The following is a 55488-nucleotide window of genomic DNA, read 5'->3' on the forward strand; positions in this document are numbered from 1 at the left end:
GCAGGCGCAAATTGCCCGAGTCCATCATCATCGGACCGCTACCGCCACGGCGTCCCTCCATCGACATCATCTCGCAGCCGCCGGCGATGACGAGGTCTTCGGTGCCCGACATGATCGAGGCCGCCGCCATGTTGACGCTGGTGATGCCGGAGCCACAAAAGCGATCGAGCGTCACCGCGCTGGCGCGCACGTCGTAGCCGGCATCGAGTGCCGACATGCGGCCGAGATCACCGCCTTGGGTCGCGACCTGCGCGCTGCAGCCCCAGATGATGTCGTCGACATCGGCGGTGTCGATGCCGGTGCGGTCGGCGAGCGCGCGCAGCACGGTTGCGCCCAGCTGCTGCGGATGAATGCCGGAGAGTGCTCCCTTGCCGGCCTTGCCGACGCCCCGCGGGGTCCGGCAGGCATCGATGATGAGTGCATCGGTCATTGGCGTGTCCTCTTGTTATGTGTTGAGGACGGTTTTGAATCAGGGGGAGAGCGGAGTCAATGCGCGGCGCTTGCGCCCTTCACCCGGATTTTCCGCCGTGCGAAAGCAATCACGCCCCCGCCGCGTTCTTCGCGATCACGTTGCGGTAAAAGCTGGCGCTGAGCTTCGGCGTGCGGACCTGGGTGTCGAAATTGACGTGGTACAGCCCGAAGCGCTTGTTGAGCCCGAACACCCACTCGAAATTGTCCATCAGGCTCCAGAGGAAATAGCCGCGCACCGGCACGCCTTCGGCGGTGGCGCGCTGAAGCTGGGCGAGATAGTTGCGCAGATACATGATGCGGTCGGTGTCGTAGATCTTGCCGTCGGGCGACACCACGTCGTCGCTGGAGGTGCCGTTCTCAGTGATGTAGATCGCGTCCGTCTTCCAGATCTTCGCCGCCAGCTTCGGCACCCAGTACATTGTCTCCGGCGCGATGCGGAGCCAGTCCGAGCTCATATGCGGGAACGATTTCGGGATCGGCAGCGGCATGAATCCCGCGCCCTTGTCGGACGGCACCACGTAATTCTGCGGCGCGTAGATGTTGAGGCCGAGGAAATCGACCGGCGAGGAGATGATCTTCAGCTCGGCGTCGGTGTATTTCGGCGCATTGGCGCCCGCATATGTCAGGAAGGCGTCGGTATATTTGCCCGTCATGATGACGTTGAGATAGCCGGCGTTCATTTCGCGCAGCGCGATCTCGGCGGCGCGGACATGCTCGGGCGTGTCGATCGCGGGAACGCAGACGTCGATGTTCTCGGCCGGCCCCACCCGTGTGCCGCGGCGGCCCCGCGCGCGCACCGCCTGCACCGCAATCCCGTGCGCGAGCGCGCTGTTGTGCCTGATCTGGTTGACCTCGGCTTGGGGAGCCGTCAGGCCCGGCGCATCGATGCCGAGGCCATAGCCGAACGGAACGAAGCGGCCGCTCTCGTTCAGCGTGAAGACGTTCATGACCCGATCGGTCAGGCGCTCTGCGATATAGCCCGCATAGTCGCCGAAGATCTTGCAGGTCTCGGTCGAGCGCCAGCCGCCGAAACGGTCCTGGAGCGATTGCGGCAGGTCCCAGTGATACAGCGTCAGCCACGGCTCGATGCCGTTCTTCAGCAGCTCGTCGACGAGGCGATTGTAGAAGTCGAGCCCCTTCGGATTCGGCTTGCCGTCACCATCCGGAAACACCCGCGGCCAGGCCACCGAGAAGCGATAGGCCTTGCAGCCGAGATCCTTGATGAGGGCGATGTCCTCCTTGTAGCGGTGGTAGTGCTCGTTGGCGCGGTCGCCGGTAGTGCCGTCCTCGATCTTGCCGGGGATGCGCACGAACTTGTCCCAGATCGAGGCCCCTCGCCCGTCCTCGTTGACTGCGCCCTCGACCTGATAGGACGAGGTCGCCGTGCCCCAGACGAAGCCGGCCGGAAAGCCGCTTCCGCCGCGCGGCAGTGACGCCGGCTTGGCGTCGGCGACCTCCAGGGGACTCGCCATACCGGCGGCGGACAATCCCGCCAGCTTGGCAAACTGGCGACGCGAGACCTTGTCCGACATGTGACGCTGCTCCGAGGATGATGCTGGTGCTGCGGCACAATGGCGTGTCGCAGTCGGTTTGAGAAGCCGTGGGGTCGGGATTTGCGGATGCAGAAATGCAGATCGCGGCACACGGACGCACCACAGAATTTACCTCAATTAACCTGCAAATCTCTCCGTTCTCCAGCAAGTTTTGCACCGCCATGTCGGTCAAACGATGGAGACGGAAGATGAGCGAAGAGAGAGACCTCGACACCAACGGATTTGACTCGACCAGTCCCGGTGCAGCCGGCACAACCCATCTCGGACGCCGGGATGTTCTTCTCACGGCCGGAACCATGCTGGCAGGATTTGCCGCAGTCAGTCCGGCAACTGCGAATGCCCAAGGCACACCCCGCCCCGCTTCGGTTGCCCGCGATTCCGCACCGCTCGGCGCCCGGCTGCAAGGCGTTCAGCATTTCGGCGTGACCGTGCAAAACATGAACCGCGCCTTCGCGTTCTACACCGAGGTGCTGGGCGGCACCGAGATCTTCCGCGACGGCGATTTCCAGGGTGAACCGATCCACAACACACTTCTGACCGATCAGGACATCGAAGCCCGCGAGCGCCATGTCAACCCGCGCACGATCGGTGTTCCCGATCTCAGGGGAGGCACCCAACGGCTCGACGTGCGCTTCGTCCAGTTCGACAACGTCGTGATCGAGCTTCTGCAATATCGCGACGCCGACCAGCCGTCGGGCAGCGGCGACAGCTTCGCAGAACCGCGCGATCACATGAGCCCGGCGTTTCCGCGCTCAATGCACATCTGCTTCCATGTGAGGGATGACGTCGACTTCAACAAATTCATCCACGATCTTGAAGCGGAATCGGCGCGCCGCGGCATGACCCAGGTGCGAGCCAATCGCGTGATCACCGTGACATCGGAGCAGCAGCGCCGCGCCGCGCCGATGGAGACGAACACCAATCGCATCACCCAGGGACTCTCCGAAGGCTGGGAGCTGATCTACTGCAAGGGCCCGGAGGGCGAGCAGCTTGAATTCGTCAAGGCTCTGGGGCCGGTGAAGAAGCGCTTCAGCGACGCCCTCGCCGCCCGCCAGCAGCGGGGCTAGAGCACGTATCGCAGAGAAGGACGATCTTCATGATGTCGAGGACACGAACGATCCTGGCCCTTGTCGCTACCGCTTCACTGGCCGGCGCGGTTTCGGCCACCGCACAGGAGCGCGACGGCGTTCGCTATCGCGCTGTTCCCGATGCTGCCTATTCGGTCATCGCCGAGGTCCGAGCCAAGCCGGGCAAGGAACGCGCGCTTCGCGAGGCGACACTGCCGCTCGTCGCGCTTGTACGCAGCGATCCCAAGAACCTCGTCTACTTCTTCCAGGAGGACCGCGAGACACCGGGACGCTTCATCTTCTACGAGGTCTTCGCAACCCGGGACGACTTCGAGGCCCATAACGCCATGCCCTATGTCCAGCAGTGGTTCCGCCGGCTCCCCGAATTGGCGCAAGGCGGAGTCGTGGTCAGACGATTGGAAATACTCGGCCACAAGGGCGGTTGAAGTCACGCCTCGCCGTCGCAGCGAACCCGCGGCAATGGCCTGAACCCGATTGCTGAACTGACCTTCAAGACAAGCGGGCAACCTGCCGCCGGGCGATCGATCCCGCTCTGGTCTCGTCGAGAATCTCGCGCGCCCGGTCAAGTCCGGGCACGCACTCGCGATCGCCGAGACGGGCCAACAGATCCCTAAGCACGGCGTGCGCGACTGCCGGCCATCCGGCCATCAACTCCAGTTCGGCGAGACCAACACTGGCATCGCATTCATGGAAATAGATGCCTTGAGCGCACATCAACTCGATTGCGCTCCTGAACAGGCCTCTTGCGGCATCCAGATCGCCCGGCCGATTGCGCGCCATCAGGATCCTTGCGAGGACGGGGTGGTGCCGTCCGATAAGCCGGCCATCGCGATCGCCGAGGCATTGTGTCATCGCCTGCTTTGCCGCAGCCTCCGCCCCGTCCAGATCACCCAGCAGGCGTCGCGTTTCCGCGAGTTCAACCCACAGGGTCGGATGTAGCGTTCCTGTCTTCAGGATGAATCTGTCCTGCAGGCAGCGTGTCAGGCCGCGTTCCGCAGTTTCCAGATCACGGTCTTCCTCCCGGATCAGCAGGGCTTGAAAGACGTCGACCAAAACCCGCCACGGACGATAGAGGTTCGAAACACCCTCGAGCTTGCGCAGATAGAGCCTGACGCATTGAAAATCGCCGGACGCGAGATGGGCCCAGATGGCTCCCTGGGCGAGCACAAAATACAGGGTCGTCACGTGGCCCAGGCTTTCCGCCTGGCTCACGGTCGAGGCCAGCAGAGACCGCCCCTGCTCGGAATAGCCCATATAGTACTTGGCAAGCCCGAGCCCGACTTTGCAGGAGATGATCGAGTCGATACCGCCGAAATAGAGCGAGACCCTGCGGGGAATTGCCGACCGGTCATCGAGGAACGCCTCGAACCTCCGGTTGGCCAGCTTCATGTCGGAAGCTTCAAAAGCCTGGAAGGCGGACCAGCGCAGCAGAAGCCTCGACATCACGGCATCGTTCGATCTCCTGCAAACCCCCGCGAATGCATCGATATAGGGCGAGGCAGGACGCCTGGTCAGGAGCATGTTCTGAATGATGCCGTAAAGAGCCCGCATCTCCAGGAGGTCGTCGCGCGCGATTTGCGCCGCGCGCCAGGCATGTTCGTAGAGGGTCGCACCCTCGAGACCCGGCACATAGACCTGCGCTGCCGCGAGCGCGACCAGCACGCGAGATCTCACGGCGGGACCGACATCGGGACTGCTGTCGGCAAAGCGCAACGCCAGCTCCAGATGCGGAACGCCCTGGGCGAGTGAGGTGAACTCGAGCCATAGACGTTCGGCGGCAAGGACCAGGGCCACGCCGAGGCGGGGATTGACAGAAAACGCCCAATCGAGAGCCACGCGAACCTCGTCGATGTAACCGCGCAGCTGTGCACTGTCCGCGACGGAATCGCAGGCGTCCCAATCCCTCCGTTCCAGCACGTCGAGGAAATAGCGCGCGTGACGCTCTTGCACCCGTCCCCGATCGTCTGCCGCGCCCGAGGCCCGAATGGCGTAGGCTCGCGTGGTCTCCAGCAAGCGGTATTCCAGCAGCGTGACTCGATGATCGACACTCAGAAACGACTTGCCCGCCAACGCGACAACCGCTTCGCGGACATTTGCCTTGTCCAGATCGTCGTCGCCCGCAACCGCAATGGCGGCATCCAGGGTGAACGGGCCGGCAAAAATGGAAAGCCGCCCGAGCACCACGCGCTCCCGTTCGGGAAGCAAATTGTAGCTCCAGTCGATGGTCGCCGCGAGCGAGCGATGACGCGGAATCGCCGTCCGGCGATCCACCCACAGCAGAGAGAACCGTTCGTCGAGCCCACGACGAACCTCGTCAACGCCAAGGACGTCGACCATGGACGCCGCGAGCTCGATCGCCAGAGGCATCCCGTCGAGGCGACGGCAAACATCCGCGATCGCTGCTGAAACGCCATCGTCGATCGCGAAGTTCGGCGTTCTCCGGCGGACAGTCCGCGTGAACAATTCTGCCGATGCGTAATCCTGAACGTTCCCGGCTGTCACCGGAACGGACGACGGCGGAGTTTCCAGTGGATCGAGACGCCAGACCAGCTCGCCCTCCATCCGGAGCGTTTCGCGGGTCGTCACGAGAATATGGACATCGCTGGTGTCGCTGAGCACATTTTCAACGAGGAGTGCGACACTCTCGGTCACGTGCTCGCAGGAATCCAGGACAAGCAGCAGGCGCCGGCCATGAAGGGCAAGCAGGACCTGATCGAGACTTGCGGCCATTTGAACCGGCAGATCAAGCGCACCTGTGACAGCGGCATAGACCTGACTGCCGTCAGCGATGCGGTCGAACTCGACAAGGCAAACACCGTCGCAATAGGACGGCTCGAGCCCGCTCGCCACGGCGAGCGCCACGGTCGTTTTGCCGATGCCGCCGGGCCCAAGGATCGTGACGAGCCGGTTGTTCTGCAAAAGCGCGCTGATGTCGCCGATCACCGCGGCGCGGCCGATCGGCGCATGCGTCGCGCCGGTCACCCGCGATCGGCGCTTCTGTGGGTGATAGACGCTGACATCCCCGACGAAGCGGTATCCGAACGATGCCTCCGCGCGGATCAGGTCTCCGTATTCATGCAGAGCCTTTCTCAGGCCGGAGATCTGAACTTTCAGATTGGCCTCGGTCACGGTTCGCCCGGGCCATGCCCGATCGTAGAGCACGGCCCTCGAGACGAGCTCACCCGGAGCTTCCAGCAGAGCACCGAGGATCGCAGCCGCGCGCGAGCCAATCTTGACGGGGGTTTCACCGTGCAACAGCAAGCGTCTGGACAGGCTGAAACGAAATGGTCCAAACGTCATTTCCGGACCCGACATTGCCTACCCGCGGCCCTCAGCGCCCTGATGATCGATCGGCCGGCGATTCAGCGAAGGCGCTGAGCGATCGCTGATCTCTTGACCACAGCCCGACAAGGTGTCGCAGGCAAAAGCGGTCGATCCGAACTCCCGAAACCGGGATGTGAGGACATTCGGATCGAAGCAGACTCATCAGTCGTGGCCAGGGCTGAGCCGGTACGAGGGTACGAAGCTATCAGTCAGAAGGCCGTCATTCTTCTTTATTGGCACGAATTGGGTTGCGCGATTTGACGCGGCTCGCGCGCTTTCGAGGCCGAGCGCGCGCGGAATGCGGCTCCCGCGATCAGCGCGAGCGCTTCGGCAGCTTTGGAAGCTTGTCGGGATTGAACGTCGGGATCTGTGCGGTTCGTTCAGGTGCAGGCGGCGACTGTTCCGTCAGGATAAGCGTCCCCTGAAGGACAACGCCCGGCGCCTGTGCGGCCGTCGCCGTGTAGGTCGCGATCTTGCCGGCGCACATCCCCTCGATGTGCAGCGTGAGCTCGTCGGGGACGCCGAACACCGTGACGCGTCCATCGGTGTGACGCTTCGTCAACACGGTCGCTGTGAAGCGATCACCATCGACCTGACAGGAGCCGTGATACGTCATCAGGCTGTCGCGGCCCCAGATCTCGCCGTCTGCAACATGGACGATGCCGGTGCCCTGGTCGAGCGGCGTCTTGTACCACGCAGCGTAGGTGCCGTCCTTCAGCATGGGAGCAGTCTTCCCTGGTAGCCCCGCGCAGATCATCCGCATGATCAGCGCTAAGAAACCGTTAATTGTGCAACCCGTGCCAATCCGGACCGCCAGAGCCGGCTCCCTCGCCTGGAGCTGAAGGCCGCGCCATCCAGGCTCTCCTCACCAAGATTGATGCCGCATTGAAACTGCCGGGGCTCCACGACGTTTCTCCCACCCGCGATGAATGGTACTGGCGGCGTCAAAGCTGAGGACATGGACAGGGAGCGCAACGGACGACTCGACGAAAAGCTGGCGAAGCTGATGGAGAATGAATGGCAGACGGCCGCCCAGATCCAGCGTCTTTCCGGTGGAGAAACGCTGGAGATCGCAAGGTCGCTCGATCGTCTGTGGGAAGCGGGGCGCATCGACCGGCAGGCTCAGGAGATCGACATCGGCGCGAGACGGAAAGGCGGAGGGGCTCGATTCCGCCGCATCAGATATCGACGCAATACCCTGACGCCCTGAGGGATTTTCGACCCTTCAGTGCGTAAATGGTCTGGACCGTTGCTGTTTTTGTAGGTGGTCCCCTCCCCTTCAGGAATAAGGCTATCGCATATGATGAACCGCTGCGGGAAGCTCGCCCGCAGCCATCCTTCGAGACGCCCGCCTTCAGCGGGCCCTCAGGATGAGGACGGAGTGCGTGGCGACTATTTCGACAGGCAAAGCTGCCGCTCAGCCTCATCCTGAGGAGACCGCGGAGCGGTCGTCTCGAAGGACGAGGCGCGCGCTCAGGCCTCGCCAAGCTCATATGCGATAGCCTTCCCCTTCAGGAGGCCAGACGAAGCCAGACGTCCTTGCTCGCCAGCGTCCCGTCCGGGGTGGCGATCTCGATGTCCACGACATGCAGGGAACCGGGCTGATCTCCGTAGATGTATCGGAGGTGCCACATCAGACCCAGGTCCGGCGAGATGACGAAATCGTCCAATCCATCGGTGATCGCGCGAACCGCCTCGCGGTGGGCCATGGCTGAAGAAAACATCGCCTCGATCAAATTGGCGAGGCTCATGCCCTCGACCAGCATGAGGCGCGCGACTTCGTCACCGTAAATGTGTCGAAGTGCCGCAACGATCGAAGCGACTGCGTCCGGGTTCTTCAGTGACACAGCGAAGCGAGCCTCCGGGACCATCATGCCGGAGGCGGGATATTTTTTGCAAGCCCGGCATCTTAAAGGTCGCGCTATTCAGGTTCGATGCCAAGCCCCTGAATGATCTTGCCGGACGAGACGAGCTGGTCGTCGAGGAACCGCTTGGCGCCCGCAGGCGTCACCGCATCGCCGACGCCGACGTCGAAACCGAGGGTCGGCGCCCGCTCGCGCACGTCGGACGATTCCAGCGCGCGTGCAAGCTCCTTGCTCAGTTTGTCGACGATGTCGGCGGGCGTGCCGACCGGCGCCATGAACATGAACCAGCCCTGGAGATCGACGCTTTGCAACGTCTCCGCGATCGCGGGAACGTCCGGCAGGGACTCGATCCGTTTGGCTCCGGCCACGGCGACCGGTCGAAGCGTACCTGCCTTGATGAAGGCCTCGGCGATGGAAGCGGACTGGATTGTCACCTGAATACGTCCCGCGATCGCATCCTGCACCGCATTCGTGGTCGTGTTGTAGGGGATGAGGACGAAGCCGGTCCCGGCGCTCTTGTTGATGGCTTGAGCGATCAGGCCCGAGAGGTTGCGCGCGCCGTCGACGGCCAGGCTCAACGAACCGGGGGACGATCTTTCGAGCTTGATCAATTCCGGCAGCGAGTTGGCCTTCACCTCGGGATTGACGAGAAGGACGTGGTTGCTCTTGGCCACCATCGCGATCGGCACGAAGTCCTTGACGGGATCATAGGGGAGCTTCCTGAACGTGAAGGGGTTGGTGACGAGCGCCGCCGACGTGGCGAACAGCAACGTGTAGCCATCCGGAGCCGCACCGGCGACCGATTGCGTGCCGACGAGGTTGGCAGCGCCGGGACGATTCTCGACGACGAACTGCTGACCGAGGACCCGGGAGAGCTTCTCGGTGATGAGGCGACACATCACGTCCGGGCTGTTGCCTGCCGGCTGCGGGACGACGACGGTCACCGGCCGCTGCGGCCACGACTGCGCGAAGGCCGGAAACGACAGACACAACGCGGCGCCGGCGAGCAGCAGACGACGGGATAGTCCGGACATGATGTTCCTCCCTGGAAGATCCCGCTTTGCGGGCTTGTTATGGTCGTTCGGAGGCCGCAGCCGTCGCCGGCTGCGGCCGCTCGATCAGGCTTCGTCTTCGATGACGTTCCTGAGCACGCCGAGGCGCTCGACCTCGATCTCGACGACATCACCGGGCTTCATCCAGAGCGGCGGCTCGCGCCGCGCACCGACGCCCCCCGGCGTTCCGCTGACGATGACGTCGCCGGGCTCGAGCCGGGTGAACGTCGAGCAATATTCGATCTGGCGCGGGATATCGAAGATCATCTGCTTGATCTTCGCCTCCTGCATGACCTGCCCGTTGAGGCGGGTCTCCAGCTTGAGCTCGTCCAGCGGACCGAGTTCGTCCGGCGTCATCATCCAGGGGCCGAATGCGCCGGTGTCCGGAAAATTCTTGCCCGGCGTGAACTGATGCGTGTGACGCTGGAAGTCGCGGACGCTGCCGTCATTGTAGCAGGAATAGCCGACGACATGATCCATGGCGTCCGCGCGCGAGATGTAGCGGCCGGCCTTGCCGATGATGACCGCAAGCTCACCCTCGAAATCGAGATGGGTCGAGACGCGCGGCCGCAGGATCGGGCGCAGATGTCCGGTCTGGCTGTTGGCATAGCGCGAGAAGATGGTGGGGTGCTCGACTTCGGCGCGGCCGGTCTCCTTGCGGTGGGTTTCGTAGTTCAGCCCCACGCAGATGATCTTGTCGGGGTTCGGAATGACGGGCAGCCAACTGACCTTCGAGGTTGGAACGGCAGCGGCCTTTGATCCTGCATCCGCAACGCCAGCCAGGCCGGAGCCAATAGCGGCCTTGAGATCGGCATAGCGCGACGCCAGCACAGCGCCGACGTCAAAAAACTTCTCGCCTTCGACGATGCCCCAGGTTGTACGTCCGTCGATCGCTACAGTAGCCAGTTTCACAGCGTTCTCTCCATTTTCAGATCGGGAATTTTATCGTTCGCGGCCGGGACGTCGCGAAGACGCATGTCCATCTCGCGCAGGAGATCGTCGAGCTCGGTGGCATTGCGCGCGGTGCCGAAGACGTAATGGTCGGGCCGGACGATTGCTGCGACGGCACCGTGCCGGTCGAACCAGCTCGCCAGCACCCCCTCGGTCTCTTCGAGCATGTTCGGCGCAGTCGCGCCGCACGGCGCGACCGCCGCGGCCGATATGTCCGGGCTCGTGGCGCAGAGCGCAAGCAAGGCGGCGGCATCATGGCTGCGGCCGTCGATGAACCCTCGCCAGCCGGGTCCGGTCACCTCGTCAAGCAAGCGAACCGTGCCGCCGCTCGCGATGCGCGGCTGAGGAAACAGGCTTCCCCGCGCCGGCGTCTCGTGCTGCGCCAGAAATCCCGCGCGAAGCGGCGGGATGATTTCCTGCCGGGTCATGAGCAGCGGCTTGCCGCCACCGTCTGCCAGGATTTGCGCATCACGCCGCCGGGCTGCCGCCGGATCGCGCTCGCAGATCGATTGGCCGATCGCCTTGATCTTGCCGGTCAGCTCGATGACGTGCTGCTTGCGTTCAACCGTATAGCTGTCGAGCAGGCTGTCGGAGGACACGCCCCTGAGCACGCGATCCAGCTTCCAGACGAGGTTGGTGGCATCGCGCAGGCCCTGGCACATGCCCTGGCCGATGAAGGGAGGCTGCTGATGCGCAGCGTCGCCGGCAATCAGGATCCTGCCGTTGCGCCACTCAGCGGCAACGAGGGCGTGGAAGCGATAGGAGGCTGCCCGCCACAGCGCCCCGTCCTGCGGCGTGATCCACGGCGCAAGCAGCTTCCAGACGTTGCCCGGCTGCTCCATCTGCCGCGCATCTTCGCCCGGCAGTAGCATGATCTCCCAGCGGCGATGGTTGTTCGGGCCGATCAGGAAGCTGACGGGCCGCGCCGGATTGCAGAATTGCGCGGAGCATTGCGGCAGGCGGCCAAGCGCGCTTTCGTTGACGCGCAGGTCGACGACCAGCCAGGGCTCGTCGAAGATGAGATCCTCGAGGCCAAGGCCCGCGATCTGCCGCACCGTGCTCGAAGCGCCATCGCAGCCGACCACATAGCGCGCGGTTACGGAACGACACAGTCCGTCGCTGTCTTTCAGACGTGCCTCGACGCGATCGGAATTTTGCACGAGATCGAGCAGCTCGACGCCGAGCTCGGCCCGCACATTCGAAAAACCGGTCGCGTGACGGCGCAGCTCGGCCTCGACCTCGGGCTGGCTGAACACCATGCTCGGGGTGTAGCCGAGCGGATAGGGTTTCGCGACCATGTCGATGCGCCGTATCAACTGGCCGTCGACGCCGAAATGCTCCGATGCGGTGAAGGGCTCGATATAGGGCGAGACCGCTTCGGCGAGGCCCATATTGTCGAAATGGCGAAAGATCTCGTGGTCGAGCGCGATCGCGCGCGGCTTGTCGTAGACATCTGTAAGCCGGTCGATGACCAGCGTGCGGTGACCGAGGCGGCCGAGCTGGCCCGCGGCAATTGCGCCGGTCGGGCCGAAGCCGACGACGAGCACGTCATAGTCCGTGGCGCCAGCTGTCGTCATGCGCGCGCCGTCGCGAAGGGAATGGCGAGCTGCGCCGACTTGCAGGCGTCGGATTTGGGCGGGGCGATGCCCCATTGATCCGTTCGTCCCGGCGGCCAGACCCAATCGCCCGGACCTTTCGCGACGTAGCTGTCGTCGATCTGCAGGACTTCGGCGGTGTATTCGATGACGGCCCCCGCAGGGTCGACGAAATAGGCGAAGACGTTATCGCCCGGCCCATGACGGCCGACGCCCCAGCCGATCGGATAACCGTGGTCCAGCATGCGACCGGAGCCGCGCATGACGGACTCCAGATCGGGCATCAGGAAAGCAACGTGATTGAGTCCGTTGCGAGCGGCTTCCGCAAGCACGATCGCATGGTGATCACTGTTGCAGCACAGGAACGCCATCAGCTTCGACCGGTCCGACAGCCGGAATCCCAAGGTCTCCCGATAGAACGTCGAAAGCTTCTCGATGTCGGCGCTGTTGATGTTGACGTGCGCCAGCCGCTCGGGCCGGTCCGCGACCACGCGCGGCGGCTTGGTCCGATCGCCATGGACGAACTCGATGGCGCATCCCTGCGGTTCGCAAACGATGAAATGTTCGCCGCCCGACGGCGCAGGGGATGACGCAGGCGGGCTGATCACCTCACAGCCGGCTTGCTGCGCACGCGCGAACAGGCGGTGCAGATTCTCCTGGGAGCGAACGCGGAAACTGACCTTGCGGAGCGAGGTCGCCTCACCCAGCGTAAGTTCGAGCACGTGGAAGTCACTGCCCGTTGCAGCGAGGTACACCGTGCCGCCGGCTTCTGCCGCGACGTCGAGGCCCCAGACTTTTGTGTAGAACTCGACCGAACCGGCGAGGTGCGGCGTCGCGATCTCGACGCTGCGCAGGGCCGTTACCGGAAAGTCGGACATGGGACTTCCTTGTCAGGACACGCGAACGCCAACTCATTAATATGTACAAAATTATGAGTAAAGCAAAAATTTATAAATAAGGTGCCCAGAGCCTGCTAATGTACACAAGCGTCGCGATTCCATTGGATGCCCATGAGCCCTGACCTGCCAAGCCAGAAAGTGGACCAAGCGGCGACGCTGGCGACCACGATCTACGCGCGCCTCAAGGCCGATATCCTGACCACGCGGCTCGCGCCCGGACGCAAGCTGCAATCGCGCTTCCTGATGGAGCAGTACAATGTCGGGCAGACCCCGCTGCGCGAGGCGCTCAACCGTCTGACGGCCGAGGAGTTCGTCGTCGGCATGGAGCAGCGCGGCTTCTATGTGAAGGAGGTCAGCAAGGAGGAGCTCCAGGAGCTGACCAAGACGAGGTGCTGGGTCGAAGGCCTGGCGCTGCGCGAGTCCATGCAGAATGCGACCCAGGCCTGGGAAGAGGCCTTGCTGGTGGCGCATCACCGGCTCGATCGCACGCCGCGCTCGCTCAAGCCCGACAGGTTCGAGGACAATCCGGATTGGGAGAAGGTGCATCGCGCGTTCCACGCGACGCTGGTCGAGCTGTGCGGTTCACGGCCCCTGCTCGGCTTCTGCGAGCAGCTCGCCGACCGGCTCTATCGCTATCGCATGATGTCGATCGCGAAGGCCTATCCGGCGCGCAAGGTCGGCGCCGAGCATAGTGACATCCTCCAGGCGGTTCTTGCCAGGGACCCCGATCAGGCCGTGCGTCTGCTTCAGCAGCACTATCAGCGCACCGCCGACGTCATCTATTCCGACCTCGACGGCGTGCTGGCGTAGCCGCGTGGCGAGCCGCCGAGATTTCTACCGCCGCACGCCGACGCGATTGAGGCTCAGAACGCCTCAGCGACGACGGCGCGCTTCTATTTCGGAAGGCATTCCACGTTATAGGCAATGATCAGCTGAACCGGATCGGCCTTGCCAACGCTCTTCAGATCCTCCAACCCGCTTCTCAATTTGTCCCCGGCATGCTTGAGGCTGCCTTCGAGCGCCATCTTGGCCGACTTGCATCGGTCTTCGCTCGAAAATTCCTGAAACACCACGGTCGGAAGCAGCCGCCATTCCGCCTTGTCGCTGGTCGCGGCGGGACTGACCGAATAGGAAAAGACATACATCAGGACCCACATCGGACGATTCCAGGGTGATGCAACAGTAGTGATTTGGCCCGCACAGTCAGGGCACGCCGATGCCGCGGCCGCTCCCGTGACGTCATTCGATGTGGGGTGAACGGCAATCAGAATGAACGTCGAGGCGACCCTTGGCTTCTTCTTCCGCCAGCAGCCTCAGCAACAATTGCCGCCGCTCGTCCGAGGTTTCAGGTGCCGCGAGCTGCTTCTTGAACAGGATCAGATTTTCGTAGTGAATGAATGCTTCGAGGGGTCCCATGGCCGCCTCCCCTGCTGCGATGCCAAGAGAGCAGTTTAGGCACGTCCGATCGCGACGGAACATTGTCCCAAAGGGCAGCGGCCATTGTCGCGTTGGGTCAGGCCTGATCAGCCAGGCATGCAAATCCCGCAAAGTCGAATGGAAATTGAAACCTTCTTCGCGCCTCGCGCGCCAAGGGCCCTGCCGCATCCGATCAGAACGTCATGCGCATGCCTGCGTAGAACGCGCGCGGCCGTGCCGGGCTGAGCGAGCGCGGGTCGTTGAACTCGGCGCCGCCATTGGTGAAGTTGGGCAGGGCCTCGCGATCGAAGAACGTGCCATAGGTCGCGTAGCGCTTGTCGAAGACGTTGTCGACGCGGCCGTAGAGCTGGAAGTTTTTCGTCACCTGGTAGGACGTGTGGAGATTGAACACAGTGTAGGACGGCAGCTTCGAATACTGGTTGTTCTCATCGCCGACGAAGTACTGGCTGGACACGAAGATCGCGTTGCCGCCGACTTTCCAGACGTCGGTGACCGCATAGTCGACGCCGACCTTGACGCGGTGGCGCGGGATTGCGGGAAGCTGGTTGCCGCGCAGCACCTGGATGGTCTCGGTAACGGGATCGGCAAACGGGCTCTCGGAGCCGAGCTCGAACGGATCGAGATAGCGTGCGTCGACGAACGAATAGCTCGCCTGGAACTGAAGCGTGGGCGATTTGATGTTGACCTCGGCCTCGAGTCCCTGACGCCGGGTACGGCCGACATTGGTGAAGTAGCCGAAACCGGTGCGTCCGACCGCGGGAACGGCAACGATGTCGTCATAATTTGTCGCGCGGAAGCCACCGACCTTCCAGCCGAGCGTACCGATGTTCAGCTCCTTGGTCCCGCGGAAGCCTGCCTCGATGGTCTTGGACACGACCTGCTTCAGCGGCGGGTCAGAGACGAGAAACGCCGCGATGAGACAGGGCCGCATTGGATCGGCGCAGCCGAGCTCGAGCGGCGTCGGCACGCGGTTGGCCGCGGAATAGCCGGCATAGGCCGTCAGCTCCGGATTGATCCTGTAGGTGCCGCCGATCACGGGATTGAAGCGCATGAAGGTGTGATCGCCGTTGAGATCGGTCCCGAGTTGGTCCTCCAGCGTGATGCGCGCCACGTTGAAGCGGCCGCCGCCGGTGATGGCGAAGGCATCCGTGACGTTGAACGTGTCCATCGCGTACAGGCCGTTGTACTGGTTGACGGTTCGCAGCGAGACTGGACCGGCAACAGGGTCCGGCAGACCTGTCGGCCCCAGGAAAACGCCGCTGCCGCTGACGACGTAGTTTTCTCCCATCGAGCCGATCTCGGCGGTGGCGTTGTAGCGCGTGACACTGGCATCGTAGGTCGCGCCTATCACGAAGCGGTTGTCGTGTCCGAACAGCTGGTCGGTGTTGGTGGCTTGCCCCGACACGCCGAAGGTGGTCGAGCGGATCGAGCTGCGGTCGATCTCGCCGAGAATCGTTCCCGGTGCAAAGGGATTGGCAAGCTGAAGACCGTTCACGCCGTTCGCGGGCGTGGTGTCGTCGCCAAAGCATAGCAACGTCGGATCCGCGCCGCACTCCTGCGCGTCGGTCGGATTGCCGTCGACGATCTTCTGCTCGTACCTTCTGACCCGGGCGGTGCCCTCGAGCGTCCAGGTCGGCGTCACATCGGCCTTGCCGGTCAGGTTGAGATAACCGACGCGGTTGCTCGTGGTCTGCGGCGTGGTGTAGGTCGCGCCCCAATATTTGTCGAGCAGCTCGGCCGGAACGGTGGCGCTGGCGCCAAAGTCGTTTTTCGCGACGCCCATGTTGGCGTGGAATTCGCTGTCGCCGGCCTTGTAGCCGACATCGCCGTAGAAGCGCCGCACGGTCGATTGGGAGAAATTGCGGAAGCCGTTGTCACGCACGCCTTCGAGCGCGCCGTAGACGCCAAAATTCTTGTCGACGGTCTTGCCCCATTGCGCGGAGCCCTGGATGCGCCCGAACGAGCCGCCCATCACGTCAATCTCGGCGCCCTGATAAGTAAAGCCGTCCTTCATTTGCATGTTGAGCGCACCGCCCAGCGCATTGAGGCCGAAGGCGGGATTGTTGGTGACGAGCGTCACCGACCGGATCGCGGCGGTCGGGATCAGGTCCCAGTTGACGGCGTCCGAGAAAGCCTCATTGATGCGAACACCGTTCTGGTACACGGCAAGACCTTGCGGCGTGCCCACCACCGGCGAGGCGACGAAGCCGCGGAATTCGACATCAGGCTGAAACGGATTACCCGTGACCTCGCTGATGTTGACGCCGGGAATGTTGTCGCGCAGCGCATCGGTGATGTTGAGCGAGTTGGTGCGCTTGATCTGGCTGGCATCGACGGCGTTGATCGCCGACGGGACCTTGTCGACATCGAGACCCCGGCCGGTGCCCGGCGAGGTCGGGTAGACGTAGAGCCGTGTCTTCGGCGCGGCGGAGGCCGGTGCCCCGATGCGCGCGACCGGCCGCGCCGGCGCACTGCGCCTCACGGCGGGCGGCGGCGGCGCCGAGATCTCGACGGCCGGCAGGTTCTGGACGTTGGTCTGCTCGTCCTGCGCGGCCCCGGCAGGGCCTGCGAACACCAATCCCGACATCAGCCCGGTCGACACCGATGCCATCAACGAACGACGCTTGAACCGAAAACGCCTGACCTGAAAACGCTTGCCCATCCCTGCCTTCCCATCCGTGCCATCGGCTGTTTTGATTTTCGCCGTTTGGTTGAGATGAGTGTAATCAGCGGTCACGTTCCCGCCAGCCACAAAAGATCGGGCAACATCCACACCGGTTTTCCCGACCAAATCGGGAATTTTTCCCGATCTTCTCGGGCGCGATCAGGCGGCTGCCGTCGGAACCAGCGCCTCCACGGTCAGCCCGCCATCGCCCGAGACGACGTTGAGCGTGCCGCCCAGCGCCAGAATGCGCTCGCGCATGCCGACGAGGCCGAAGCCGAGCTTCTGGCCCGGCTCCATGCCGCGGCCATTGTCGCTGACCCGCACCCGGGCGCAGCCGCGGCCGCTCGCCTGCTCCACGGGTTCGATGACGACATTGATCGAGGTCGCGCCGGCGTGGCGGAACACGTTGGTGAGCGCCTCCTGCACGATGCGGTAGATCGTGAGATCGGCGGTCTCCCCGGTCGGGCCGAGTACCGGCGAAATCATGGTCTCGATCGCGACATCGGGGTGCGACTCCCGCCACAGCCGCGACAGCGATTCCAGCGCCTGGCGCAGGCCGAACTCGGCAAGGCCCACGGGCCGCAGCCGCTCCAGCACGCGGCGATTGAACTGCTGGAGTGCGTTGATCTGCTCCATCATGGCGCTGCCGTGTTTTCGCACGGCCTCCGCGCTCGGCGCGCGCCCGTCCGCCTGCTTCGCGAGCGCACTCGCATGCGCGCGCAGCGAGAACAGATACGGCCCGAACTCGTCGTGCAGCTCGCGCGCGATCTCCTTGCGCTCGACGTCCTGGAGCGAGACCGCCCGCTCGGCAAGGCGCCGCTTGTCCTCGACCGCTTCGCCGAGCGTCGCTGCGAGATGGTTGAGCTTGGTGCAGATCGCCGCGAGCTCAGGCGCCCCGCCCGGCGCCACGCGCGCCTGATAGTGCCCGTCTTCCAGTTCGGCCATCACCTCCGCCAATGACTGGAGCGGCGCCAGCGCCCGGCCGACCACCGTCATCATCACCAGGAACAGCGCGAGCGCGATCACCGAGCCGACCTCGAGCTGGGTCACGATGGCATCCCAGATCTCCGCGATCTCGTCATCGGGATGGGCGGTGATCACCAGCGAGCCCGGCTTGCCATGCACCGAGACGGGGACGCTGACCGCGGTCTGCTCGGGATGAACCAGGCTGACGAACCAGGCCGGCGGCCCGCGTGCGTCATCGTCGGCACCGGCGCGAGGCGGCGTCAGCGAGTTCCCGCCGGCGTCCTGAAGCGCGATGCTGACATGGCGCAGACGGCTGAGATCGCGCGCGATCTGGTTCAACTTCGCATCCGGATCCGGGGCCTCGTTCAGATCCGCCACGATCATCTCGATGAACTCGCGCGCGAGCCGGATCACGCTCTGGTCCTCGGCCTGCACCCGGGGACCTGCTTCCGCGACCTGCCGGCCGATATTGACCGCGAGCCCCAGGGCCAGCAGCAACGCGAGCAGGAGGTTGATGCGCGCGCGCAGGGAGAGATTTTGCCACATTGGTACCGCCGATGCCCCGAAGGTTCGCCCGCACCTGCCCGACGACGTTGACAGGGACGAAGCGCCCGATATCTAATCGAAAGCGTACAGCAATCCCGGCCGGGCGCGAAACAGGCCAAGACGCTGTCACAGGGAACGCCTATGCGCATTCTGATCGTCGACGATCATCCTATTGTCGCCTCCGGCTGCCGTGCCGTGCTGGCCGACGAGGGCGAGATCGAAATTCTGGAGGCCGCTGACGCCGAGGACGGCGAATGCGTCTTCATTGTCGAGCGGCCCGACCTCTCGATCATCGACATCAACCTGCCGACCGTCTCCGGTTTCGAGCTCGCGCGCCGTATCCTCGAGCGTGCGCCGGAAGCCCGTATCATCATGTTCAGCATGAACGACGACCCCGCGTTCGCCGCGCGCGCGATCGAGTGCGGCGCCAAGGGTTACGTCTCCAAGACCGGCGACCCCGACGACCTCGTCGAGGCGATTCGCGCAGTCGGCGGCGGCGGCACGTACCTTCCGACCGCGATCGCGCGCAGCATCGCTTTCGCAGGACCGACGCTGGCGCAAAGCCCGCTGTCGAAGCTGAACGCGCGAGAAATGGAAATCCTGCGGCTGCTCAGCGCCGGGAAGAGCCTGTCCGAGATCGCCTGGCTGGTACAATCGTCCTACAAGACGGTCGCCAACACCTCCTCGATCATGCGACAGAAACTGGGCGTGAAGACCTCGGTCGAGCTGGTGCGGCTGGCAATCGACAGCGGCGTCGCCTGACCTTGCGTCAGGCTTTGCGCGCCGGCACAAATTCGGTCACACAAGCGTTGCAGTATAGATGTGGTGCGATGCCACTGGAGCTTAGGGCATGACGATTCAGACTGTCTCGACCAATACATCCTATGGCGGCGTCCAGGGCGTGTACCGCCACGCCAGCCAGGCGACCGGAACCGACATGACGTTCTCGGTCTATGTTCCTCCGCATGCCGCCGGCGCAAACTTGCCCGTGGTCTGGTATCTCTCCGGCCTCACCTGCACGCACGCCAACGTCACCGAGAAGGGCGAATTCCGCAAAGCCTGCGCCGAACTCGGCCTGATCTTCGTCGCACCCGACACCTCACCGCGCGGCGCCGACGTGCCTGGTGATGCCAACAATGCCTATGATTTCGGCCTCGGCGCCGGCTTCTATGTCGATGCGACGCAAGACCCGTTCGCGCGAAACTATCGCATGTGGAGCTATGTCACCGACGAGCTGCCGAAGATTGTGGCGGGAAATTTTCCCGTCGATGCCAAGCGGCAATCGGTGATGGGCCATTCCATGGGCGGCCACGGCGCACTGACGGTCGCGTTGCGCAACCCGCACCGCTATCGCGCGGCAAGCGCCTTTGCCCCGATCGTGGCGCCGTCGCAAGTGCCGTGGGGCATCAAGGCGCTGACCGGCTATCTCGGGCCGAACAAGGATGCATGGCGCAACCATGACACCGTGGCGCTGATCGAGGACGGCGCGAAGTATTCCGGCTTCCTGGTCGACGTCGGCGAAGCTGACAATTTCCTGAAGGAGCAGCTCAAGCCGGAGCTGCTGGAAGCCGCCTGCACCAGGGCCAACATCCCGCTGACGCTGCGGCGGCAGGCAGGCTACGACCACAGCTATTATTTCATCTCGACCTTCATGGGCGATCACCTGCACTGGCACGCGGAGCGATTGAAGGGGTGACGCCGTCTTCCCTTCTCCCGTTGTGATGAGGGGCATCTCTCCACAACCGCTGTATCGTAGGGTGGGCAAAGCGAAGCGTGCCCACGATCTCTCTCAAATCGCTGATTGATCGTGGGCACGGCGCATTGCGCCTTTGCCCACCCTACGGCTCCCGACGCACTGAGAGAATACCCTACTCCCGCTTGCCGTAATTCGGCGCCAGCAACCTGTTGCGGATCAGGTAACTCATCGTGCGCGACCAGGATTCATCCGTGTTGCCGCGCATGTCGGCGCTGGCGGCGGCGATCATGGTGCCGGTCTTCACGTCGCGCAGATAGATGTTGAGGTTGATGATCAGGTTCGAGACCTTCTGCACCATGCCGGTGATCTCCAGCTCGGCGCCCAATTCTCCCGCAAGCTTGAGATCACAGTCGCCGCACGCCTGCAGGTTGGCATGACGGGCGGCTTCCCTGATCGGCGCGATGTCGAGCACCTGGAACCTGCCTGAGTCAGTCAGTTCCTTGCGGAGCTGTTCACTGATGAGAAGCAGCCGCGCCTCTTCCGGCTCGGAGCCGTAGAACTCGCCGGGCAGGCTGGTGTCGAGCAGCTCGAAATCGAACACCGCGAGTTTCGGCGGATCAGCGAATGCGGTCGAACCGGTCAACAGCAAAGCTGCGAAACATATCAGTGCTCGCATGATCGTGATTCCTGGCCTCGCGCGCGGGGACGAAATGCGGGGTTGCATGCCCTGACAAATTCGTCATGCTTCAGCAGAGACAATTCTCCACCGGCGGTCAAGCCAGGGAGAACGCCTGGAGGAAACATGATCCGATGGTTGCTCGGCCTGATCGGCTCGAGTCTGGTTGCGGCCCAAGCGCTCGCGGCCGACCCGACCCAGATCGGCGTCGGCTATCTCGGCATCGCCGGCACCAGATCGACGCTGTCGCTGGTCGAGCAGCCCGCGGAGAATGACGGCGTTGCGGGTGCGCGCCTCGCCATCGAGGACAACAACACCACCGGAAAATTCCTCAACCAGCGCTTTACGCTGGAGGAACGTCGCATTCGGGAAGGCGAGGACGTGGTTCAGGCCGCGACCGCGCTTGCCGAGAAGAACGGCTTCATCGTCGCCGACCTGCAGGCCGAGGCCCTGCTGAAGGTCTCGGACGCCCTGCGCGACCGCGGCACGTTGCTGTTCAATGCCGGTGCGATCGACGAGCGGCTGCGCGAGGCCGATTGCCGCGCCAATGTCATCCACACCGCCCCGACGCGCGCGATGCTGGCGGACGCGCTCGGCCAATACCTGGTGTGGAAGCAGTGGAAGCGCTGGCTGCTCGTGGTCGGCTCGCATGACGAGGACAGGCTGTTCGCCGACGCGCTCCGGCGTACCGCCGCGCGGTTCGGCGCCAAGATCGTGCAGGAGAAGACCTTCGAGGACAAAGGCGGCGCACGACGCACCGATAGCGGCGTGACGCTGATCCAGCGCCAGATGCCGGTGTTCACGCAAGGCGCGCCGGCTTACGACGTGCTGGTCGCCGCCGACGAGAGCGAAGTGTTCGGCGCTTATTTGCCCTATCGCACCTGGGATCCCCGCCCCGTCGCCGGCTCGGCCGGTCTTGTGCCGCGCAGCTGGGACGCATCGCAGGACCAGTGGGGCGCGATCCAGATGCAGAACCGCTTCGTCAAACTGAATTCGCGGCGCATGAGCGCGCTCGACATGCAGGCCTGGACGGCCGTGCGCATGATCGGCGAAGCGACCTCACGCACCAATTCCGGCGACGCCAGGAAGGTCACGGACTTCATCAAGGGCCCGGACTTCTCGGTCGCCGCCTTCAAGGGCACGAAGCTGACCCTGCGCGACTGGAATCTCCAGCTCCGCCAGCCGATCCTGCTGGTCGATGGCCGCATGGTGGTCTCGGTGTCCCCGCAGGAAGGCTTCCTGCACCAGGTCTCCGAGCTCGACACGCTCGGCTACGATCGCCCGGAGAGCAAATGCAAGCTGAAATGAGGATGCAGATGTCGCGCATGTGGCGTGTGGGGTTGCTGTCCGGACTGGCGCTCGTGGCCGCGCCGGCGCACGCGTTCATCGCTTATGTATCGAACGAGAAGAGCAATACGGTGTCGGTGATCGATACCGACACCTGGACCGTGACCAAGACCATCAAGGTCGGCCAGCGCCCACGCGGCATCGATTTCACGCGCGATGGCAAGTTCGTGATGGTCGCGGTCGGCGACGACGACACCATCCAGGTGATCGACGCCAAGACGCAGGTCGTGGTCGACAGCCTGCCCTCCGGGCCCGACCCGGAATTGTTCGCGCAGGACGCCGCCGGCAAGATCCTCTACGTCGCCAACGAGAACGACAACACGGTGACCGTGATCGACCTGGAGAAGCGCGCGCGGCTCGGCGATATCCAGGTCGGCGTCGAGCCGGAGGGCATGACCATCAGCCCGGATGGAAAATTTCTGATCAACACATCAGAGACGACCAACATGGCGCATTTCATCGACACGTCGACGCGCCAGATCGTCGCCAACGTGCTGGTGGACGCACGGCCGCGCTTTGCCGAGTTCAAGCACGACGCTTCCGAAGTGTGGGTGTCCTCGGAGATCGGCGGCACGATCTCGATCATCGACCCCAAAAAGCATGAGGTGATCGACAAGATCAATTTCGAGATTCCGGGCCTGCGGAAAGAGGCGATCCAGCCGGTCGGCATCGGCATGACCAAGGACGACAAGACCGCCTTCGTCGCGCTCGGGCCCGCCAACCGCATCGCCGTCGTCGATGTCGCGACACGCAAGGTGACGAAATATCTGCTGGTGGGACAGCGCGTCTGGCATATGGCGTTCACGCCTGACGAGAAATATCTGCTCACCACCAACGGCGTCTCCAACGACGTCTCCGTGATTGATGTCGCCGCTCAAAAGGTGATCAAGACCATTCAGGTGGGCGAACTGCCCTGGGGCGTCACGATCGCGCCATGACCAGTCCCGCCCCCATCACCGAGCCACGCGAGACGCCACGGCCGGATCCGGCCGCAGTGCCGGCGCTGGCGATCGACGGCGTCAGTCATGCCTATGGACCGCGCCGCGCGCTGATGGACGTCTCCTTCAACGTGCAGCCTGCAAGCTTCACGGCGCTGCTCGGCCTCAACGGCGCCGGCAAGAGCACACTGTTCTCGCTGATCACACGCCTGTTCGGCATCCAGACCGGCCACGTCGGTATTTTCGGCCACGACGTCGGCAGGAGCCCAGGCGAGGCGCTGCGGCTGCTCGGCGTCGTATTCCAGCCGCGTACGCTCGATCTCGATCTGTCGCTGACACAGAACCTGCTCTATCACGCAGCCCTTCACGGCATCAGCCGCCGCGAGGCCCGCGCGCGAGCCGCCGAGCTGCTCGACCGCATCGGGCTCGAAGAGCGCGCCGGCAGCAAGGTCCGCGATCTCTCGGGCGGTCAGATGCGACGGCTGGAGATTGCGCGCGCGCTTCTGCACCGGCCGCGCCTCTTGCTGCTGGACGAGCCGACCGTCGGGCTCGACGTCAAGGCGCGCGCCGACATCATCAGCCATGTCCGCCAGCTCGTGACCGAGCAAGGCATCGGCGTGCTCTGGGCCACGCATCTGTTCGACGAGATCATGCCCGGCGACGACCTCGTGGTGCTGCATCAGGGCAAGGTGCTGGCGCAGGGGCCGATGAGCCGCGTCATCACCGAGGCCGGCGCACAGGACGTCAACACCGCCTTCATGCGCCTGACCGGCGCGCAGACGATGCCGGGAGGCGGCGCATGAGCAGCATCACGACGCGGGATGCGCCGCGCGGCTTCTCGGCCGGCGAGTACATGACCTGCCTCACCGGCATCGTCTGGCGCGAAGGCCTGCGTTTCCTGCATCAGCGCGAGCGCTTCGTCTCCGCACTGGTGCGGCCGCTGGTCTGGCTGTTCATCTTCGCCGCCGGTTTCCGGCAGGTGCTCGGCATCTCCATCATCCCGCCTTACGAGACCTACATCCTCTACGAGGTCTTCATCGCGCCCGGGCTGATGGCGATGATCCAGCTCTTCAACGGCATGCAGTCCTCGCTCTCGATGGTCTACGACCGCGAGATGGGCAACATGCGCACGCTGCTGGTGAGCCCGCTGCCGCGCGGCTTCCTGCTGTTCTGCAAACTGCTCGCAGGCACCGCGGTGTCGCTGCTCCAGGTCTATGCCTTCCTGCTGATTGCCTGGTTCTGGGACATCACGCCGCCTCCGATCGGCTATCTCACCGTACTGCCGGCGTTGATCCTGTCGGGGCTGATGCTGGGCTCGCTCGGCATGCTGATCTCTTCCGGCATCAAGCAGCTTGAAAGCTTCGCCGGCGTCATGAACTTCGTGATCTTTCCGATGTTCTTTGCCTCCTCCGCACTCTACCCGCTCTGGCGGGTGCAGGAGGGCAGCCCCTATCTCTATTATCTCTGCGAGGCCAATCCGTTCACCCATGCGGTCGAACTGATACGGTTTGCGTTGTACGGCCAGATCAACTGGATCTCACTGGCGGTGGTCGCGACCTGCACAATCGTCTTCATGATCGGCGCGATCTATGCCTATGATCCCTCGCGCGGGCTGGCACGACGGGGCCCTGCGGGAGGCGAAGGATGATCGTTCGGGTTCTGGCCATTGGCGCTTTGGCACTCGCAGTCGCGAGCACGGCTGCGCGCGCGGCCGATCCGCGCTACCCCAACTGGCCGTGCACGCAGGCCAAGGTTCCTGATATCTCGCTCGCCGCCGTCTGGTCCGGCCCCGCGCTCGACGACGCCGAGACGAAGTGGAAGGACGATACCAGGGTCACCGCGCTGGTCTCAAAGCTCTCGGCGCGCAAGACCCCGATGGACGAAGCCGAGAAATCGGTGAAGGACTTTCTGGCCGGCTCCGCGACTGACAAGACCGCGAACGCAAAACTGCTGTTCGCCGGCCTGTTCGACACGCTCAATGCCCAGCGTTCCCAGGTCATGGCCGGGCTCGAGCGCGTCAGCCGCAAGCAGCGCGAGGCCGCCGACAAGATCCGCGAGGAAGCCATTCAACTCCAGGCGCTTCAGGGCGCAGCGTCACGCGACGACACCAAGGTCGAGGCGCTCAGCAACGAGCTGATCTGGAAGACTCGCATTTTCGAGGACCGCAACAAGGTGGTGCGGTTCGTCTGCGAGGTTCCAACCGCGATCGACCAACGCTTGTTCGCGCTGGGACGCGTGATCCAGCAGGAAATGGAATAGCGTCAGCCTTGCTGACGGCTTTCGCAAAGTTCCCGCGATATCAACGCCATCGTTAACCTTTGCCGCGCTGCCCCGCCGGAACCAAATCGATCCGGGATCGCTTGTCGATGTGATCCTAGACACCGGGAGGCCTTGATGGGAACAGCAAGATTCATCTACGCAGGCGCCGCGGCCCTCAGCATCCTTGCAACCAGCGCCTTTGCTGACGACATGACGGGCATGGTCACCAGGATCGACCGGCTCAACAGCACGATCTCGATTCAGGAGACGCAGAAAGGCACGGTCGGCGGCAGCGCAGGCGGTGCCGGCACGCTCCAGCAGTACAAGGCCAAGGATGCCGCGATGCTGGACGCCGTCCACGCCGGCGACCGGGTGACGTATTCGGCGACCAGTGCGGATGGCACGGGAACGCTGACGAAGTTGCAGAAGCAGTAGGCGAAGCTCCATCCACACCGTCATTGCGAGCGCAGCGAAGCAATCCAGCATCTTTCCGTTGAGACAGTCTGGATTGCTTCGTCGCTGCGCTTCTCGAAATGACGAGGAGAGAGTTGTGCGCCGATCATGACACCTATTGCTCCGGCCGTGGCTGCGGTTGCGCCTCCTCCGTCGGCAGCTTCGCGCGCTCCCAACCGTCGGTGCCATCAGGGTACCAGGCGACGTTGGCATAGCCGTACGCCAGTGCGCGCTTGGCGGCATTCCACGACATCCAGCAATCGGCGAGGCAATAGATCACCAGCAGCGCGGCCTTGTCGCCGCGCGAGGCGTGCGCGAGGCCGCGCTGGAAATAATCGTCCATGGCCGGCGGCAGCGCGCCGTAGCCGGTGTCCGGCAGCCAGAGGCTCCCCGGAATGTTTTTGCGCGGCATGTCGCGCCACACCGTGCCTTCAGGCAGGTTCTTCGGCTTCGGCGCACGCGGCAGCACGTCGATGAAGGCGCCGCTCCTGGCGCGCCAGATCGCCTCGGCTTCTTCCGTCGTCAGCACGCGCGCGCGCGCCAGCGTCGCCGGCACCGGCGCGCGGTAATTGTCGGTGCGATAGCCCTCGGGCTCGAACGGCTCCTGCTGCTGCGCGAATGCCGGTACCGCGAGCATCGCGGCAACGAGCGCAGCGGCAAGCTGCCGCCTCATGGCGCCTTCTTGGCCGTCTCCGCACCGAGCGGCTTGTCGCTCTCGTCCAGCAGCGGCACACCGAACTCGACCAGGATCTTGTTGATCTCGCCCTGGTTCTCCTGGATCAGCTTGTTGAGCTGCCGCTTCCAGTTCTGGTCGGCGGGACGCACGCCCATGCCGATGCGATAGACCAGCTTCGGACCCGTGGTTTCCTTCACCAATGGTGTCACGTGCATGGAGCCGGCCTTCTTCGCATAGTATCCGGCCATCGGTCCCCACAGCACGCCGGCCTCGATCTTGCCGGCCACGAGATCGTCGACCATCGCCTGCGCCGAATTGTCGAAACGCGTGTCGATCATCAGCGGATAGGGCTTTGCATTACCCATCAGACCGGCCAGCGCCATGTTGGTCGCCGGCGGCGTGCCGGCGACGATGCCGACATGCTTGCTCTTCAACTTCGCGTCTTCGAGCGTGTCGACGTCCTCGAGCCCGCCGCCCGCTTTCGAAACCAGCGCATAGCTGGTGCGGTAATAGGGATTGGTGCCCTGCACGAGGTCGTCGCCTTGCGGGAAACCCATAATGACGTCGCAGCGATGCGCGCCCAATGTCATGCGCACGAAGCCCGTCGCCTGCGGAAAGAAGACGTAGTCGAGCTTCTTGCCCAACTTGTCGGCAACAAACTCGGCGAGCTTGTTTTCGAAGCCCTCGCCCTTCTCGTTCGAGAACGGCAGATTGCGGGGATCGGCGCAGACGCGCAGCACATTCGGATCAACCAGCTCGAACGAGAGATCGCCGCTGTCCTTGGTCTGCGCCATGGCGACATCGCCGAACGCGCAGGATGCAACCAGTACCCACAGTGAAAACAACCAGCGACGATGTCGTCCGGCCTCCGTCATCGCGCTTCCTCCTCGGTTCGTCCGAATGCTATCCATGCAACGCATGGACGCATCATGTTTCGCCAACTTTGCGTTGGCTTGTTGTGTTGCAGTGCAACGCAGTCAACCCTTTGAACTGAGGCGAAAAAGTGTCTCGCATCGCTCTCGTGATCGCAGCCTTGTCCCTGCTGGGGCATACCACGCTAGCACGCGTGGGAAGGGCCGAATTGCCTGTGAGCGAAGTCGCACCGGGAATCTTCGTACACTCCGGGACCATCGCCCTGATGACGCGCGAGAATGAGGGCGATATCGCCAATGTCGGCTTCATCGTCGGCGAGGATTCGGTCGCCGTGATCGACACCGGCGGCAGCCTGCGCGAGGGCGAGGCGCTGCTGGCGGCGGTGCGGGCCCGCACCAGCAAGCCGATCCGCTATGTCATCAACACCCATGGCCATCCCGACCACGTCTTCGGCAATGCCGCGTTCGTTGCAGCGGGAACCAGCTTCGTCGGCCACAGCAGGCTGCCGCAGGCGATGGCGAGCCGCGGGCCGTATTATCTCGATAATTTCAGGCGCATCATGGGCAACGAGCTGATCGATCCCGTGAAGATCGTGCCGCCCACGATGCTCGTTAGGGATACGCTGACGCTCGATCTGGGTTCGCGCCGCCTCACCTTGCGGGCCTGGCCGGCCGGGCACAGCGACAACGACCTGACCGTGTTCGACGAGACGAGCAAGACGCTGTTCACCGGCGACCTGGTTTTCGTGCGCCATGTTCCGGTGATGGACGGCAGCATCCGCGGCTGGCTCGCAACGCTCGGGGAACTTGGTCAGATCCCGGCGCAGCGAATTGTCCCCGGTCACGGCCCTGTGAGCGACTGGCCTGCCGCGATGGCGGACGAGCGGCGCTATCTCACGACGCTGCTGGCGGACGTCCGTGCCTCGAACAAGAAGGGGGAGCCGATCCGAACCGCCGCCGACAAGGCGGCCGCTGAGGAGCGGCCGCACTGGCAGCTGTTCGACGACTACAACGCCCGCAACGCAACCGCAGCATTTTCGGAAATTGAATGGGAGTAGCGGACGCGCTATCGTGAGCTGGAGATCGGCTTCGCCGACTCTGGCAGCAGGAGATCAGCTTCGCTGACTCCGGGGACCATGACCATGACGGGATGCACACGCCGCCTGCCCCTGATCGCCGCCTTGCTCGGCATCGCCTTTGTCGTGCCGGCGTGGGCTGAAGAGTCCGACAATCCCTGGCCGGGTCTGGTGCAGGACATCTTCAGCAACCGGACGATGAACGACGGCAACGATGTCATCGGCATCGAGATGCCCTATCGCGCCGAGGACGCGGCGATCGTGCCGGTGACCCTGCGCAGCAAGCTGTCGCCCGCGGATAGCCGCCGCATCCGCTCGATCACGCTGGTGATCGATCGCAACCCGGCACCGATGGCGGCGAAGTTCGAGCTCGGCGCCGACGCCAACGTCACCGAGATCTCCACGCGCGTGCGCGTCAACAATTACACCGACGTCCACGCGGTCGCCGAGCTCAGCGACGGCCAGCTTTACGTCTCGAAAGTGTATGTGAAGGCCTCAGGCGGCTGCTCGGCGCCGGCCGGCAAGAATGCCGAGGAGGCCAACAGCCGCCTCGGCAAGATGCGCTACCGGCAGTTCGCGCGCGAGGAAGCGCCGGCGAGCCGCGTCCGCGAAGCGCAGATCATGATCGGCCACCCCAACAATTCCGGCCTGCAAATGGACCAGGTCACGCAGCTCTACATTCCCGCCTTCTTCGTCGACCAGCTCAAGCTGACGCAGGATGACAGCCCCGTGCTGTCGATGGAGGGCGGCATCTCGATCTCGGAAGATCCCAACCTGCGGTTCACCTATGTGTCCAACGGCGCCAAGCGCTTTCGCGCGGAGGCAAAGGATACGGACGGGCATGTGTTCCGCAACGAGTGGGATGTGGAGAAGCCGGGGACGTGAGTCTCCCAATCGTCATGGCCGGGCTTGCCCCGGCCATCCACGGACTTCGTGTCTAACCCAGGAACGTGGATGCCCGGGACAAGCCCGGGCATGACGAATACGATTGGCGTGAAGCTAGCGGTTAGAAACACCTCACCTCGGCTTCCGCCTGAGCCCGCCGCAAATCATTCACCGCCGTGTTCGCCTGCTCCGACGTGCGGAACTGGACGCCGAGATTGCCGCGGACCTGCGACATGCTCAGCGCGGTCTCGGCGGTGACGTAGCGGTCATAGGACACGATCGAGGCCACAACGTCGATCGAGCACGAGCATTGCTCGATCGACTGCCGGCTCTCGCCATTGGCTTTCATGCAGCCATAGACGTATTCAGCACGCGCCGATGTCGGATAATCATTGGCCTCCTCGGCCCGCGCCACGCATGCGGTCGCAGCCCACACCGCCAATGCGGCGACAATCGGTCGTAGCTGTCCCGCCAGATTCATGCGCGTCCTCCCGCTGGTTGCGACGAAAGCTATGCTATGCGTATTGTCCTGAAAAGCACTCTATCAGAGGAAACGGCTCACAAGGTGATGAGAGTATTTGGTCGAACTCTTGTACTCGCGGCGACGTTGGTGCTGACGCTGGCCGCACCCGCCCGCGCCGCAGATACGATTCGCCTTGCAGTGCAGAAAACCGGAACATTCTCCTGGGAGCTCGCCGCAATCCGCGCCGCCGGGCTCGACAAGGAGGCCGACCTGTCGCTCGACGTCACCGAGCTTGCGAGCCCCGAAGCCGGCAAGATCGCGCTGCGCGCCGGCAGCGCCGACATCATTCTGTCGGACTGGCTGTGGGTGTCGCGCGAGCGCGCGCTCGGCGCCAGGCTGACCTTCTATCCCTATTCCAGCGCGCTCGGTGCGGTGATGGTGCCGGCCACCTCGCCGCTCAAGACGCTTGCAGACCTCAAGGGCCGCAAGCTCGGAATCGGCGGCGGCGCGATCGACAAGAGCTGGCTGCTGCTGCAGGCGCGGATGAAGCAGGACGGCATCGACCTGAAGTCCGATGCGAGCATCGTCTATGGCGCCCCGCCTTTGATCGCCGCCAAGGCGCTCGACGGCGAGATGGATGCGAGCCTCAATTTCTGGAATTTCAGCGCCCAGCTCGAGGCCAAGGGTTTTCGCCGCCTCGCCGGCATCGAGGAGATTTTGCCGAAGCTCGGCGCCAAGGGCCCGGTCTCCGCGGTCGGCTATGTCTTCGACGAGAGCTGGGCGGCGAGCCATCGCGACGCCGTGGCGCGTTTCATCGCGATGACCCGCAAGGCCAAGCAGTTGCTGATCACGTCGGACGCCGCCTGGGACAAGATCGCGCCGCTCACCGGCACCAGCGATGCCACCCTGCTGAAAACCTACCGCGACCGTTATCGCGACGGCATTCCACGCCGGAGCATCGCCGACGAGGAGGCCGATGCACGCGTGCTCTACCGCGTGCTGGCCGAGATCGGCGGCCGCGACCTGGTCGGCCCCGCGGCCGAGCTCGACCCCGGCACGTTCTATCACGCAGTCCCCGGAGACTGAGGTGCTGCGTCTGCTCTCGTTTGCCCTGTTACTCGCGATCTGGTGGACCGCCGCGCTGTTCGTCGACGGCGCCAAGCTGCCGTCCCCGCCTGCCGTGCTCCAAGTGATGATCGCGGAGGCGTCGAGCGGCGCACTGTTCCTGCATCTCGGGGCGACGCTTGCCCGCGTCATCCTCGCCTTCGTGCTGGCGATGTCGCTCGGCAGCGCCATCGGCTATCTGATGGGACGGGTCAAGCTCGCCGACCGGCTCGGCGATCCCTGGCTGATCCTGCTGCTCAACCTGCCGGCGCTGGTCGTGATCGTGCTGGCCTATATCTGGGCCGGCCTCACCGAGGCGGCCGCCATCGCCGCGATCGCCATCAACAAGCTGCCGACCGCCATCGTCACCTTGCGCGAGGGCACGCGGGCACTCGACCGCTCGCTCGACGAGATGGCGACGGTGTTCGCGATGCCGCGCTGGCGCGCCTTCCGCCATGTCGTGCTGCCGCAGCTGGCGCCCTATATCGCGGCCTCCGCCCGCTCCGGACTGTCGCTGGTGTGGAAGATCGTACTGGTCGCTGAACTGCTCGGACGTCCCAACGGCGTCGGCTTCGAGATCGGCGTCGCCTTCCAGCTGTTCGACACGCCGAGGCTGCTGGCCTATTCGCTGACCTTCGCCGCCGTCGTGCTCGTCATCGAAACCTTGCTGGTGCAGCCGTTCGAAGCCCGCGCAACACGGTGGCGGCCCCGTGCGGCTTGAGGTCGAGATATCGGGCAAGACGTTCCGGAGTGTCGCGGGCGAAACCCACGAGGTGCTGGCGCCGGTCAAATTCGCGCTTCAATCCGGCGAGGTCGGCGTGTTGATCGGCCCGTCCGGCTGCGGCAAGAGCACGATGCTGCGCATCATCCTCGGGCTCGATCACGAATTTCAGGGACGCATCGCGCGCCCTCCGCAGGCGCGCATCGGCATGGTGTTCCAGGAGCCGCGACTGTTGCCGTGGCGCTCGGTCGAGCAGAATGTGCGACTTGCGGCGCCCGACGTCACCGACGCGAAGCTCGCCGAATTGTTCAGGATCCTGGAGCTGGACGCGCATCGCAGCCACTTTCCCGGCGAATTGTCGCTGGGCCTCGCCCGTCGCGTCGCACTCGCCCGTGCCTTTGCGGTCGAACCCGACCTGCTCGTGCTCGACGAGCCCCTCGCCTCGCTCGACGACGCGCTTGCCGGGCGCCTGCGCGACGAGATCGCGACGCTGGTCGCGAGCCGCCCGGTGATGACGCTGCTCGTTACCCACAGTCTCGATGATGCGATCCGTCTCGGCGACCGCCTGTTCTTCCTGTCGCCGCGCCCGGCGCGCATCGTGCGGGAGGTGCCGATCACCATTCCGCGCGCAGAGCGCAGCGACGCCGAGCTCGGCAGGATCAAAACCGAACTCGCAGCCTTGCTGCTTGAATCGAAATGAGAACTCGTGGTCAACTCGACGAAACGACGTTACGAGGGAGGTTCACCATGCGGCGTACGCTGATTGCGGTCGGCATCCTGTTGGTTGCGATGCCGGGCGCGGCGCTCGCGCAGGCCAAGGGCAAAGGCATCCGGCTGTGGAATCTGACGACGGAGACGATCTCCGGTTTCCAGCTCTCGGCGGCCGGCAAGACCGACTGGGGACCGAACCAGTGCCTGAACGACAAGGACAAGGAAGTCGACCACGATGAGCGGCTGCGCATCACAGGCGTCGAGCCGGGTCGCTACGACGCCAAGGTCGGCTATCCCAACGGGCGCCAATGCGTGGTCCGTGACATCGAGATCAAGGCGGATGCGGTATTCTCGATCGCTGACAAGGATCTGAAGGACTGCACGAAGTAGCGCAGGCACATAACAGGCGCCTCTCCTCATCCTGAAGAGCCTGCACAGCAGGCGTCTCGAAGGATGAAAGGCCCGGCTGCAGCGGTTGGGCCTGCATGGTTCGAGACGCGCGTTCCGCGCTCCTCACCATGAGGGGATAGACTTCACGCCTTGTCGTTCGGGTGCGGATATTCGCAGCGCCAGCGCACCGCCTGCCACTTCGGATGGTCCCCGACCCATTGCGCGATATAAGGCGGCGCGGCCATCGCGCATTGCGTCGGCGAGCCTGCAAAGTTGAACACCAGATGCTGTTCCTCGCAGGTCGCAGGCGAGAGCAGCGCACACACAGTCACCACCAGGTCAATCGGGTTCATGCCGGGATCCTCTCGCAAGGGCGATGGAGATTAGCACAAGAAGCTACGTTCCGAGGAGGGGGAAGTTTCAATCGGGCAGGTTCCCCGTGGCCATCCTTCGAGACGCCCTAGAAATTGACCCCGAACACCAGTCGCGCCTGGTGTCGCTCGAAATTGGCGAGGTCGAGATTGCCGCCCGCCCCAGCCGAACGGCCCCAGGCCTGCATGCTCCAGCTGAGCGTCAGCCGCGACTTCTCCGAGAGCTGAAAGTAGGCGGTCGGCCCGACGAACAGGGCCTGGCCTGCAAACTCGCCGAGGCCGATGCCCTCATATTGCCGGAAGTAGCGCATCTCGCCGCCGAGCAGCACATTGGGGCGCACGCGGACCAGGCCCGCAAACGCCGCGCCGATGGTGGAGCTTTTCTCGGATACGCCTGCTACCTCGAAGCGCCCCCATTCGGGCTGGTAGATCAGGTTCAACGCGCCAATGAGGTAGTTCGGGATAAGCTCGCGGTCGAAAGCGAGGGTGAAATCGGTGCCATACATCCGCCCCTTCGCGCCGCTGGTCTCGTCGATGCGATCGCCATGAAGCTCGGCCGCAACGGTCAACCCGAACGGTGCGCGCTCGCGATCGAGCAGGCGATAACGCAAATCGAGCGAGGCGCCCTGAAAGTTGAACTGGCGACGATCGTCGATATCCGGGACGCCCGTGATGTCGTGAAGGCTGGCCGTGGCGCCGAGCTCGACGCGAAAATTCGGCAGCGGCACGATTTCAATCTCGACTTCCTGCTGGAGGGCCCGATAGGTACCGCCCTTGCCGAAGCGCCCTGTCGTCTCGGTCTGAAATTCGCGCTCGCCGGGATTGCCGACGTCGGTGCCGATCATGAAGCCGAAGATGTGCTCGGTATCAAAGCCCTCTTCGGCGCTGACACAGGCCGGTGCGAGCGCGACCGTGCAGGCAGCTATGATCCGGAGTGTTTGGGCTCTCGCGCACATCCCTGACACTACCACGGCTTCGACGGCGTTCGCCATCGAAGCCGCGGCAGGTCGTCAGTCTTGATTACTTGCGCGCAGCGCAGGCGTACATGTTGATTTCCATGCCGACCGGCACTTCCACGATCTTCGGAGCTTTCCAGGCCATTCGGGTCTCCCCAAGGTATTGAGCGCGACATCGCGCGGGGCAAAACCTAGGGCTGCGTCAGGGACAGCGCAAGTCTGGAATCGAACCGCGAACACAGCGAACTGTCCCATCGCACTCGCAAATTTCCCTCTCGGGCAAATCGCCTTCGCTCCCAGTCAAGCCGCGCGATTTTCACCGCAACAAACGCAGCAGCGCGCGGCCGGCGCGCGCGTTCAACTCCTTCGCATCCAGCGTTCCGTCCTTGTCGGGATTCGCTGCGTTGAAGCGCTGCTCCACCACCGAGAGATATTCGTCGAGCGTGAGAGTCCCGTCGCGATCGGGATCGGCGGCGGCGAGTTCTTTCGCCGTTAACCGTCCGCGCAATTCGCGCGCGTCCAGTGTGCCGTCGCGGTCCGGATCGAGCTTCGCGAACAATGCGCTCGCCGCCTTCTTCACCTCGGCGAGATCGAGCGTGCCGTCATTGTCGGTGTCGAACATCTTGACGGCACTGCCGGATGCCGCCCAGGCAGGGCCGGACAGCATTGCAATCGTGAGAGCAAGCGCAACAGTGCGACGTGAAATCATCAGAACCTCCTGATCAAGCCCCGATTCGCGCGGGATCGAAACGACATAAGTCCATTAGCGAGCCCCGGTTCAAGTCCGGAATTGCAACCTGCGCACCGCACAACTCGCGGAACCCGACTGCCCAGACAAAGTGAACGACGCCGGCGCGCTTCATGCCGCGGAATTTTTTCAGCGTCTGCACACAAGTGAAAGCGATTTGTCAGGTTTCCGTCAGGTGACCGGCATCTGGCATCCAACATATCCGCAACGCGCTTACGACTTTCGTATTGACGGGTTTTGCATTCGGGCGGAGTGTTGCAATCGCAGCGTCAAAAGGCGCGCATATTGGGAGGAACGGATGAAACGCTTTGCGATGGCCGCGAGCCTCGTCATGCTTGCATCGACCTGTGCGTATGCACAGACCACCGAGCAGCTGGTGAAGGGTGCGACCGATACATCTAACGTTCTCAACTACGGGATGGGCTACAATCTCCAGCGCTTCTCGACGCTAAACCAGATCAACAAGGACAGCGTCAAGAATCTCGTCCCGGTCTGGAACTACTCCTTCAACGACGATCGCAGCGAGGAATCGCAGCCGCTGGTTTACCAGGGCGTGATCTACGTGACCTCGCACAACGCGACCATGGCGGTCGATGCCAAGACCGGCAAGCAGATCTGGAAATCCAAGATCGAATATCCCGCCGAGACGCCGCGCATCGTCTGCTGCGGCATCATCAATCGCGGCGCCGCGCTCTACGACGGCAAGGTGTTCCGCACCACGCTCGACGCCAACGTGATCGCACTCGATGCCAAGAACGGCAAGGAGCTGTGGCGGCAGAAGGCGGCCGACATCAAGGAAGGTTATTCGATGACGGTGGCCCCGCTGGTCGCCGACGGTGTCGTCATCACCGGCATCTCCGGCGCCGAGTTCGGCACCCGCGGCTTCATCGACGGCTGGGATCCGGCAACGGGCAAGCATCTCTGGCGCACCCATTCGATCCCCTCGCCGGACGAGCCCGGCGGCGACACCTGGAAGGGCGACACCTGGAAACTCGGCGGCGGCTCGACCTGGATCACGGGCTCTTATGATCCCGAGTTGAACACGATCTATTGGGGCATCGGCAATCCCGGACCGTTCAATTCGGCGGTGCGCCCCGGCGACAACCTCTACACCTGCTCCGTGCTGGCGATGGATCCCAAGACCGGCAAGATCAAGTGGCACTACCAGTTCTCGCCGAACAACCCGTTCGACTATGACTCGGTGGCCGAGATGGTCCTCGCCGACATGAATGTCGAGGGCAAGCCGACCAAGGTGCTGATGGATGCCAACCGCAACGGCTTCTTCTACGTGCTCGACCGCACCAACGGGAAGCTGCTCGCGGCCAATCCTTACGTGAAAGTGAACTGGGCGACCGGCATCGACATGAAGACGGGCCGCCCGATCGAGACCGACGTGAGCAAGGACGCGCGCGACGGCAAGAAGGTCACCGTCTATCCGTCGATCCTCGGCGGCAAGAACTGGGAGCCGATGTCATTCAACCCGCAGACCGGGCTCGCCTACGCTAACACGCTCGCCTTCGGCGGCCGGTACAAGACCGAGCCCGTCACCTTCAAGCAGGGTGAATGGTATCTCGGCATGGACCTGACCGATCTCTGGGAATGGGGTGACGGCCCGCGCGGCCATCTCAAGGCGATCGATCCCATGACCGGCAAGTCGAAATGGGAAGCGCCGAGCGACATTCCGCGCTTCTCGGGCGTGCTGTCGACGGCAGGCGGCGTCGTGTTCTCGGGCGCGCTGACCGGCGAGTTCGAGGCCTTCGACGCCGACACCGGCAAGAAGCTCTGGCAGTTCCAGACCGGCTCCGGCATCGAGGGACAACCGGTGACATGGCAGCAGGACGGCGTGCAATACGTTGCCGTCACCAGCGGCTATGGCGGCGTCTACTCGCTGTTCTCCGGCGACGAGCGGCTTGCCCAGGTGCCGCCCGGCGGCTCGCTTTGGGTCTTTGCGGTGAAGCAGTAACCACGGCACGATGCCAAGAGACGTATCTCACAAGACGGTGGCGATCATCGCCACCGTCGCGGTGCTGACGGTCGCGCTTGCGGCGACCGTTCGTGCCGCGGACGACGCAACCGGCAATCCGCTGCAGGCGCAGATCGACCATGGCAAGTCGACCTATGCCTCGAAATGCTCGCACTGCCACGGTCCCAACATGATGAACTCCGGCACCATCACGCCGGACCTCCGTGTCTTTCCCGACGACAAGACGCGCTTCGTCACCACGGTGAAGAACGGCAAGAACAACAAGATGCCGCCCTGGGCCGACATTCTCAGCGAGGACGAGATCGGCAATCTCTGGGCGTTCGTCTCGAGCCGGAGGAAACCATGAGGCGCTGGCTGGCCGCATGCAGCGTTGCCGCGACCCTCGCGGCGCTGGCAACAGCCGCACGCGCGGCAGACGATCCCTTGAAAATCTGTCTCGACGAAGACCGCCCGCCGCTCTCGGTGCACCAGAAGGGCAAGCCGGAGGCCGGCTTCGACGTGTTGCTGGCGCAGGCCATCGCCGAGCGGATGGGACGGCCGCTGAAGATCCAGTGGTTCGAGAGCAGGCTGGACGAGGACTCCAGCCCGCAGCTCGAGGCCAATGCGTTGCTCTCCGACGGGCGCTGCTCACTGGTCGGCGGCTATGCGCTGACCACGGACTCCCTCGTCAAGCCCGGCATGAAGACGGCGCGGCTGCCGGATTTCGCCGGCGCCACCCGCGACGACCGGCGACGGCGTGTCGCGCTGGGCGTGCTCGCGCCGAGCCAGCCCTATGTCTATTCACCGATGACGGTCGTGCTGGGACCGAAAGCCAAGGAAAAAAAGATCGGCGGCATCGGTGACCTCGCCGGGCTTCGCCTCGCGATCGAGAGCGGCTCGCTCGGCGATGCCATCCTGATGACCTTCGACAAGGGGCGTCTGATCGACAATATCACCCATCTCGTCCCCGGCCGCGACGATCTCCTCGGCGCACTCCAGCGCGGTGACTACGACGTGACGCTGATCGACCTCGGCCGCTTCGACGCCCACCGTGCCGCGCATCCGGACACGGCGATCACCGCGTCCGGCTATTATTACCCGATCGGCGCCAATCGCGGCTATGTCGGGCTTGCAAGCGACGACGCGCTGATCGATGCGGTCAACAAGGCGCTGACGGGTCTTGGCGCTGAAGGCAGGATCGCCGAATTCGGCAAGCAGGCCGGGCTCACCTATCTGCCGCCGCGCGAGCCCGCGATCCTGGGCGACGTCTGGATGAAGATCATTCAGAAGTGATGCGGCCGCGCGTGCCATCACATCACCGGTGTCATGCCCCGCGAAGGCGGGGCATCCAGTACGCTGCGGCTCTTCCGTATCACTCAACGCCGCGGAGCACTGGATCGCCCGGTCAAGCCGGGCGATGACAGCGAGAGAGGGGCACGGACAATGCCTCACGCATCCAAGTGCCTCATTCCATGCTATGCGTGGCGTTTCATCCGCCGCTTTGGTGCCCCGTGAATTCCCCTCCCGCACCCTCCGCGACCAGCCTGCGCGATCTCCTCTCCCGCGAGCTCAAGGCCGCCGAGTTGCTGCGCGCGCTGATCGTCGTCGGTCCGATGGTCGCGGCCTATTTCATCTCGCGCGAGCCGGCGTTGCTGAACCTGGGCCTCGTCGCGGTGTCGCTGCTCATTCCGGCGCTGCGCCTGCAACTGCCGCCAAAAGTCATCGTGTGGCACTATTTCGCCATCCTCGTCACTTTTGCCGCACTCTTCCTCGCCGCTCCGGTCAAGCCGCTCTTCGTGGTGCTGACGGCGCTCGCCGGCTTCCTTGCGGTCGCGGGGACGCGCTATGGCGAGCATGTCCGCATAATCGGCAATTGGGTGTTCATCCCCGCCGTCTATCTCGCCTGCGAGGTGCGGGAGGGCGTGAGCGCCGCAGAAGCGCTGCGTCATGCCGGCGTGATCATCGCCTCCTCTCCGATCGCGCTGGCCCTCGTCTGCGCGATCCGGATCTACGACCGGCGGCGGCATGGCAACGCGGCGAGCTCGTTCGGACCGCCTGCGGCCGAATGGTTTCTCCCCGCCGCGGCAACCGCCATGGCGGTCTTCGCGGCGGCCGCACTGGTCGAGATCCTGAACCTCGCGCAGGGGCAGTGGGTGATGTGGTCGGCCGCGAGCGTCGTGGTCGGCGACCTCACGGCGTCCACCGGCAAGCTGAAGCAACGCGCGATCGGCGCCTTTGTCGGCGTGCCGCTCGGTTTCCTCGCCGGCCTTGCCCTGCCGCCGAGCCGCGTCGGCTATGCGATCGCGGTGCTCGCGGCCACGCTCACGCTGATCTCATTCTCCCGCTACATCCTCGGCTTCGGCCTGCGCTGCTTCTTCATCGCGCTGGCCGCATCCTTTGCCGGTGGCGCCAGCGGGATCGCGGAGGAGCGCATCGTCAACGTGCTGATCGGCGGCACTTTCGGGCTCATTGCCGTGGCCCTGACCGAGATCGTCTGGCTGCGCGTCATGCGGAACGCACGACCGTCCGGCTGACGGAAAATGGTCGCCGCGGCGCCTGATCAATGCGCCAATCTGTCTCGCCTGCCGGCCATGGCGGAGCCAGCCCGATGCAGTAGGGTCGGCAAAAATCAGGAGGGAATCATGTCCGCAAAGCTCGATCGCCGCCACTTCATCGCCGCCGGCACGACTGCCCTCGCGATGCCCTTCGTTGCGCGCGGCGCCTCGGCGCAAGCGGCATGGCCGTCGCGGCAGATCCGCATGATCTGCAGCTATCCCGCCGGCGGACAGACCGATCTGCTCGCGCGCGCCTATGGCGAGTTCATCTCCAAGCAGGTCGGCAAGACCGTCGTCGTCGAGAACAAGCCCGGCGCCTCCGGCGCGATCGGCACGGCGGAGGTCGCCCGCGCCGAGCCGGACGGCCACACCATGCTGTGCTCGATCTCGACCACCTACATCATGAACCGGGTGGTGATGAAGAATCCCGGCTACGACATGGACAAGGATCTGACGCTGGTCAGCGTCATTCCGGGCGCCGGCCTGTTGCTGGTGGCGAACCCGAAAACCGGCATCAAGACGCTGGACGATTTCGTCGCCTTCGCGCGCAAGAGCGGCAAGGTGAATTTCGGCACCTACAGCGCGGGCTCGGCCCCGCACATGACCATCCACGAACTCAACAAGCAGTACGGCCTCAACATCGAGCCGATCCATTACCGCGGCGAAGCACCGATGTGGACGGGCATGCTGGAAGGCACGCTCGATGTCGCGATGGGCAGCTACACCGCCGCGCAGTCGGTCCTGCAAAGCGACCGCGGCACCGTGTTCGCCGTGCATTCGAAGAAGGTCGACGCCATCCCCGCGATCAAGACCCTGCCCGAGCAGGGCGCGACCTCGAAATTCTTCACCGTGAGCGGCTTCTCCGGCTGGGCCGTGCCGAAGGCGACGCCGCAGCCGGTCGTCGACCGGCTGGCCGAGCTTTGCGTTGCCGCCAACAGCGATCCGAAGGTGAAGGAGGTCCTCACCACCTTCGTGCTCGAACCGGCGATCGGCTTCAAGGACACCAACGCGCTGTATCAGCGCGAGCTGCCGATCTGGATCGAGAGTGCAAAGTCGCTCGGGCTCGAGCCGGCCTGACGCATGGCATGGCGGACGGGCTGCCCCTTGGCGGCCCGGCGTCCGACCAAAGCCTAGTGTCCGAAACGCATTTTCACGCTATGATTGTGCGCCGCCGCCAGAAGCTCACCGGGGCGAACGAGAAAGGCCGATCCCATGACACCGGATGGAGTCGCCGTCGCCGTCATGATCATCCTGCTGTTTCCGATGGGCTATTTCACGCTGGCCACGCCCGCCTTCCTGCTGGTGAGGCTCGATATCCAGCCCGTCGCCCAACTCTTGCGCGGAATGTTCAACGCCCATTTTGTGGTCATGCGCATTGCCGGTGTGATCGGGACGCTGGCTTTCCTGCTCGACGGTCGCCTGGCCGCGGCGACGGGCGTCGGCCTGCTCACAGTGCTGGCGATCTACGGACGCCCCTGGTTCATGAGGCGGATGGACGACCAGCTCAGCGCGAGGGATGCCGGCGATACTGACGCCCCGCGCCGGCTGCGAAGGCTGCATTGGAGTGGCATGCTGGGCAACGCGACGCTGCTCGTCGCTCTCCTGACCAGCATCCCCTACATCGCGACGTCCGCCTGAGAGATATCGCCGAGCGACCGACGGCTGCGACGCCCCGCCCCGCCTAGTGCTCGTCCGCGACCGCCGCGCTCTGCTGTCCTTTGTGGATCGAGGACGGCACCACACCGAAATATTTCCGGAACACGCGGCTGAAATGCGATGAGCTGGAGAAGCCCCAGGAGAATGCGACGTCGGTGATGGTCTTGCCGCCGTGAGCCTCGAGCTCCTGGCGGCAGTTCTGCAAGCGCGCCTGCCAGATGTAGTCGCTCACCGTGGTGCCGCGCTCGGAGAACAGCATGTGCAGATAGCGCTTGGAACAGCCGAGCTCGGCGGAGATCTGGTCGATGCACAGATCAGGATCGCGCAGGTGCTCGCGGATGAAGAACTGCGCGCGCACATACATCGCCTCGGGCCCGACGCGATCGAACCCCGTGTCCGCCTCACGCAGCGGCAACAGCAACAGATCGATCAGCGAATCGGCGACGCCGACCGCGCTGTTCGCCGACAGCTTAGCCGCCTCGTCGAAGGTCGCATGCACGAAGTCATGGGCGATCCGCCCCGTGCCCGTCTTCGCCGACAATTTGCAAGCCGGCATCCGCTGCGACGGGAATCCGCGGTCGCGCAGCAGCGCCTTCGGTACGATCACCACGTCGTGACGGGTGAAGGCGGGGCTGATGATCGAATGCGGGCAGGACACGTCATAGGCGATGATGTCGCCCGGATTGATTTCGATGTGGCGGCCTTCCTGCTCGAAATAGGACACGCCATAGGTCTGGAAGTGAATCTTGATGTACGGGTGCTCATTGGCCTTGGCGCGCGCCAGCGTGTGCGCGATGCGATGCTGGCTGACCTCGATCTGGCACAGCTTGAGGCGCGAGACGGAGGTGTAGTCGATGCGGCCCTCGAGCGAGGACGCCTCCAGCGGGTCGACGTCGAAGTGCCCACACAGGCTCGTCAGCCCGTCGATCCAGCTCTGGATCTGCCGCTTCGGCGTCAGTCCGGTCGTCGAGAGCGTATGAATTGTGTCGGACATTAATCCAGCCACTGGTGTTACCCCGGGGATTCGACGCGAATCGCGACCAGCGCTGCCGGAGCCTCAGCCTTGATTGCGTGACGTTTACCTCGCATTTGAGCGATCTTGTGGAACGAGCGCCATCGTTCCATTGCCACCCTTGCAAGTTAATCCTCCGCCTTAGTTGCAGCGCCGTCAAGGGGAACCTGAGCGTTGAACGCCGCACCGCACGGCGTCGAAGCCGCTGAATTCGCTACTGCAAAATCAAAAACTTCTTTGCCGTGCGCTGTCGAGCAAACCAGCTTCTCTCTTGGGCAAGTTTCCCGATAGCGAAGTCGTTAGGGATTGAGACAGGAACAACAAGAACGGGCCGCTCCTGCACGTGGACCCGTAGCTCTCATCCGAAGGAGGAAACCGCACAGCATCGTTTCTGGTCCCAAACGTGACCGCCCTGCACGAGCAGACGCCGGACGATAAGCCCGGTGATTAAGCAATGCTTCGGAAACAATAAAACGAGATCAACGGAGGAATGACTATGCGCAAGGTGCTACTGGCGACCTTTCTTGGCTCCGCTGCGGCGCTCGCCGTCGGGAGCGCGTCAGCCAATGACGAGCTGAACAAGATGTCGCAGAACCCGAAAGACTGGGTGATGCCGGCGGGCGACTATGCAAACACCCGCTTTTCCAAGCTGAACCAGATCAACGCACAAAATGTCGGCAAGCTCCAGGTCGCCTGGACCTTCTCGACCGGCGTGCTGCGCGGCCACGAAGGCGGCCCGCTGATCGTCGGCAACATGATGTACGTCCACACGCCGTTCCCGAACAAGGTCTACGCTATTGACCTTTCGAACGAGAACAAGATCGTCTGGCGGTACGAGCCGAAGCAGGATCCGAACGTCATTCCCGTGATGTGCTGCGATACGGTTAACCGCGGCGTGTCTTACGGCGACGGCAAGATCTTCCTGCACCAGGCCGACACGACGCTGGTCGCGCTCGATGCCAAGACCGGTCAGGTGGCATGGTCCGTGAAGAACGGCGATCCCGGCAAGGGCGAGACCGGCACATCGGCGCCGCTCGTCGTCAAGGACAAGGTGCTGATCGGCATCTCCGGCGGTGAGTTCGGCGTTCAGGCCCACATGTCCGCCTACGACATCAAGACCGGCAAGCTGGCCTGGCGCGGATACTCGGAAGGCCCGGACGATCAGCTCCTGGTCGATGCCGAAAAGACCACCGCGCTCGGCAAACCGATCGGCAAGGACTCGAGCCTCAAGACCTGGCAAGGCGATCAGTGGAAGATCGGCGGCGGTGCCACGTGGGGCTGGATCTCCTACGATCCCGAGCTGAACCTCGTTTATTACGGATCGGGCAACCCCTCGACCTGGAATCCGAAGCAGCGTCCCGGCGACAACAAATGGTCGATGACGATCTGGGCGCGTAACCCGGACACTGGCGTGGCCAAGTGGGTCTATCAGATGACGCCCCACGACGAGTGGGACTATGACGGCGTCAACGAGATGATCCTCTCGGACCAGCAGATCAACGGCCAGCCGCGCAAGCTGCTGACCCATTTCGACCGCAACGGTCTCGCCTACACGATGGACCGTGCGAACGGCGAACTGCTGGTCGCCGAGAAGTACGATCCGAAGGTGAACTGGACCTCCGGCGTCGACATGGACAAGAACTCGCCGACCTATGGCCGTCCGAAGGTGCTCGACGCAGCTTCGACCGACAAGGCGGGCGAGGACCACAACGTGAAGGGCATCTGCCCGGCCGCGCTCGGCACCAAGGACGAGCAGCCGGCAGCCTACTCGCCGGACACGCAGCTGTTCTACGTTCCGACCAACCACGTCTGCATGGACTACGAGCCGTTCAAGGTGAGCTACACCGCGGGCCAGCCCTATGTGGGTGCGACGCTCTCGATGTATCCGCCGGCGGGCGAAACCCACATGGGTAACTTCATCGCCTGGGACGGCAAGACCGGCAAGATCGTCTGGTCGAACAAGGAGCAGTTCTCGGTCTGGTCGGGTGCGCTCGCAACCGCCGGCGGCGTGGTGTTCTACGGCACGCTCGAAGGCTACCTGAAGGCAGTCGATGCCAAGTCCGGCAAGGAGCTCTACAAGTTCAAGACTCCCTCCGGCATCATCGGCAACGTCACGACCTATGAGAACGGCGGCAAGCAGTACGTCGCAGTGCTCTCGGGCGTGGGCGGCTGGGCCGGCATCGGTCTGGCGGCAGGTCTGACCGATCCGACCGCCGGTCTCGGCGCAGTCGGCGGCTATGCGGCGCTCAGCAACTACACGGCGCTCGGCGGTACGCTGACCGTGTTCTCGCTGCCGGCGAACTAGCATCACCTCGTATCGCTCCGGCGCGTGGATCAACCTCCACGCGCCGGCTCGTCTCACCTGATGCCTTCGAGGATAATCTCTTGCGTAAAATCTGCTTTGCCATTGCTGCGACGATCTTCGTGACCTCGGGGGGAATTGCGGTTGCCGACGGTCCGGGCGACCCGACCGCCGTGAAGAAGGAAGACGACGGAAAGTGGCTCGATAAGGAAGGCAACCCGACCTACAAGATCACCGATGGCACCGTGGACTGGTTCACCTATTCCGGATACCGCCGCTATCACTCCGACTGCCATGTCTGTCATGGCCCCGACGGCATGGGATCGACCTACGCACCGGCGTTGAAGGATTCGGTCAAGACCATGAGCTATGGCGACTTCCTCGGCGTCGTCGCCTCCGGTCGCAAGAACATCTCGACGGCGCAGGAGAACGTCATGCCGGCCTTCGGCGACAACCCGAACGTCGCCTGCTACATGGACGATCTCTACGTCTATCTCCGCGCCCGCTCCGACGAGGCGTGGGGCCGGCAGCGGCCCGCCAAGAAAGACGAGAAGAACGAGGTCTATACCAAGGCGGAAGACGCCTGCATGGGCCATAAATGAACGTTACGAAGGCTGCCGAGACCACCTCTTGGCGTCTTGCGAGAATTTGAGGAGTTACCGATGAAGACACGTGCCGCCGTCGCTTTCGAAGCCAAGAAACCGCTTGAGATCGTCGAGCTCGATCTGGAAGGACCGAAGGCCGGCGAAGTCCTGGTCGAGATCAAGGCGACGGGCATCTGCCACACCGACGCCTACACGCTCGACGGCTTCGACAGCGAGGGAATCTTCCCGTCGGTCCTGGGCCATGAGGGCGCCGGCATCATTCGCGAGATCGGCCCCGGCGTGAGCTCGGTGAAGCCGGGCGACCATGTCATCCCGCTCTACACGCCGGAATGCCGGCAGTGCAAAAGCTGCCTGAGCCAGAAGACCAATCTCTGCACCGCGATCCGCGCGACGCAAGGCAAGGGCGTGATGCCCGACGGCACCAGCCGCTTCTCCTACAAGGGCAAGCCGGTCTACCACTACATGGGCTGCTCGACCTTCTCGAACTTCACCGTGCTGCCGGAGATCGCGGTCGCGAAGATCCGCGAGGACGCGCCGTTCGACAAGAGCTGCTACATCGGTTGCGGCGTCACCACCGGCGTCGGCGCCGTCGTCAACACCGCCAAGGTCGAGCCGGGCTCCAACGTGGTCGTGTTCGGCCTCGGCGGCATCGGCCTCAACGTGATCCAGGGCGCCAAGATGGCTGGCGCCGACAAGATCATCGGCGTCGATATCAACGACTCCAAGGAGGATTGGGGCCGCAGGTTCGGCATGACCGAGTTCGTCAACCCCAAGAAGATCACCGGCGACATCGTCCCGCATCTGGTCAACCTCACCGATGGCGGCGCCGACTACACCTTCGACTGCACCGGCAATACCACCGTGATGCGCCAGGCGCTGGAAGCCTGCCATCGCGGCTGGGGCACCTCCATCATCATCGGCGTTGCCGAATCCGGCAAGGAGATTGCCACCCGCCCGTTCCAGCTCGTCACCGGGCGCAACTGGCGCGGCACGGCCTTTGGCGGCGCGCGCGGCCGCACCGACGTGCCCAAGATCGTCGACTGGTACATGAACGGAAAGATCCAGATCGATCCGATGATCACCCACGTGCTCAAGCTCGAGGAGATCAACAAGGGCTTTGACCTCATGCACGAGGGCAAATCCATCCGTTCAGTCGTCGTGTTCTAGCTCGAAAGCGTCACCCCCAAGGAGGATCGACCCATGACTGCACTCCATCCCTCGATCGACAACGGCCTCAAGCAAGGCAGCGGCAGCTTTGCCGGCGGTACGCTGGCCTGCAAATGCGCGGACCATCAGGTCAAGGTCGGCATCAAGGGCGACGTCGCCCACAACCATGCCTGTGGCTGCACCAAGTGCTGGAAGCCGCAGGGCGCGAACTTCTCGGTCGTCGCCGTGGTGCCGCGCCAGAACGTCACCGTGCTCGAGAACGGCGACAAGCTCCAGATCGTCGACGCTTCGGCGGTGATCCAGCGTCACGCCTGCAAGGCCTGCGGCACCCACATGTACGGCCGCATCGAGAACAAGAACCACCCGTTCTACGGGCTCGACTTCGTTCATCCGGAACTGTTCCAGGAGCAGGGCTCGCAGGCGCCGCAATTCGCCGCCTTCGTCTCTTCCGTGATCGAATCGGGCGTGAAGCCGGAGCAGATGTCCGGCATCCGTTCGCGGCTGAAGGAAATCGGGCTCGAGCCCTATGACTGCCTGTCGCCGGCACTGATGGATGCGATCGCAACCCACGTGGCGAAGGCCAAAGCCGCCTGACAGGGCTGCCTGAAGACGAGGTCGCCTGACCTTCGCCGTGCCCCGTCCGCTCGCTGGTGCCAACCACCGTCAGCGAGCCGGACGGGTCCGGCCCCGAGATAAACGCGGCGATGCCGCCGCCTCTGCACTCCGCGTATGAGGGCCGTCAGCTCCCTCAGTCCTGGTCTCTGAATGACTGCGCAGTGCCGCCTGCTTCCTGCTTGAAGTCCGCGCCTCTGCGTTTCTCCCTCCCTCGACTGAGGCATCCTGCTTCGTCCGCGCAGTCCCTCTGCCGGACGAAGCTTTTTTGCCTAGCGCTCATTCGAGGGGCGCGCGGCGCGATGCCGCGCCCTGCTTTTGACAAACCTGCGTTGCAATCTTTTCCCGTCAAGAACACTCGGCTGTGAACGCCGGGTGGTGCGATCTCTGCTAGGTTCGCGCCGTTACGATGCCGCGCGAAGTTCAATCAAACAAGAACAACACGGGGAGGTATCGAGCACATCCAGACATCGCCAATCAGCGTTTCTGCCTCCCCCGGGATTTGCCCGCGCGGGATGAGGGCAGCGACGCGGCGAAATGATGAACCATCGCCGTGCGAAACCGGCGAATTTGAATTCATGCTTATGAAGAGCGAGGGACCATCATGATCAAGGTGAAGATCAACGGCCAGGAACAGAGCTGGGACGGCGACCCGGATCTCCCGCTACTCTGGTTCCTGCGTGACGAGGCCGGGCTGACCGGCACCAAGTTCGGCTGCGGCCAGGCCCTGTGCGGCGCCTGCACCGTCATCGTCGACAAGGAAGCGGTGCGCTCCTGCATCACGTCGATCAACGACGTCGCCGGCCGCGAGGTCACCACCATCGAGGGACTGCATCCGAACGGCGATCACCCGGTGCAGAAGGCCTGGCGTCAGGTCAACGTGCCCCAATGCGGTTTCTGCCAGGCCGGCCAGATCATGCAGGCGGCCGCGCTGCTGATGGAGAACCCGAAACCGTCGCACGACCAGATCCGCGAGGCGATGGCCGGCAACATCTGCCGCTGCGGCTGCTACCAGCGCATCGAGAATGCAGTCCATCTCGCATCGACGGGAGTGTGACATGAATTTCATCGAGAATCCGACGAAGCTTCGCGGCTTCGAAAAGCACGTCAAGGTCGAGAAAGTCTCGCGCCGTAGCATCCTCAAGGGGCTCGGCGTTACCGGCGGCTTCGTGCTCGCCGCCCCCGTGATGTCGCGCCAGGCCTTCGCCTATGAGACCGGCGCCGGCAAGATGCCGCATGGCGTCGTCATCGACCCGCGCGTGTTCGTCGCGGTCGCATCCGACGGCACCGTCACTATCGTCGCCCATCGCGCCGAGATGGGCACCGGCGTGCGCACCAGCCTGCCGCTGATCGTCGCCGAGGAGATGGAGGCCGACTGGTCCAGGGTGAAGGTGCAGCAGGCTCATGGCGATGAGGTCAAGTTCGGCAACCAGGACACCGACGGCTCGCGCAGCACGCGGCACTATCTGATCCCGATGCGCCAGATCGGCGCCTCCGCCCGCACCATGCTGGAGCAGGCCGCGGCGAAGCGCTGGGGCGTGCCGGCGACCGAGGTCAAGGCCGTCAATCACGAGGTCGTCCACAGCGCGACCAGCCGCAAGCTCGGCTTCGGCGAGCTCGCCGCCGATGCCGCCAAGGAATCGGTGCCCAGCATCGAAGGCCTCAAGCTGAAGGACCCCCGGGACTTCCGCTATCTCGGCAAGGGCCAGATCGGCATCGTCGATCTCCACGACATCACCACCGGCAAGGCGCGTTACGGTGCCGATGTCCGGCTGCCGGGCATGAAGTATGCCGTGATCGCGCGGCCACCGGTGACCGGCGGCAAGCTGGTCAAGTTCGAACCGGAGGCGGCCCTGAAGATTCCCGGCGTCGAGAAGGTGATGCAGGTGCAGGGCTGGCCGTGGCCATCGAAATTCCAGCCACTCGGCGGCGTTGCCGTGATCGCACGCAACACCGGCGCGGCGATCAAGGGCCGCGACGCGCTGAAGCTGACCTGGGACGACGGCGCCAACGGCAAATACGACTCGGTCGCCTATCGCAAGGAGCTCGAAGAGGCCTCGCGCAAGCCGGGCCTTGTCGTGCGCCAGGAGGGCGACGCCGACACCGCCTTGAAGAGCGCCGACAAGGTCGTCGTCGGCGAATATTACCTTCCGCACCTTGCCCATGCCAGCATGGAGCCGCCGGTGGCGATCGCCGACGTCAAGGGCGACAAGGCGGAGATCTGGGCGCCGGTGCAGAGCCCCGGCGGCACCCGCGAGGACGTTGCCAAGACGCTCGGCATTCCCGAGGGCAATGTCACCGTCAACGTCACGCTGCTCGGCGGCGGTTTCGGCCGCAAGTCGAAATGCGACTTCGCGCTCGAGGCCGCGCTGTTGTCGAGGGAGCTCGGTGCACCCGTCAAGGTGCAATGGACGCGTGAGGACGACCTCCAACACGACTTCCTGCACACCGTCTCGGTCGAACGGATCGAAGCGGGCCTCGACAAGAGCGGCAAGGTGATCGCCTGGCGCCACCGCAGTGTTGCGCCGACCATCGCCTCGACCTTCGCCGCCGGCGCAAAGCACGCGGCGCCGTTCGAGCTCGGCATGGGTCTCGTCGACATGCCGTTCGAGATCGCCAACATCTCCTGCGAGAACCCGGAGGCCGCGGCGTTCACCCGCATCGGCTGGTTCCGCTCGGTCTCGAACATCCCGCGCGCCTTCGCGGTGCAATCGATGGTCGGCGAGATCGCGCATGCGACCGGCCGCGACCAGAAGGAGACGCTGCTCGCGCTGATCGGAAGCCCGCGTATCGTCAAGCCCGCCGTGAAGGACATGTGGAACTACGGCGAGCCCTATGACAGCTACCCGATCGACACCGCGCGCCTGCGCAAGGTGGTCGAGCTGGTCGCGGAGAAGGGCGAATGGGGCCGTCAGATGCCCAAGGGCCACGGCCTTGGCATTGCCGTGCACCGCAGCTTCGTCAGCTACATCGCGACCATCGTCGAGGTGGCCGTCGACGACAAGGGCAAGCTGTCGGTGCCGCGGGTCGACACCGCGATCGACTGCGGAACCTATGTCAACCCCGAGCGCATCGCCTCGCAGATCGAAGGCGCGGCGATCATGGGGCTGAGCCTCGCCAAATACGGCGCGGTCACCTTCAAGGACGGCAAGGTCGAGCAGAAGAACTTCGACGACTTCCAGGTCATCAGGATGGATGAATCGCCTGGGGTCACCAACGTCTACATCGTGCCGCCCGGACCTGACACGCCGCCGAGCGGCGTCGGCGAGCCCGGCGTTCCGCCGTTCGCACCCGCGCTGATGAACGCGATCTTTGCAGCCACCGGAAAGCGTATCCGCAACCTGCCGCTCGGCAAGCAATTGGAAGCGTAGAGCATGATCCGGAAAAGTGGGCACCGGTTTTCCGGATAGATCATACTCAACAAGACGGAGCGCGATAGAAGTCTATCGCGTTTGGGAACATTGAGCGGCCTCGCGCCGTTTCCATTGATCTGACAGGAGCAGATCGATGACCAACATCTCAAAGGCGCTCGCAGTCTCGTTGCTGTCGGGCGCCTTTTCTTTGACCGTAGCGAGCGCGTTCGCCCAGAGCAGCACGACGCCCCCGACCACCGCGACGCGTCCCACCGCGCCAGACCAGAACTCGCTCCCCAACGCCACCGCCCCGCCCGCCTCCACCACCCAAACCACCGGGCAGACCAGCACCGATCCCAAGGTTCAGGAGATGAACCAAAAGGAAAAGGACAAGGTGGACCGGCACGGGAAGTAGTGCGCAACGTTTTTGAGTGCTGATGCTTCTACGCCGTCATGGCCGGGCTTGTCCCGGCCATCCACGACCTTTGCCGCAGCACCAGGAACGTGGGTGCCCGGGACATCTAGAGCGAAGACGCGCTTCGCGCTTCTGCCCGGGCATGACGAGCCCGTGGCGTGGACACCGATCCCATCACCCACGCAAAATGCGGCGGACGTTGCCGTCCGCCGCATTTGCCCCCTCGCGCTCCGCTTCTTTCGATCCGCCCGCGGAGCTTATTTCTTCAGCGCGAACACCCAGACGACGCCGCCTTGCGGCACGTTGGCTTCGATACCGATATTGTTGGTCACGAGCGCATCCTGGATGCGTTGCGCGTCGACGCCCCATCCCGACTGGATCGCGATGTATTGCGTACCGTCGATCTCATAGGATGTCGGCATGCCCATGATGCCCGAGTTGGTCTTCTGCTCCCATAGCAGCTCGCCGGTCTTGGCATGGAAGGCGCGGAAGTTGCGGTCATTGGTGCCGCCGACGAAGACGAGATCGCCCGCCGTCGCCGTCACCGATCCGAACAATTGCGACTTCGGGAAGTTGTGCTGCCACACCTTCTTTCCTGTCGCCGGATCCCAGGCCTGGAGCTCGCCGAAATGATCCGCGCCCGGCTTGGTCTTCAAGCCGATGTCCTCCGGCTTGGTGCCGAGCCAGAGTTCGCCGACCTTGAGCGGCACCTTCTCGCCGGTGAAGCCGCCGCAGAAGTTCTCGTTGGCGGGCACGTAGACGAGGCCGGTCTTCTGGCTATAGGCCGCCGACGGCCAGTCCTTGCCGCCCCATAGCGACGGACAGAACTCGACCCGCTTGCCGATGACCGGCTTGTGCGCGGGATCGACGATCGGCTTGCCGGTCTCGGCATCGATGCCCTTCCAGACGTCGGTTGCGACGAACGGCCAGCCGGCGACGTAGTTGATCTTGGTCGGCGTGCGCTCGAGCACCCAGAAGATCGCGTCGCGGCCCGGATGGACCAGGCTCTTGATGGTGCGACCGTCGCGTTGCAGGTCGATCAGCATCGGCGCATCGACCTCGTCCCAGTCCCAGGAATCGTTCTGATGATACTGGTGATAGGTCTTGATCTTGCCGTTGTTCGGATCGAGCGCGAGCACCGACGACGTGTAGAGATTGTCGCCGGGATGCGTTTCGCCGGGCCACGGCGCGGCGTTGCCGACGCCCCAATAGATCGTCTTGGTGTCCTTGTCGTAATTGCCGGTCATCCAGGCCGAGCCGCCGCCGGTCTTCCAGTCATCGCCTTGCCAGGTGTCGTGCCCGGGCTCGCCTTCACCGGGAATGGTGAACGTGCGCCACAGCTCCTTGCCATCCTTGGCATCGTATGCGGCAACGTAGCCGCGCACGCCGAGCTCGCCGCCGGAGCCACCGACGATGACCTTGCCCTCGACGATCAGCGGCATCAGGGTCATGTACTGACCCTTCCTGTAGTCCTGCACCTTGGTGTCCCACAACACCTTGCCGGTCTTGGCATCGAGCGCGACGACATGGTCGTCGGTGGTCGCGAGATAGAGCTTGTCCTCCCAGAGGCCGACGCCGCGGTTGGTCGGATGCAGTTGGAACAGATCGTCGGGCAGCTGCCGCTTGTAGCGCCAGTACTCGTCGCCGGTTTTCGCGTTCAGCGCGATCACCTGCCCCATCGGAGTTGTCACGAACATCGCGCCGTTGTTGACGAGCGGCGGCGCCTCGTGGCCTTCGACCACGCCGGTGGCAAAGGTCCAGACCGGTGTAAGATTTTTGACGTTCGAGGTGTTGATCTGGTCGAGCGGGCTATAGCCCTGCCCGTCATAGGTGCGCCGATAGAGCATCCAGTTTCCGGGTTCCGGATTCTCCAACCGCTGCTGGGTGACCGGAGAGTAATTCTCGATCGGGCCGGCGATCGCGGCGGTCGAGACAAGACACGTGAAGGCGACGAAGCCGGACAGCAGCAATTGCTTTCTGGTCATGGACGTTTTCATGGACGTTCCCCTTTTTCATCCGTCTGAATTCTTGTTTTGAATTCTTGTCGTTGTCCCGTCGTCCGCCCCTCGGCGAATGCGGCCTCTCGTGACGCGGGCATGTCCCGCACGTCCATCATCCCGGCTGCACGCCACCTACCTTTCCGATGAAATTTCCGGCAACGCTGAGCGAGCCGTCAGCGAGCGCGAGCGGCAGCGCTGCGAGCCGCCGCGGCGCCGGCCCGAACACGACCTGCGCGCCCGCGCGGGGATCGTATTCGGAATTGTGGCACATGCACTTGAACACATCCTTTTCGCCGACGTCGCTTTTGACCCACGCGGTGACGGGACAGCCGGCATGCGAGCAGATCGCCGAATAAGCGAGGATGCCGTCGACGGCGCGCTCGCGGGTTTTCTCGTCGAGCTCGGCCGGGTCGAGACGAATGATCAGGATTTCGTTGAGGCGAGAAGCGCTGCGCACGACCGATGTCTTCGGATCTTTCGGCCAGGCTTGCACTGGCGGTCCGCCCCTCGGTATGTCGGCGGACGTGATCAGCTTGCCTTCCTGATCGCCCTCGGAGAAGACAAGTACATCGCCCTTCTGCGGCCGCTCGTCGGAGCCGGGCGGATCTTCGCCCGCGCGCGCTTGCGTGAAGCAACCGAGACAGGCGGTGCTGGCGAGCGCACCGAGCAGCAGCGTTCGCCGCGTCTGCTCCGTGCCCGCGTCAATTTCAGGCTCCGCGGTGCTCTCGGACGATGAAGATGTGGTGTTGATTGATGCGCGCGACATGCACAGTAGCAGGCGCTGGAACTCTGCCGAAAAAAAGGCGGAGAATTGGCGCCGCAGTGCATCAATATGGCTATGCTCGTATTGATTGAATACGAATGAAACTATTCAACGCGTTTTCGCGATTTCAACGTCCTGCCGCGCGATCAGCATGATGATTTTGCAGATCAGACCGATGATGTTGGAATTGGTGCAGCGCGCTGGCGTTCACGCAATGCAACCTCGCAGCGATACAACTGCACGTTTCGTAGGCAGACCAGTCGTCAGGACCGCAACACGTGGCGCGGCGCGGCGATGCGCCCCGCGACCGTCGCCGACGCCATCTCGAAGCTGTCGGCGATGCGACGCGCCTTGTCGATGAAGAGACCAGCTGCCGGCGGCGGGCAGACTTCGCGCGCGGTCTGCTCGAACAAATCGAGCCAGCGGTCGAAATGGTCACCGACCAGACTGAGCGGGATGTGTGCCCGCATCGGCGAGCCATGATACCGGCCGCTCATCAGCACGACCGACGACCAGAAATCCCTAAGCTTGGCGAGATGATCGTCCCAATTCTGCACGATTCCGAAGACCGGCCCGAGCAATGCATCCTCGCGCACGCGCCCGTAGAAGCGGGTCACGAGTTCCCCGATCATCTCCTCGGTGATCCCCGTGCGCTCGATCGCATCCTGGGTCAGCAGGTTCCGCCGCATGGCCGCCGCCTCGCGCTCAGCCTTCAGTCGATCCGACATGTCCTTCGTTGTCCGTTATGTTGTTCTCGCAAGCCGCCCGTTCGACATTGTCGGGCCAATTGCGCGCGGCGTCTTTGGCGCAGCGCAAATTGCGAGAAAGGCAGCGGGCGTCGAGCGCCCGCCGCTGGCACCTCGATCAGGCGCCGTAAGTGTAAAAGCCCTGCCCGGTCTTGCGGCCGAGATGGCCGGCATCGACCATTTCCCTGAGCAAGGGAGCCGGACGATATTTGGGGTCGTTGAAGCCTTTGTAAAAGACCTCCATCACCGACAGCATGGTGTCCAGCCCGACCAGATCGGCCAGCGCCAGCGGTCCGATCGGGTGATTGCAACCGAGCTTCATGCCGGCATCGATCTCTTCCGCGGTCGCGATCCCCTCCTGGAGCGCGAAGATCGCCTCGTTGATCATCGGGCAGAGGATGCGGTTGACGGCGAAGCCCGGGCTGTTCTTGGCGGTGATCGCCACCTTGCCGACGCGTTTTGCAAAATCGAGCGCCTTGGCGTGAGTGTCGTCGGAGGTCTGCAGGCCACGGATGAGCTCCAGCAGCGCCATCACCGGGACCGGGTTGAAGAAGTGCATGCCGATAAAGCGGTCGGGACGGTCAGTCGCGGCGGCGAGCTTCGTGATCGAGATCGAGGAGGTGTTGGTCGCGAGCAGCGTGCGCGGCGACAGCGTAGCGCAGAGATCCTTCAGGATCTTGACCTTGAGCTCCTCGTTCTCGGTCGCGGCTTCGATGACGAGGTCGCAATCGACAAGCTTGGCGCGATCGGTCGTGCCGGTGATGCGCTTGAGCGTCGCATCGCGGTCCGCCCCTGACATCTTTTCCTTCTTGACCAGGCGCTCGAGGCTGCCGCCGACAGTGGCGACACCGCGGTTCACCGCTGCATCGGAAATGTCGACCATCACGACCGGGAGCCCGGATGCGGCACAAATCTGCGCAATGCCGTTACCCATGGTCCCTGCCCCGATGATGCCAACGGTCTGGATCATTGCCTCTTGTCCTTTATCCTTGCGGGGGGCGCCCTGGCGGCCCCACCCCATTGTTCCTGCATCAGGGTTTAGCACCGCCCGGGGGCAGCTGCGACCTGATCCTGCCCCTTCCTTAAAGCATCCGAGACGGGAATAAAGCCGCGATTCGGTCGCGAAGCGGCATGATATGACTGCTTCGCGGCGGATTTTGCTTTTCGTCCCGCCCTCGCAAGCGCCGGGAGCGCGGGAAAGGTCGGGCGCCATTCCAGCTGGAACTTTGCGCAGTTCGAGGGCGTTTAGCTGGCCGACAGACCCTCACTCGGCCGGCTGGAGGCTCCGCTATTTTTTCCGACGACGATGACATCGATCACCGTGACCTCAGGAGTCCGACAACCCCCTGGATCACGAGCGGCGGGCCCGAGGTTCGCCCCGTCACCGGAAGCTTCACCTGCGACGTCCTGGTCATCGGAGCCGGCATCACAGGCGCCATGGTCGCCGAGAGATTTACCCGCCGCGGGCGCGAGGTCGTCATCATCGACCGTGAAACGCCCGGCCATGGCAGCACCGGCGCGAGCACCGCGATGCTGCTCTGGGAAATCGATCGCCCGTTGTCCGAGCTGACGCAAGCCTACGGAT

58 protein-coding genes (2 of these 58 cut by a window edge) are annotated in these 55488 nt (G+C 63.9%); 32 read left to right on the forward strand and 26 right to left on the reverse strand.

Going from position 1 to position 55488, the window contains the following annotated elements:
* Window positions 1-430, reverse strand: the start of a protein-coding gene (locus AB7532_RS26260) for an acetyl-CoA C-acetyltransferase (RefSeq protein ID WP_441237591.1). It extends 806 nt beyond the left edge of the window; only the first 430 of its 1236 coding nucleotides appear in the window; the start codon lies at window positions 428-430; the stop codon falls past the left edge of the window.
* Between the two features lie 109 nt (window positions 431-539).
* Window positions 540-2003 carry a GH1 family beta-glucosidase gene (locus tag AB7532_RS26265; RefSeq protein ID WP_441237592.1) on the reverse strand — a complete coding sequence of 488 codons (1464 nt, stop codon included), beginning with the start codon at window positions 2001-2003 and terminating at the stop codon, window positions 540-542.
* Window positions 2004-2098: 95 nt separating this feature from the next.
* Between AB7532_RS26265 and AB7532_RS26270 the strand changes: the two genes are divergently transcribed.
* Both AB7532_RS26270 and AB7532_RS26275 read left to right on the forward strand, forming a co-directional pair.
* Window positions 2099-3091 carry a VOC family protein gene (locus AB7532_RS26270; protein ID WP_441237593.1) on the forward strand — a complete coding sequence of 331 codons (993 nt, stop codon included), beginning with the start codon at window positions 2099-2101 and terminating at the stop codon, window positions 3089-3091.
* 29 nt (window positions 3092-3120) lie between these two features.
* Window positions 3121-3537 (forward strand): putative quinol monooxygenase, encoded by a 417-nt coding sequence (locus AB7532_RS26275; protein WP_441237594.1) that lies wholly within the window; start codon window positions 3121-3123, stop codon window positions 3535-3537.
* Between the two features lie 64 nt (window positions 3538-3601).
* Here AB7532_RS26275 and AB7532_RS26280 read toward each other — a convergent pair whose 3' ends face one another.
* Both AB7532_RS26280 and AB7532_RS26285 read right to left on the reverse strand, forming a co-directional pair.
* The gene (locus tag AB7532_RS26280) at window positions 3602-6427 is read right to left on the reverse strand and encodes an ATP-binding protein (protein WP_441237595.1); all 2826 of its coding nucleotides are present in this window, start codon (window positions 6425-6427) and stop codon (window positions 3602-3604) included.
* 322 nt (window positions 6428-6749) lie between these two features.
* Window positions 6750-7157 (reverse strand): hypothetical protein, encoded by a 408-nt coding sequence (locus tag AB7532_RS26285; RefSeq protein ID WP_441237596.1) that lies wholly within the window; start codon window positions 7155-7157, stop codon window positions 6750-6752.
* 237 nt (window positions 7158-7394) lie between these two features.
* On the opposite strand from AB7532_RS26285, the gene AB7532_RS26290 reads away from it, so the two are divergent.
* The gene (locus tag AB7532_RS26290) at window positions 7395-7646 is read left to right on the forward strand and encodes a hypothetical protein (protein ID WP_441237597.1); all 252 of its coding nucleotides are present in this window, start codon (window positions 7395-7397) and stop codon (window positions 7644-7646) included.
* Window positions 7647-7947: 301 nt separating this feature from the next.
* Here AB7532_RS26290 and AB7532_RS26295 read toward each other — a convergent pair whose 3' ends face one another.
* From AB7532_RS26295 to AB7532_RS26315, 5 genes are all read right to left on the reverse strand, one after another.
* Entirely contained in the window at window positions 7948-8310 is a 363-nt protein-coding gene (locus AB7532_RS26295; protein WP_441237598.1) for a hypothetical protein, read from the reverse strand.
* A gap of 47 nt (window positions 8311-8357) precedes the next feature.
* Window positions 8358-9335, reverse strand: a complete 978-nt coding sequence (locus AB7532_RS26300; RefSeq protein WP_441237599.1) for a Bug family tripartite tricarboxylate transporter substrate binding protein — start codon at window positions 9333-9335, stop codon at window positions 8358-8360.
* Window positions 9336-9419: 84 nt separating this feature from the next.
* Window positions 9420-10265, reverse strand: coding sequence for a fumarylacetoacetate hydrolase family protein (locus tag AB7532_RS26305; RefSeq protein WP_441237600.1), 846 nt, complete (start codon window positions 10263-10265; stop codon window positions 9420-9422).
* Complete coding sequence (locus AB7532_RS26310; protein WP_441237601.1) at window positions 10262-11881, reverse strand: bifunctional 3-(3-hydroxy-phenyl)propionate/3-hydroxycinnamic acid hydroxylase; 1620 nt, start codon at window positions 11879-11881, stop codon at window positions 10262-10264. The genes AB7532_RS26305 and AB7532_RS26310 overlap by 4 nt, the downstream gene beginning before the upstream one ends.
* On the reverse strand, window positions 11878-12777 hold the full coding sequence (locus AB7532_RS26315) for a VOC family protein (RefSeq protein WP_441237602.1): 900 nt from the start codon (window positions 12775-12777) through the stop codon (window positions 11878-11880). The genes AB7532_RS26310 and AB7532_RS26315 overlap by 4 nt, the downstream gene beginning before the upstream one ends.
* A gap of 132 nt (window positions 12778-12909) precedes the next feature.
* Between AB7532_RS26315 and AB7532_RS26320 the strand changes: the two genes are divergently transcribed.
* Entirely contained in the window at window positions 12910-13608 is a 699-nt protein-coding gene (locus AB7532_RS26320) for a GntR family transcriptional regulator (RefSeq protein ID WP_441237603.1), read from the forward strand.
* Between the two features lie 83 nt (window positions 13609-13691).
* Here the strand turns inward: AB7532_RS26320 and AB7532_RS26325 are convergent, their stop codons facing one another.
* The 4 genes from AB7532_RS26325 to AB7532_RS26340 all read right to left on the reverse strand — a co-directional run bounded on the left by AB7532_RS26325 (window position 13692) and on the right by AB7532_RS26340 (window position 18412).
* Window positions 13692-13955, reverse strand: a complete 264-nt coding sequence (locus AB7532_RS26325) for a hypothetical protein (protein WP_441237604.1) — start codon at window positions 13953-13955, stop codon at window positions 13692-13694.
* 82 nt (window positions 13956-14037) lie between these two features.
* The gene (locus AB7532_RS26330) at window positions 14038-14214 is read right to left on the reverse strand and encodes a hypothetical protein (protein WP_441237605.1); all 177 of its coding nucleotides are present in this window, start codon (window positions 14212-14214) and stop codon (window positions 14038-14040) included.
* A 193-nt stretch (window positions 14215-14407) separates the two neighbouring features.
* On the reverse strand, window positions 14408-16897 hold the full coding sequence (locus AB7532_RS26335) for a TonB-dependent receptor domain-containing protein (protein ID WP_441237606.1): 2490 nt from the start codon (window positions 16895-16897) through the stop codon (window positions 14408-14410).
* Window positions 16898-17059: 162 nt separating this feature from the next.
* Window positions 17060-18412, reverse strand: coding sequence for a histidine kinase (locus AB7532_RS26340; RefSeq protein WP_441237607.1), 1353 nt, complete (start codon window positions 18410-18412; stop codon window positions 17060-17062).
* A gap of 141 nt (window positions 18413-18553) precedes the next feature.
* Here AB7532_RS26340 and AB7532_RS26345 point away from each other — a divergent pair, with 141 nt between their 5' ends.
* Together AB7532_RS26345 and fghA are read left to right on the forward strand one after the other, a co-directional pair.
* A complete protein-coding gene (locus AB7532_RS26345) occupies window positions 18554-19174 on the forward strand; it encodes a response regulator (protein WP_212489456.1) in 621 nt (206 codons plus the stop codon).
* An 88-nt stretch (window positions 19175-19262) separates the two neighbouring features.
* The gene (fghA, locus tag AB7532_RS26350; protein WP_441237608.1) at window positions 19263-20108 is read left to right on the forward strand and encodes an S-formylglutathione hydrolase; all 846 of its coding nucleotides are present in this window, start codon (window positions 19263-19265) and stop codon (window positions 20106-20108) included.
* A gap of 172 nt (window positions 20109-20280) precedes the next feature.
* On the opposite strand, the gene AB7532_RS26355 is transcribed toward fghA, so the two are convergent.
* Entirely contained in the window at window positions 20281-20784 is a 504-nt protein-coding gene (locus tag AB7532_RS26355) for a DUF3280 domain-containing protein (protein ID WP_441237609.1), read from the reverse strand.
* A 126-nt stretch (window positions 20785-20910) separates the two neighbouring features.
* Here AB7532_RS26355 and AB7532_RS26360 point away from each other — a divergent pair, with 126 nt between their 5' ends.
* The 6 genes from AB7532_RS26360 (at window position 20911) to AB7532_RS26385 (ending at window position 25763) form a co-directional block, all read left to right on the forward strand.
* Entirely contained in the window at window positions 20911-22092 is a 1182-nt protein-coding gene (locus AB7532_RS26360) for an ABC transporter substrate-binding protein (RefSeq protein WP_441237610.1), read from the forward strand.
* An 8-nt stretch (window positions 22093-22100) separates the two neighbouring features.
* Window positions 22101-23069 (forward strand): YVTN family beta-propeller repeat protein, encoded by a 969-nt coding sequence (locus AB7532_RS26365; protein ID WP_441239355.1) that lies wholly within the window; start codon window positions 22101-22103, stop codon window positions 23067-23069.
* Window positions 23066-23872, forward strand: a complete 807-nt coding sequence (locus AB7532_RS26370) for an ABC transporter ATP-binding protein (protein ID WP_441237611.1) — start codon at window positions 23066-23068, stop codon at window positions 23870-23872. Before AB7532_RS26365 ends, AB7532_RS26370 begins: the two co-directional genes overlap by 4 nt.
* Window positions 23869-24717, forward strand: coding sequence for an ABC transporter permease (locus AB7532_RS26375; protein WP_441237612.1), 849 nt, complete (start codon window positions 23869-23871; stop codon window positions 24715-24717). The genes AB7532_RS26370 and AB7532_RS26375 overlap by 4 nt, the downstream gene beginning before the upstream one ends.
* Window positions 24714-25328 carry a hypothetical protein gene (locus AB7532_RS26380; protein ID WP_441237613.1) on the forward strand — a complete coding sequence of 205 codons (615 nt, stop codon included), beginning with the start codon at window positions 24714-24716 and terminating at the stop codon, window positions 25326-25328. The genes AB7532_RS26375 and AB7532_RS26380 overlap by 4 nt, the downstream gene beginning before the upstream one ends.
* Window positions 25329-25463: 135 nt before the next feature.
* Window positions 25464-25763, forward strand: coding sequence for a copper-binding protein (locus tag AB7532_RS26385; protein ID WP_441237614.1), 300 nt, complete (start codon window positions 25464-25466; stop codon window positions 25761-25763).
* 133 nt (window positions 25764-25896) lie between these two features.
* On the opposite strand, the gene AB7532_RS26390 is transcribed toward AB7532_RS26385, so the two are convergent.
* A complete protein-coding gene (locus tag AB7532_RS26390; protein WP_441237615.1) occupies window positions 25897-26454 on the reverse strand; it encodes a PQQ-dependent catabolism-associated CXXCW motif protein in 558 nt (185 codons plus the stop codon).
* Window positions 26451-27332 (reverse strand): substrate-binding domain-containing protein, encoded by an 882-nt coding sequence (locus AB7532_RS26395; RefSeq protein WP_441237616.1) that lies wholly within the window; start codon window positions 27330-27332, stop codon window positions 26451-26453. The genes AB7532_RS26390 and AB7532_RS26395 overlap by 4 nt, the downstream gene beginning before the upstream one ends.
* A 128-nt stretch (window positions 27333-27460) precedes the next feature.
* Here AB7532_RS26395 and AB7532_RS26400 point away from each other — a divergent pair, with 128 nt between their 5' ends.
* Both AB7532_RS26400 and AB7532_RS26405 read left to right on the forward strand, forming a co-directional pair.
* Complete coding sequence (locus AB7532_RS26400; RefSeq protein ID WP_441237617.1) at window positions 27461-28387, forward strand: quinoprotein relay system zinc metallohydrolase 2; 927 nt, start codon at window positions 27461-27463, stop codon at window positions 28385-28387.
* Window positions 28388-28471: 84 nt separating this feature from the next.
* The gene (locus AB7532_RS26405) at window positions 28472-29290 is read left to right on the forward strand and encodes a quinoprotein dehydrogenase-associated SoxYZ-like carrier (protein WP_441237618.1); all 819 of its coding nucleotides are present in this window, start codon (window positions 28472-28474) and stop codon (window positions 29288-29290) included.
* Window positions 29291-29411: 121 nt separating this feature from the next.
* Here the strand turns inward: AB7532_RS26405 and AB7532_RS26410 are convergent, their stop codons facing one another.
* Window positions 29412-29771, reverse strand: a complete 360-nt coding sequence (locus tag AB7532_RS26410; protein WP_441237619.1) for a hypothetical protein — start codon at window positions 29769-29771, stop codon at window positions 29412-29414.
* A gap of 87 nt (window positions 29772-29858) precedes the next feature.
* On the opposite strand from AB7532_RS26410, the gene AB7532_RS26415 reads away from it, so the two are divergent.
* The 4 genes from AB7532_RS26415 to AB7532_RS26430 are packed head-to-tail and all read left to right on the forward strand — an operon-like array spanning window position 29859 to window position 32679.
* Window positions 29859-30839, forward strand: a complete 981-nt coding sequence (locus tag AB7532_RS26415) for an ABC transporter substrate-binding protein (protein ID WP_441239356.1) — start codon at window positions 29859-29861, stop codon at window positions 30837-30839.
* Between the two features lies 1 nt (window position 30840).
* Window positions 30841-31578: an ABC transporter permease gene (locus AB7532_RS26420; RefSeq protein ID WP_441237620.1), complete on the forward strand. Its 738-nt coding sequence runs from the start codon at window positions 30841-30843 to the stop codon at window positions 31576-31578.
* Window positions 31568-32278, forward strand: a complete 711-nt coding sequence (locus AB7532_RS26425) for an ABC transporter ATP-binding protein (protein WP_441237621.1) — start codon at window positions 31568-31570, stop codon at window positions 32276-32278. The genes AB7532_RS26420 and AB7532_RS26425 overlap by 11 nt, the downstream gene beginning before the upstream one ends.
* Window positions 32279-32325: 47 nt before the next feature.
* Window positions 32326-32679 (forward strand): hypothetical protein, encoded by a 354-nt coding sequence (locus AB7532_RS26430; RefSeq protein ID WP_441237622.1) that lies wholly within the window; start codon window positions 32326-32328, stop codon window positions 32677-32679.
* Between the two features lie 143 nt (window positions 32680-32822).
* On the opposite strand, the gene AB7532_RS26435 is transcribed toward AB7532_RS26430, so the two are convergent.
* From AB7532_RS26435 to AB7532_RS26450, 4 genes are all read right to left on the reverse strand, one after another.
* Window positions 32823-33032, reverse strand: coding sequence for a hypothetical protein (locus AB7532_RS26435; protein WP_431206398.1), 210 nt, complete (start codon window positions 33030-33032; stop codon window positions 32823-32825).
* Between the two features lie 107 nt (window positions 33033-33139).
* Window positions 33140-34042 carry a hypothetical protein gene (locus AB7532_RS26440; RefSeq protein ID WP_441237623.1) on the reverse strand — a complete coding sequence of 301 codons (903 nt, stop codon included), beginning with the start codon at window positions 34040-34042 and terminating at the stop codon, window positions 33140-33142.
* Window positions 34043-34070: 28 nt separating this feature from the next.
* Window positions 34071-34151 carry a pyrroloquinoline quinone precursor peptide PqqA gene (gene pqqA / locus AB7532_RS26445; protein WP_012029362.1) on the reverse strand — a complete coding sequence of 27 codons (81 nt, stop codon included), beginning with the start codon at window positions 34149-34151 and terminating at the stop codon, window positions 34071-34073.
* A 171-nt stretch (window positions 34152-34322) separates the two neighbouring features.
* A complete protein-coding gene (locus tag AB7532_RS26450) occupies window positions 34323-34715 on the reverse strand; it encodes an EF-hand domain-containing protein (protein WP_441237624.1) in 393 nt (130 codons plus the stop codon).
* Between the two features lie 337 nt (window positions 34716-35052).
* Here AB7532_RS26450 and AB7532_RS26455 point away from each other — a divergent pair, with 337 nt between their 5' ends.
* The 6 genes from AB7532_RS26455 (at window position 35053) to AB7532_RS26480 (ending at window position 40910) form a co-directional block, all read left to right on the forward strand.
* Window positions 35053-36717, forward strand: coding sequence for a methanol/ethanol family PQQ-dependent dehydrogenase (locus tag AB7532_RS26455; RefSeq protein WP_441237625.1), 1665 nt, complete (start codon window positions 35053-35055; stop codon window positions 36715-36717).
* A 10-nt stretch (window positions 36718-36727) separates the two neighbouring features.
* A complete protein-coding gene (locus tag AB7532_RS26460; RefSeq protein WP_441237626.1) occupies window positions 36728-37084 on the forward strand; it encodes a c-type cytochrome in 357 nt (118 codons plus the stop codon).
* A complete protein-coding gene (locus AB7532_RS26465; protein ID WP_441237627.1) occupies window positions 37081-38010 on the forward strand; it encodes a substrate-binding periplasmic protein in 930 nt (309 codons plus the stop codon). Before AB7532_RS26460 ends, AB7532_RS26465 begins: the two co-directional genes overlap by 4 nt.
* 218 nt (window positions 38011-38228) lie before the next feature.
* On the forward strand, window positions 38229-39251 hold the full coding sequence (locus AB7532_RS26470; RefSeq protein WP_441237628.1) for an FUSC family protein: 1023 nt from the start codon (window positions 38229-38231) through the stop codon (window positions 39249-39251).
* 108 nt (window positions 39252-39359) lie between these two features.
* Entirely contained in the window at window positions 39360-40349 is a 990-nt protein-coding gene (locus AB7532_RS26475; protein WP_441237629.1) for a Bug family tripartite tricarboxylate transporter substrate binding protein, read from the forward strand.
* A 135-nt stretch (window positions 40350-40484) separates the two neighbouring features.
* On the forward strand, window positions 40485-40910 hold the full coding sequence (locus AB7532_RS26480) for a hypothetical protein (RefSeq protein WP_441237630.1): 426 nt from the start codon (window positions 40485-40487) through the stop codon (window positions 40908-40910).
* Window positions 40911-40953: 43 nt separating this feature from the next.
* On the opposite strand, the gene AB7532_RS26485 is transcribed toward AB7532_RS26480, so the two are convergent.
* The gene (locus AB7532_RS26485; RefSeq protein WP_441237631.1) at window positions 40954-41922 is read right to left on the reverse strand and encodes a helix-turn-helix domain-containing protein; all 969 of its coding nucleotides are present in this window, start codon (window positions 41920-41922) and stop codon (window positions 40954-40956) included.
* Between the two features lie 514 nt (window positions 41923-42436).
* On the opposite strand from AB7532_RS26485, the gene xoxF5 reads away from it, so the two are divergent.
* From xoxF5 to AB7532_RS26520, 7 genes are all read left to right on the forward strand, one after another.
* Window positions 42437-44245, forward strand: a complete 1809-nt coding sequence (gene xoxF5, locus AB7532_RS26490; RefSeq protein ID WP_441239357.1) for a lanthanide-dependent methanol dehydrogenase XoxF5 — start codon at window positions 42437-42439, stop codon at window positions 44243-44245.
* An 80-nt stretch (window positions 44246-44325) separates the two neighbouring features.
* Entirely contained in the window at window positions 44326-44844 is a 519-nt protein-coding gene (locus AB7532_RS26495) for a c-type cytochrome, methanol metabolism-related (RefSeq protein ID WP_441237632.1), read from the forward strand.
* A gap of 60 nt (window positions 44845-44904) precedes the next feature.
* The gene (locus AB7532_RS26500) at window positions 44905-46014 is read left to right on the forward strand and encodes an S-(hydroxymethyl)glutathione dehydrogenase/class III alcohol dehydrogenase (protein ID WP_441237633.1); all 1110 of its coding nucleotides are present in this window, start codon (window positions 44905-44907) and stop codon (window positions 46012-46014) included.
* A gap of 33 nt (window positions 46015-46047) precedes the next feature.
* A complete protein-coding gene (gene gfa / locus AB7532_RS26505) occupies window positions 46048-46608 on the forward strand; it encodes an S-(hydroxymethyl)glutathione synthase (protein ID WP_441237634.1) in 561 nt (186 codons plus the stop codon).
* 622 nt (window positions 46609-47230) lie between these two features.
* Window positions 47231-47683, forward strand: a complete 453-nt coding sequence (locus AB7532_RS26510) for a (2Fe-2S)-binding protein (RefSeq protein WP_014493612.1) — start codon at window positions 47231-47233, stop codon at window positions 47681-47683.
* A 1-nt stretch (window position 47684) separates the two neighbouring features.
* Window positions 47685-49997, forward strand: a complete 2313-nt coding sequence (locus AB7532_RS26515) for a molybdopterin cofactor-binding domain-containing protein (RefSeq protein WP_441237635.1) — start codon at window positions 47685-47687, stop codon at window positions 49995-49997.
* 136 nt (window positions 49998-50133) lie between these two features.
* Window positions 50134-50394 carry a hypothetical protein gene (locus tag AB7532_RS26520; protein ID WP_441237636.1) on the forward strand — a complete coding sequence of 87 codons (261 nt, stop codon included), beginning with the start codon at window positions 50134-50136 and terminating at the stop codon, window positions 50392-50394.
* A 257-nt stretch (window positions 50395-50651) separates the two neighbouring features.
* Here AB7532_RS26520 and AB7532_RS26525 read toward each other — a convergent pair whose 3' ends face one another.
* From AB7532_RS26525 to AB7532_RS26540, 4 genes are all read right to left on the reverse strand, one after another.
* Window positions 50652-52379 (reverse strand): methanol/ethanol family PQQ-dependent dehydrogenase, encoded by a 1728-nt coding sequence (locus tag AB7532_RS26525; protein ID WP_441237637.1) that lies wholly within the window; start codon window positions 52377-52379, stop codon window positions 50652-50654.
* A 127-nt stretch (window positions 52380-52506) separates the two neighbouring features.
* Entirely contained in the window at window positions 52507-53160 is a 654-nt protein-coding gene (locus AB7532_RS26530) for a ubiquinol-cytochrome c reductase iron-sulfur subunit (protein ID WP_441237638.1), read from the reverse strand.
* A gap of 260 nt (window positions 53161-53420) precedes the next feature.
* Window positions 53421-53885, reverse strand: a complete 465-nt coding sequence (locus AB7532_RS26535; RefSeq protein WP_441237639.1) for a group III truncated hemoglobin — start codon at window positions 53883-53885, stop codon at window positions 53421-53423.
* Window positions 53886-54021: 136 nt separating this feature from the next.
* A complete protein-coding gene (locus AB7532_RS26540; protein ID WP_441237640.1) occupies window positions 54022-54873 on the reverse strand; it encodes a 3-hydroxybutyryl-CoA dehydrogenase in 852 nt (283 codons plus the stop codon).
* 443 nt (window positions 54874-55316) lie between these two features.
* On the opposite strand from AB7532_RS26540, the gene AB7532_RS26545 reads away from it, so the two are divergent.
* Window positions 55317-55488, forward strand: partial view of an NAD(P)/FAD-dependent oxidoreductase gene (locus tag AB7532_RS26545; RefSeq protein WP_441239358.1) — the start only. 932 nt of this gene lie beyond the right edge of the window; 172 of the gene's 1104 nt are visible here — the first part of the coding sequence; its start codon is at window positions 55317-55319; its stop codon lies beyond the right edge, outside the window.

This window comes from Bradyrhizobium sp. 930_D9_N1_4 (genome assembly GCF_052076015.1).
Lineage (GTDB): Bacteria > Pseudomonadota > Alphaproteobacteria > Rhizobiales > Xanthobacteraceae > Bradyrhizobium.

Excerpts from the sequence above, each read along its gene's own strand:
- AB7532_RS26290 (WP_441237597.1), top strand. The coding sequence starts at position 7,395 with ATGGACAGGGAGCGCAACGGACGACTCGACGAAAAGCTGGCGAAGCTG.
- AB7532_RS26465 (WP_441237627.1), top strand. The coding sequence starts at position 37,081 with ATGAGGCGCTGGCTGGCCGCATGCAGCGTTGCCGCGACCCTCGCGGCG.
- AB7532_RS26335 (WP_441237606.1), bottom strand. The coding sequence starts at position 16,897 with ATGGGCAAGCGTTTTCAGGTCAGGCGTTTTCGGTTCAAGCGTCGTTCG.
- AB7532_RS26285 (WP_441237596.1), bottom strand. The coding sequence starts at position 7,157 with ATGCTGAAGGACGGCACCTACGCTGCGTGGTACAAGACGCCGCTCGAC.
- AB7532_RS26370 (WP_441237611.1), top strand. The coding sequence starts at position 23,066 with ATGACCAGTCCCGCCCCCATCACCGAGCCACGCGAGACGCCACGGCCG.
- AB7532_RS26375 (WP_441237612.1), top strand. The coding sequence starts at position 23,869 with ATGAGCAGCATCACGACGCGGGATGCGCCGCGCGGCTTCTCGGCCGGC.
- AB7532_RS26280 (WP_441237595.1), bottom strand. The coding sequence starts at position 6,427 with ATGTCGGGTCCGGAAATGACGTTTGGACCATTTCGTTTCAGCCTGTCC.
- AB7532_RS26415 (WP_441239356.1), top strand. The coding sequence starts at position 29,859 with ATGAGAGTATTTGGTCGAACTCTTGTACTCGCGGCGACGTTGGTGCTG.
- AB7532_RS26475 (WP_441237629.1), top strand. The coding sequence starts at position 39,360 with ATGTCCGCAAAGCTCGATCGCCGCCACTTCATCGCCGCCGGCACGACT.
- AB7532_RS26325 (WP_441237604.1), bottom strand. The coding sequence starts at position 13,955 with ATGTGGGTCCTGATGTATGTCTTTTCCTATTCGGTCAGTCCCGCCGCG.
- AB7532_RS26510 (WP_014493612.1), top strand. The coding sequence starts at position 47,231 with ATGATCAAGGTGAAGATCAACGGCCAGGAACAGAGCTGGGACGGCGAC.
- AB7532_RS26500 (WP_441237633.1), top strand. The coding sequence starts at position 44,905 with ATGAAGACACGTGCCGCCGTCGCTTTCGAAGCCAAGAAACCGCTTGAG.
- AB7532_RS26460 (WP_441237626.1), top strand. The coding sequence starts at position 36,728 with ATGCCAAGAGACGTATCTCACAAGACGGTGGCGATCATCGCCACCGTC.
- fghA (WP_441237608.1), top strand. The coding sequence starts at position 19,263 with ATGACGATTCAGACTGTCTCGACCAATACATCCTATGGCGGCGTCCAG.
- AB7532_RS26380 (WP_441237613.1), top strand. The coding sequence starts at position 24,714 with ATGATCGTTCGGGTTCTGGCCATTGGCGCTTTGGCACTCGCAGTCGCG.
- AB7532_RS26360 (WP_441237610.1), top strand. The coding sequence starts at position 20,911 with ATGATCCGATGGTTGCTCGGCCTGATCGGCTCGAGTCTGGTTGCGGCC.
- AB7532_RS26430 (WP_441237622.1), top strand. The coding sequence starts at position 32,326 with ATGCGGCGTACGCTGATTGCGGTCGGCATCCTGTTGGTTGCGATGCCG.
- AB7532_RS26525 (WP_441237637.1), bottom strand. The coding sequence starts at position 52,379 with ATGACCAGAAAGCAATTGCTGCTGTCCGGCTTCGTCGCCTTCACGTGT.
- gfa (WP_441237634.1), top strand. The coding sequence starts at position 46,048 with ATGACTGCACTCCATCCCTCGATCGACAACGGCCTCAAGCAAGGCAGC.
- AB7532_RS26410 (WP_441237619.1), bottom strand. The coding sequence starts at position 29,771 with ATGAATCTGGCGGGACAGCTACGACCGATTGTCGCCGCATTGGCGGTG.
- AB7532_RS26315 (WP_441237602.1), bottom strand. The coding sequence starts at position 12,777 with ATGTCCGACTTTCCGGTAACGGCCCTGCGCAGCGTCGAGATCGCGACG.
- AB7532_RS26455 (WP_441237625.1), top strand. The coding sequence starts at position 35,053 with ATGAAACGCTTTGCGATGGCCGCGAGCCTCGTCATGCTTGCATCGACC.
- AB7532_RS26480 (WP_441237630.1), top strand. The coding sequence starts at position 40,485 with ATGACACCGGATGGAGTCGCCGTCGCCGTCATGATCATCCTGCTGTTT.
- AB7532_RS26520 (WP_441237636.1), top strand. The coding sequence starts at position 50,134 with ATGACCAACATCTCAAAGGCGCTCGCAGTCTCGTTGCTGTCGGGCGCC.
- AB7532_RS26385 (WP_441237614.1), top strand. The coding sequence starts at position 25,464 with ATGGGAACAGCAAGATTCATCTACGCAGGCGCCGCGGCCCTCAGCATC.
- AB7532_RS26440 (WP_441237623.1), bottom strand. The coding sequence starts at position 34,042 with ATGGCGAACGCCGTCGAAGCCGTGGTAGTGTCAGGGATGTGCGCGAGA.
- AB7532_RS26435 (WP_431206398.1), bottom strand. The coding sequence starts at position 33,032 with ATGAACCCGATTGACCTGGTGGTGACTGTGTGTGCGCTGCTCTCGCCT.
- AB7532_RS26485 (WP_441237631.1), bottom strand. The coding sequence starts at position 41,922 with ATGTCCGACACAATTCATACGCTCTCGACGACCGGACTGACGCCGAAG.
- AB7532_RS26340 (WP_441237607.1), bottom strand. The coding sequence starts at position 18,412 with ATGTGGCAAAATCTCTCCCTGCGCGCGCGCATCAACCTCCTGCTCGCG.
- AB7532_RS26390 (WP_441237615.1), bottom strand. The coding sequence starts at position 26,454 with ATGAGGCGGCAGCTTGCCGCTGCGCTCGTTGCCGCGATGCTCGCGGTA.
- AB7532_RS26320 (WP_441237603.1), top strand. The coding sequence starts at position 12,910 with ATGAGCCCTGACCTGCCAAGCCAGAAAGTGGACCAAGCGGCGACGCTG.
- AB7532_RS26450 (WP_441237624.1), bottom strand. The coding sequence starts at position 34,715 with ATGATTTCACGTCGCACTGTTGCGCTTGCTCTCACGATTGCAATGCTG.
- AB7532_RS26365 (WP_441239355.1), top strand. The coding sequence starts at position 22,101 with ATGTCGCGCATGTGGCGTGTGGGGTTGCTGTCCGGACTGGCGCTCGTG.
- AB7532_RS26530 (WP_441237638.1), bottom strand. The coding sequence starts at position 53,160 with ATGTCGCGCGCATCAATCAACACCACATCTTCATCGTCCGAGAGCACC.
- pqqA (WP_012029362.1), bottom strand. The coding sequence starts at position 34,151 with ATGGCCTGGAAAGCTCCGAAGATCGTGGAAGTGCCGGTCGGCATGGAA.
- AB7532_RS26270 (WP_441237593.1), top strand. The coding sequence starts at position 2,099 with ATGCAGATCGCGGCACACGGACGCACCACAGAATTTACCTCAATTAAC.
- AB7532_RS26295 (WP_441237598.1), bottom strand. The coding sequence starts at position 8,310 with ATGATGGTCCCGGAGGCTCGCTTCGCTGTGTCACTGAAGAACCCGGAC.
- AB7532_RS26515 (WP_441237635.1), top strand. The coding sequence starts at position 47,685 with ATGAATTTCATCGAGAATCCGACGAAGCTTCGCGGCTTCGAAAAGCAC.
- AB7532_RS26310 (WP_441237601.1), bottom strand. The coding sequence starts at position 11,881 with ATGACGACAGCTGGCGCCACGGACTATGACGTGCTCGTCGTCGGCTTC.
- AB7532_RS26355 (WP_441237609.1), bottom strand. The coding sequence starts at position 20,784 with ATGCGAGCACTGATATGTTTCGCAGCTTTGCTGTTGACCGGTTCGACC.
- AB7532_RS26275 (WP_441237594.1), top strand. The coding sequence starts at position 3,121 with ATGATGTCGAGGACACGAACGATCCTGGCCCTTGTCGCTACCGCTTCA.
- AB7532_RS26330 (WP_441237605.1), bottom strand. The coding sequence starts at position 14,214 with ATGGGACCCCTCGAAGCATTCATTCACTACGAAAATCTGATCCTGTTC.
- AB7532_RS26540 (WP_441237640.1), bottom strand. The coding sequence starts at position 54,873 with ATGATCCAGACCGTTGGCATCATCGGGGCAGGGACCATGGGTAACGGC.
- AB7532_RS26300 (WP_441237599.1), bottom strand. The coding sequence starts at position 9,335 with ATGTCCGGACTATCCCGTCGTCTGCTGCTCGCCGGCGCCGCGTTGTGT.
- xoxF5 (WP_441239357.1), top strand. The coding sequence starts at position 42,437 with ATGCGCAAGGTGCTACTGGCGACCTTTCTTGGCTCCGCTGCGGCGCTC.
- AB7532_RS26395 (WP_441237616.1), bottom strand. The coding sequence starts at position 27,332 with ATGACGGAGGCCGGACGACATCGTCGCTGGTTGTTTTCACTGTGGGTA.
- AB7532_RS26535 (WP_441237639.1), bottom strand. The coding sequence starts at position 53,885 with ATGTCGGATCGACTGAAGGCTGAGCGCGAGGCGGCGGCCATGCGGCGG.
- AB7532_RS26405 (WP_441237618.1), top strand. The coding sequence starts at position 28,472 with ATGACGGGATGCACACGCCGCCTGCCCCTGATCGCCGCCTTGCTCGGC.
- AB7532_RS26265 (WP_441237592.1), bottom strand. The coding sequence starts at position 2,003 with ATGTCGGACAAGGTCTCGCGTCGCCAGTTTGCCAAGCTGGCGGGATTG.
- AB7532_RS26345 (WP_212489456.1), top strand. The coding sequence starts at position 18,554 with ATGCGCATTCTGATCGTCGACGATCATCCTATTGTCGCCTCCGGCTGC.